Here is a 56,546-nt window from a genome sequence, read left to right on the forward strand (position 1 = left end):
TGCCGGGGATGCTGGGCGGCGAAGGGCGCCCGCGGAGGCCGGGGATGCCGGGGATGCTGGGCGGCGAAGGGCGCCCGCGGAGGCCGGGGATGCCGGGGATGCTGGGCGGCGAAGGGCGCCCGCGGAGGCCGGGGATGCCGAGGATGTCGAGTGGCGAAGGGCGCCCGCGGAGGCCGGGGATGCCGAGTCGTCAGAGGGAGACACGGCACCCGGCGAGGCGGGCGCACGCGCAGAGGCTGGAGAGCACGAAGTCACGGAACCTGTGGACACCCGAGCACTCGGGACGGAGGCGGTGCCTGCCGCGGAGCCGGCCTCCGGGAAGGAGTCGGCTGCCGGGAAGGAGTCGGCTTCTGGGGGAGAGCCGGCTTCTGGGGCGGCGCCGGTGCCCGAGATGGGGACGATGCCGGAGCCGGAGCCGGAGCCGGAGCCCGAGCCCGAGCCGGTGCCCGAGAAGGCTCCGGTGGCTCACGCCCGGCCTGGTGACGTGGCCCGCGAGGCGCTGCGGAGGGCGATCGCCGCCAGGCGCGGTGGGACCGCGGACACCGTTGGCGCGGGCGACGCCGACGACAAGACGGCGCCGGAGACGGCCTCCAGCAGCGGGTCCGAGAGCGACGCGGGTGTGCCGGACCAAGCCGCGTCCGCCGGTGCCGCCGGCGGTACGTCAGGCAGCTCGACGCGGGAGGCAGCAGCAGGCGGCGGGGGCACGGCCGGTGCCGGGGCCCGCTCCGCCGCGACGGAACATCAGCCCGCCTCGCCGGCCCAGGCCGGTGGCGAGGCGGACCGTCGGGGCGTGCGGCCCGCGGACGTCGCGCGAGAGGCGCTGCGTGCGGCCCGCGACACGGCACGGCGGGCGCGGGCGGACGCCGTGACCCAGGAGACCGGGACCGCACGTCGAGCGGGCCGTACCAACCCGCCCGCCGCCTCTCCGGCTCGTGGCACCGCGTCCGGCCGGGCCGCCGACCGCCGGGCCCGTGACGTACGGGAGTTCCTCGCCGACGCCTTCCGGATGCCAGATGAGGAGCAGGGAGACAGCGACGTTCCGGAAGAGGGGATCGACAGCGCAGGACCGCCCCCGCCCGCCACCGCACCGGGCGAACCCGACACCGCCATCGACACCAACGTCAACATCGACACCCACGTCAACCTCGACAACCCTGGTGGCACCAGCACGGCGAGCCCCACCCAGACCCCGCCTGCACCACCCCGCCGGCCCTCTTCCATGGCCGCCCCCGGCCGCGACGGCGACCTGCGTCGCACCTTCCCCGCCTTCTCGCCCCGGCCGTCGGACGGCACCGGCTTCGCCGAGACCTGGTGGGGCAACGCGTGGGTCGCCGCCCTGGAAGAGGGCGCGTTGGACGCCAAGCGGCTGGCGCGGGGGCGGGCGTACGCCGAGCAGGGGAACGTGGACGCCATCACGGTGACCCCCGGACTGGTGCTCGCCTATGTGCAGGGAAGCCGCCCGCGCCCGTACCGCGTGCAGGTGCGGCTGCGTACGCTCGACGACGCCGACTGGGACCGGTTCCTCGACAGCGCCGCCGAGCGGCCGGGACACATCGCCGCACTGCTGGACAGGGAGATGCCCCAGGCGCTCGCGGAGGGCGGCGTCCCGCTGCTCCCCGGTCCCGGTGACCTGGAACCGCAGTGCAGCTGCCCCGACCGCGGCCACCCCTGCAAGCACGCCGCCGCCCTGTGCTACCAGACCGCCCGCCTGCTCGACGCCGACCCCTTCGTCCTGCTTCTGCTGCGCGGCCGTGGCGAACGCGACCTCCTCGACGCCCTGTCCCGGCTGAGCGCCACCCGCGCGGCCCGAGCCGCGCAGGACCAGGGCCCGGCCCAGCTGCCCGGCATACGGGCGAGCGAGGTCCTCGCACCCCGCTCGCTCCCGCCCCTGCCGGCGCCCCTGTCCCCGCCCCCGCATCCCGAGCAGCCCCCGGTGTACCCCGGGGCCCCGGGCGGCCCGGACCCCTTCGCACTGGACCAGTTGGCGACCGACGCGGCGGCCCGCGCCCACGCGCTGCTCGTCACCGGCCGCGACCCGGTCGGCGAACTGACTCTGTGGCAGGACGCGGTGCGGCTCGCCGCGGCCCGCCCCGGTTCCGGCCTCACGGCCGGCACCCGCGCCCTGTACGCCGCACTCGCCTCCGCCGCCGGCCGTGCCCCGTCCGAACTGGCCCGCGCCGTCGCCGCCTGGCGTCAGGGCGGACCGGCGGGTCTCGCCGTCCTCGAAGAGCCCTGGGACCCGCCGGCCGGCCGTTTCGACCGTGCCCGCCCCCTGCTCCTCGCCGCCGACCTTCCCGCCTTCCGCCCCTGGCACAACCACCTCACCCACCCCAGAGGCCATGTCCAGCTCCGCCTCGGCCGTGACGGCCTGTGGTACGCCTACGAGTCCGAGCCGGGCCACGACGACTGGTGGCCCCGTGGCACCCCCGACCTGGACCCGGTCGGCGCCCTCACGGGCCTGGGCTCAGGCGGCGAGTTCTGAGCCGTCGCTGTTGTGGATCTTCCTTCCCGTGGAGGCGGTGTGAGAGTTCCCCGCTGATGTTCGGGAGGCAGGTGTGAGGACTGGGGGCCCAGCGGTCGGCACGCTGGAAAAGGCGGTTAGCGTGGAGCGGTGAGTGAGACGAAGAGCCCCGCCCTCCAGTACCGGTTCGACGGCCCGGAAGACGCCCCGGTGCTCATCCTCGGCCCCTCGCTCGGTACCACGTGGCACATGTGGGACCGGCAGGTTCCCGAGCTGGCCAAGCAGTGGCGTGTCTTCCGGTTCGACCTGCCGGGACACGGTGGCGCCCCCGCCTACCCGGCCGGCTCGGTCGCCGACCTGAGCACCCGGCTGCTGGCCACCCTCGACGGGCTGGGCGTGCAGCGCTTCGGCTACGCGGGCTGCGCCCTCGGCGGCGCGGTCGGTATCGAGCTGGCCCTGCGCCACCCCGAGCGGGTCGCCTCGCTCGCCCTGATCGCCGCCTCGCCCCGCTTCGGCACGGCCGACGAGTTCCGGCAGCGCGGGGTGATCGTCCGGACGAACGGGCTCGACCCGATCGCCCGCAGCTCCCCGGACCGCTGGTTCACCAGCGGGTTCGCCGCCGCGCAGCCCGCGATCACCGAGTGGGCCGTGCAGATGGTGCGCACCACCGACCCCGGCTGCTACATCGCGGCCTGCGAGGCGCTGGCCTCGTTCGACGTACGGCCCGAACTCGGCCGGGTCGGTGTGCCGACCCTGGTCCTGGTCGGCTCGGACGACCAGGTCACCGGCCCCGCCGAGGCCCGCACCCTGGTCGCCGGCATCCCGGACGCCCGGCTCGCCGTCGTCCCCGGCGCCTCCCACCTGGTGCCGGTCGAACAGCCCGCCGCCGTCACCGACCTCCTGGTGAGACATTTCTCCACCGCCTGGCAGCCCGCCTTCGACTCCACCACCGGCCAGATGGCGGCCATCGTGGCGTCACCGGTCAAGCCGGTGCTGTCGGCCGCGCCGCCGCAGCCCGCGCCCCGCGCCGAGATCGCCGCGGCCGCCGCGGAACCCCAGATCATGGGGCGCCCGGACCCCTACGACGCCGGCCTCAAGGTCCGCCGCGAGGTGCTGGGCGACGCGCACGTCGACCGGGTCCTCGCGCAGGCCGACGAGTTCTCCGGGGACTTCCAGGAGTTCATCACCCGCTACGCCTGGGGCGAGATCTGGGACCGGCCCGGCCTCGACCGGCGCTCCCGCAGCTGCGTCACGCTCACCGCCCTGGTCGCCGGCGGCCACCTGGAGGAACTCGCTTTCCACACCCGCGCCGCCCTGCGCAACGGCCTCACCCCGGCCGAGATCAGGGAGGTGCTGCTGCAGGCGGCCGTGTACTGCGGCGTACCGGCGGCCAACAGCGCGTTCAAGGTGGCCCAGCAGGTCATCCGCGAGGAGACCACCCCGACGGAGTGAGCCCCGCGCGGCGGCCGGAGGCAGGATGGAACCCATGAAGCTCACGAAGATGTCGCACGCCTGCGTCCGCCTCGAGAAGGACGGACGAACGCTCGTCCTCGACCCCGGGGGATTCAGCGAGCTGGACGCCGCGGCCGGCGCGGACGCCGTCCTGATCACGCACGAGCACCCCGACCACTTCAACGAGGAGCGGCTGCGGGGCGTCATGGACGCCGACCCGGCCACCGAGATCTGGACCCTGAGGTCGGTCGCGGAGAAGATCTCCGCCGCCTTCCCGGGCCGCGTCCACACCGTCGGCCACGGCGACACCTTCACCGCCGCCGGCTTCGACGTCCAGGTCCACGGCGAACTGCACGCCGTGATCCATCCGGACATCCCGCGCATCACCAACGTGGGCTTCCTCGTGGACGACGGCAGGGTCTTCCACCCCGGCGACGCCCTCACCGTCCCCGAGCACGCCGTCGAGACGCTGATGCTTCCCGTCATGGCCCCCTGGAGCAAGATCTCCGAGGTCATCGACTACGTCCGCGAGGTCGGGCCGCAACGCGCGTACGACATCCACGACGCCCTCCTCACCGACCTCGCCCGTCCGATCTACGACAACCAGATCGGCGCGCTGGGCGGGTCGAAGCACCTGCGGCTGACGCCGGGGGAGTCGGCCGAGGTGTGACGGCCCCCGGCCCCCGGGCGGGCCGCGTTGTCAGAGCCGCCCGGTAAGTTGTCGGGCATGCGCATCGCGACCTGGAACGTGAACTCGATCACCGCCCGCCTGCCGAGGCTGTTGGCCTGGCTGGAGAGCAGCGGCACCGACGTGCTGTGCCTCCAGGAGGCCAAGGTCGCCGAGGAACAGTTCCCGCTCGACCAGCTGCGCGAGCTGGGCTACGAGGCGGCGGTACACGCCACCGGCCGGTGGAACGGCGTGGCGGTGCTCTCCCGCGTCGGTATCGAGGACGTGGTCAAGGGCCTGCCGGGCGACCCCGGCTTCGACGGCGCCCCCGAGCCCCGGGCCATCTCCGCGACCTGCGGCCCGGTCCGCGTCTGGTCGGTGTACGTGCCGAACGGCCGCGAGGTGGACCACCCGCACTACGCGTACAAGCTGCTGTGGTTCGAGGCCCTGAAGGCGGCCGTCGCGGGCGACGCGGGCGGCAGCCGCCCCTTCGCGGTCATGGGCGACTACAACGTGGCCCCGACGGACGAGGACGTGTTCGACGTCGCCGCCTTCGAGGGCGCCACCCACGTCACCCCCGCCGAGCGTGCCGCCCTGGCCTCCCTGCGCGAGGCGGGCCTGTCGGACGTGGTTCCGCGGCCCCTGAAGTACGAGCACCCGTTCACGTACTGGGACTACCGCCAGCTCTGCTTCCCCAAGAACCGCGGCATGCGCATCGACCTGGTGTACGGCAACGAGCCGTTCGCCAAGTCCGTCACCGACGCGTACGTGGACCGCGAGGAGCGCAAGGGCAAGGGCGCGTCGGACCACGCGCCGGTCGTGGTGGACCTGGACGTGTAGTCACCTCCCGCGAGCAGTCGCAGGTCCAGCGACCGCACAACCCCGGACCCATCGGCGCACGACGGACTCCTCCCGATCACGACCCGCTCACCACGAGACGGAAGACGCATCGCGAAGCCGGAGAGGCGCCGGTGGCGCGTCAACGAGCCATGCACGAACCCGGCGTGAAGTCGACCGGAATCGAGGGCCCGCGCGCCTGTGGTGCGCACGGCGGTGTGGATGACACGCTGGGCGTATGAAGATCCCTTTTCTGGGCAACCGGCGTGAGAAGCCCGATGCCCCCGACCCCGAGGGCATCGCCGAACTCCTCTCCGAATGCGAGCTGCTGCGTTCCCAGGCGTCCCGGGAGGGCGTCCAACTCGACGACACCGTCGCCTCGTTGGAGGCGCTGGACCAGCTGGTGCCGCGCTGGCGGGACGACGAGGAGGTGCTGCCGTGGCTCGGCAACGACGCCGGGCTCTACCTCGGCACGGTCATCGTGCGCACGGTTCCGGGCGCCGCGTGGGACCTGTGGCCCGGCGGCCAGCCCGTCATCCGGCTCGCCTCCGGCCGCGAGTTCGACGTCGTGGCCTCCGGGCACGAGTGGGCGAGCAGCGGGGTGCCCGAGCTCTCGCAGCTGTACGCCGAAGTCGCCGAAGCGTGAATGTCTGGCCCACAGGCCGCCGCAAATACGGCTAATGCCCGAAAAGTGCGTGTCGCCCCTTAAGTGCGATCTTGCCCGGATAGGTTGCGGCAACCACGACACAGCTGAGAGTGAGTAGGGCTGGGCATGGCCGTCGATCCGTTGATCGAACTGCGTGACGTCAACAAGTACTACGGGGAGCTGCATGTCCTGCAGGACATCAACCTCACCGTCGGCAAGGGGGAGGTGGTCGTCGTCATCGGGCCTTCGGGGTCCGGGAAGTCGACCCTGTGCAGGGCCATCAACCGGCTGGAGACCATCCGCTCCGGTTCCATCACGCTGGAGGGGCAGCCGCTGCCGGACGAGGGCAAGGCCCTCGCGCGACTCCGGGCCGACGTCGGCATGGTTTTCCAGTCCCTCAACCTCTTCGCCCACAAGACGGTCCTGCAGAACGTCTCGCTGGCCCAGATCAAGGTCCGCAAACGCAAGAAGGAGCAGGCCGACAAGCGCTCGCACGAACTTCTCGACCGCGTCGGCGTCGCCGACCAGGCGGACAAGTACCCGGCACAACTCTCCGGCGGGCAGCAGCAGCGCGTGGCCATCGCCCGCGCCCTCGCGATGGAGCCCAAGGCGCTCCTGTTCGACGAGCCGACCTCGGCCCTCGACCCGGAAATGATCAACGAAGTTCTCGAGGTCATGCAGCAACTGGCCCGTGACGGCATGACCATGGTCGTCGTCACCCACGAGATGGGCTTCGCCCGCTCGGCCGCCAACCGCGTCGTGTTCATGTCCGACGGTCGCATCGTCGAGGACCGCGCCCCCGAGGAGTTCTTCACCAACCCGGACAGCGAGCGGGCCAAGGACTTCCTCTCCAAGATCCTCAAGCACTGAGCGGGGGGTGCGAACCGTGTTCCGTACCACCCGTGTGCCCTTCGCCCCAGTCGTGGGAATCCCGACGAACACCGCCCCCGCGCTCCGCGACTTTCCCGGGCCGACGGCCCGTCGGCACGACCACGTGTACGGTGGCCTGTCCACCTACGTGACGGCCGAACCGATGACGCTGCTGCCGGGTGGGGGTCCCTTCACGGCCCGGAAACCGTAGGGGGTGGCAGCTCGAGAGCCCATACCCGCCCGGCAGCAGCCGGAGATCACTGCTCGCGCAGCGGAATCGACACGTACGACGGGTCGGTGGCCGGCGAGGAGAAGGTCAGCTGCGCGCCGGACGGGTTGTGCTCGACGTAGAGCGGGTCGACCGTGTCGACCACCAGGGCCAGCCGGTGCCCTGCCGGGACGTCGTAGGCCGTGGAGAACAGCTCCAGGTCGACGTCGAACGCCTTCCCGGGGGTCTGCCCGTGGAAGGTGTACGGGGCGTTGCTGACCAGCTTGCCGAGGCCGAGCGGCCCCACGTCGTACAGGTAGGCGACGAGGGTGCCGCTCTCCTTGGCCGGGGTGAGGGTGGTGTGCAACTTCGCGGTGCCGCGTACCTGTTGGGCCTTGGCGTACTTCTCCGACTGCCACACCGCGGCCCAGCGGCGGGGGAGCAGCGGGATCGAGGCGACCGGGGGCAGCTGGGCGACCTGGTCGAGGATGCTGGACAGGAAGACCACCCCGCCGTTGGCGCCCGAGTCGACGTTCGCGCGGATCGTGGTCGTGCCCGCGAGGGCGATCTTCTTCTGCGTCGCGCCCACCGACTTCCAGTCCGGGTAGCCCTCGTAACCGCCCGTGGAACGGGACTTGAGCTGGACGGGCTGCTCGCGGTCGATGCCGTTGTCCTCGCCCCTGAGGTAGTGCCCGAGCCAGCGCTCGGTGTCCGTCCACACGTCGTTGGGCAGCCCGAACAGGCCGGTGATCTCGGCGGTCGCGTGGTCGCCGGGACGGAACTCCAGCCTCTTGGGGCCGGTCAGCTTCTCGTAGAAGTCCGCGTACTGGTTGGGCGGGAAGACCGTGTCGCCCCACGCGTTGGCCATCATGACAGCGGCGCCGTTGCGGTTCAGCTGGTCGACATAGGTCGCAGCGGAACGTTTCTTCCCCCAGGCGACGAGCTCCGGTTCCTTGGCCAGGTTGGAGGCGTAGAAGTCGTCGAAGACCTGCCGGACTTCGGCGCTCTGGCGACCGGTGATCACGCTCGCGCCGTCCAGGAGCCCGGCGGCCTGGATGTGCTGGGTGCGGCCGGAGTAGATCGAGCCGATCAGGTCGGCCCAGCCGCTGAGGGCGGCGACCGCCTTGACCCTCTTGTCGTGCGCGGCGGCGAGCAGGCTGATGCCGGCGCCGTACGAGACGCCGGCCATGCCGACCTTCTGGGCGTCGGCCGGCGTGTTGGCGAGCGCCCAGTCGATCACCTTGGAGGCGTCGGCCGTGTCGGGCGGGCCCGCGACTTCTATCTCGCCGCCGGACTGCCAGAAGCCGCGCACGTTGTAACTGACCACGACATAGCCGGAGTTCGCGAGCTTCTGGGCCTGGGCGAGGTACTCGACCTGGGGCAGGCCCCAGCTCGTGGGCATGACGAGCAGCGGGTAGCGGCGTGTGCCGTCGGCGCCGGCGGGCGTGATGACGTTGGCCTTGAGGATCGTGCCGCCCTCGCCGGCGATGTCGACGAAGCGGATGGCTGTCGCCGCCTGGGCGGCCGGGGCGAGCCCGAGGGCGCTGCCGGCGATCAGCGTCGCCGAGACGGCACCCACGGTGGTCGTGCGCAGGGCCTTGCGAAGTTGTCCCACGGGTCACTCCTCAACGGTCACTCGTGTAAGTGCAAAGTGACCCGACGGTAACGTCGGCCTCTTACCGTAGGTAACCCGTCGGTAAGTTACGTGGGAGTAACGATTGGTGGAATGTGCTGAAACCTAGGAGGCCCGGTGGGAATTGCGCGGAGCGGCCGGCGTCGGGAGGGGTGCCTGTGCCTCGCGGGTGACCTCGGCGACCAGTTCGACGACGTCGGGGCCGTACGCCTGCGAGTTGACCACCTTCAGCAGCAGGACGAAGGCCGAGTTGCCGTACTTGCGCGTCAGCCGTTCGTGGTTGCGGGCGAGATAGCGCGTCGTGGCCTGGTTCGTGATCGCGGTCTGACCGCAGAAAAGGAAGACGGGCCGGGTGCCATGGCTCTCGTCGACGGTGAGCCGGGCCAGGAGCGTGTACTCGGTCCTGCCGACGTCGACGCGGTAGCGCTCGGATCCGATCTGGAAGGCCCCGCGGTCCGGAGTCGGTTCGGCGTCCACGTTCACCCGCACGCCGGGCAGCAGTGAGGACAGATGCGCGGCCATACGGCGGTTTGATGCCGGGCCGCCCACACAGAACTCGGTGCGCTCACCGAAACCCTGTCGGGCCGCGTCGTGCGGGACGACCTGGGCGTGGGCGTTGCAGTCCTTGATCAGTGCGGCCAGCTCGAGGAGCGCGAACACGTCGTAGCGCATCACCGCCAGGTCGGGCCCGGCGGCGCCGCGGTTGACCACCAGCAGCGACTCGGAGTTGTCGGGCAGCCCGAAGAAGGCCTGCTTGCGGCGGAGCTTCCGCTTCCACAGGTAGGTCCGGGCCAGCCAGCCGAGCGCGGCACTGATGCCGGCGGCCAGCACGCCCAGGACGATGTTGCGCACGTCGTCATTCATGGGCGCGCATGTTAGCGGGCGAACGCAAACCGGTGTTCGACACCGGCTCGTTGTGCCTTCCTGACGAGGCCATTGCGATCGAATAGGCTGCGCGAACGGTCTTCTGGCTGGAGGTTCGGATGCGTCGCCCTGTCGCACGGAAACTGTCGGTTCTCGCGGTCACGGCCGCCGTGGTGTCGGTGGGGGCGGCGCCACCGACCGATCCCGGCGCAGCCGTCGACAAGGTTCCCCTCGCCGTCGGCTACGGCGGCGCCGTGGCCAGCGTCGACGTGGACGCCTCCGCCGCCGGCATCGAGGTGCTGAAGAAGGGCGGCAACGCGGTGGACGCGGCCGTCGCCACGGCCGCCGCGCTCGGCGTCACCGAGCCCTACTCGTCCGGCATCGGCGGTGGCGGCTACTTCGTCTACTACGACGCCAAGTCCCGCACGGTGCACACGATCGACGGCCGTGAGACCGCACCGCTGACCGCCGACTCAGGCCTGTTCCTGGAGAACGGCAAGCCCCTCGCGTTCGCCGACGCCGTCAGCAGCGGGCTGAGCGTGGGCACGCCGGGTACGCCCGCCACCTGGCAGGCCGCGCTCGACAAGTGGGGCAGCAGACGACTCGGCAGCGTCCTGAAGCCCGCCGAGCGGATCGCCCGTGACGGCTTCGTCGTCGACGACACCTTCCGCTCGCAGACGGCCTCCAACGAGACCCGGTTCCGCTACTTCCCGGACACCGCCGAACTGTTCCTGCCAGGTGGCCGGCTCCCCGTCGTCGGCTCGACCTTCAAGAACCCCGATCTCGCCCGCACCTACGCCGAGTTGGGAAAGAAGGGCGTCGGCGCGATCTACCACGGCGACCTCGGCGATGACATCGTCGACACGGTGAACAAGCCGCCCGTGGACCCCGCGTCGGGCTGGAACGCCCGCCCGGGCGACCTCACCGAGAAGGACCTCGCGGCCTACCGCGCCAAGCCGCAGGCGCCCACGAAGGTCTCGTACCGCGGCCTCGGCGTCTACTCCATCGCGCCCTCCTCCTCCGGCGGCACGACGGTCGGCGAGGCCCTCAACATCCTGGAGAACACGGACCTTTCCAAGGCGAGCGACGTCCAGTACCTGCACCGCTACATCGAGGCGAGCCGGATCGCGTTCGCGGACCGGGGGCGCTGGGTCGGCGACCCGGCCTTCGAGGACGTACCGACGAAGCAACTGCTGTCGCAGAAGTACGCCGACTCGCGGGCGTGCCTCATCAAGGACGACGCGGTGCTCACCAGCCCGGTCGCACCCGGCGACCCGCGCGACCCGGCGGCCTGCGCCACCGGAGGGACGGCGGCGCCGACGACCTACGAGGGTGAGAACACCACGCATCTGACGGCGGCCGACAAGTGGGGCAACGTCGTCTCCTACACGCTCACCATCGAGCAGACCGGCGGCAGCGGCATCACGGTCCCCGGCCGCGGGTTCATCCTCAACAACGAGCTGACGGACTTCTCCTTCGCCCCGGCGAATCCGGCCGTCCACGACCCGAACCTGCCCGGTCCGGGCAAGCGGCCGCGGTCCTCGATCTCGCCGACCATCGTGCTGGACAAGCACGGCAAGCCGGTGGTGGCGCTGGGTTCGCCCGGCGGCGCGACCATCATCACCACCGTGCTGCAGACCCTCACCCAGTTCCTCGACCGAGGGCTGCCGCTGGTCGACGCGATCGCCGCGCCGCGCGCCAGCCAGCGCAACGCCGCCCAGACCGAGCTCGAACCGGGGCTCTACGGCAGTGAGTTGCAGACCCGGTTGGAGGCCATCGGGCACTCCTTCAAGCTGAATCCGGAGATCGGCGCGGCGACGGCCGTACAGCGGCTGCCGGGCGGGAAGTGGCTGGCCGCCGCCGAGAAGGTACGACGCGGCGGCGGCTCGGCGATGGTCGTGTACCCGGCGCCGTAGGGGTCACAGCTCAGGGGCGGGCGGCAGGTCCTCCGTACGGAACGCGAGCCGTCCGCCCTCGGCGTCCACCGTCACCCGGCCACCGGCCGCGACACGGCCGTCCAGCAGCAGCCGGGACAGCTGGTTGTCGACCTCGCGCTGGATGGTGCGGCGCAGCGGCCGGGCACCGTACTCCGGCTGGTAGCCGCGCTCGGCGAGCCAGCCGACGGCCGCGTCGGTGAAGTCGACCGCGACGCCCTGCGCCTCCAGCAGCCGGCGGGTCCGCTCCAGCAGCAGGTGGGTGATCTGCCGCAACTGCTCGGCCGTGAGCTGGCGGAAGACGACGATCTCGTCGATCCGGTTGAGGAACTCGGGCCGGAAGTGCTCCCGCAGCGGGCGCAGGATCTGCTCGCGCCGCGCCTCCTCGTCCGCGTCGGCGCCGCCCGCCCCGAACCCGATCCCGGCACCGCGCCGGGTGATGGCCTCGGAGCCGAGGTTGCTGGTCATGACGATGACGGTGTTGGTGAAGTCGACCGTGCGGCCCTGGGAGTCGGTCAGCCGCCCGTCGTCGAGGACCTGGAGGAGGATGTTGAAGACGTCCGGGTGCGCCTTCTCCACCTCGTCGAGCAGGAGCAGTGAGTACGGGTGCCGGCGCACGACCTCGGTGAGCTGGCCGGCCTCCTCGTGACCCACGTACCCGGGCGGCGCGCCGACCAGGCGGCTGACGGTGTGCCGCTCCTGGTACTCGCTCATGTCCAGGCGGACCATCCGCTCCTCGCTGCTGAACAGGGCCTCCGCGAGCGCCCGCGCCAGCTCGGTCTTGCCGACCCCGGTGGGGCCGAGGAAGAGGAAACTGCCGATCGGCCGGTCGGGGCTGGCGAGCCCGGCGCGGGAGCGCATCACCGCGTCGGCGACCACGCGGACCGCGTCCTCCTGGCCCACGACCCGCTCGTGCAGATGCTGTTCCAGGCCGAGCAGCCGGTCCTTCTCCTCCTCGGTGAGGCTGCTCACCGGGATGCCGGTCTGCCGCGACACCACCTGGGCGATGGCCTCGGCGGTGACCTCCAGGTGCTGCCCCTCGTCCGCCTCGCCGTCGCCGCCAGCCTCGGTGATCCGCTGCTTCAGCTCGCCGATCCGGTCACGCAGCTGCATGGCCTGCTCGTACTGCTCGTCCGCGACCGCCTGGTCCTTGTCGGCGATCAGCTGCTCGACCTCGCGCTCCAGGGCCCGTACGTCCGTGCCCTTCGTCCGGGCGTGCAGCCGCACCCGGGCACCGGCCTGGTCGATCAGGTCGATGGCCTTGTCCGGCAGGCGGCGGTCGGAGAGATAGCGGTCGGACAGTTCGACGGCCGCGACCAGCGCCTCGTCGGCGTAACGGACCTGGTGGTGGGCCTCGTAACGGTCGCGCAGCCCGCGCAGGATCTCGAGCGCGTCCGCGGGGGTGGGCTCCGGGATGAGGATCGGCTGGAAGCGGCGGGCCAGCGCCGCGTCCTTCTCGATCCGCCGGAACTCCTCCAGCGTGGTGGCGCCCACGATGTGCAGCTCGCCCCGGGCCAGGGCCGGCTTGAGGATGTTGCCGGCGTCCATGGATCCGCCCTCGCCGCCGCCTCCGGCGCCGACGACGGTGTGCACCTCGTCGATGAAGACGATCAGCCGGTCGGAGTTGGCTCGGATCTCGCCGACGATGTTGTTCAGCCGTTCCTCGAAGTCACCCCGGTAGCGGGTGCCCGCGACCACACCGGTCAGGTCCAGGGCGAACACCCGCCGGCCGACGAGCACGTCCGGCACGTCACCGTCCGCGATGCGCTGGGCGAGTCCCTCCACGACGGCGGTCTTGCCGACGCCCGCGTCCCCGATGAGCACCGGGTTGTTCTTGCCGCGCCGGGAGAGCACCTCGATGGTCTGCTCGATCTCCTCGTCCCGCCCGATCACCGGGTCGATACGGCCCTTGCGCGCCAGGTCGGTCAGATCGCGGCCGTACTTGTCCAGGGTGGGCGTGGACGCGGAGCGCGGCCGTTCGATGCTGGTCTGCCCGCCGTCCGGGGCCGACTCCGGCGGGAGGGCGGAGGGCGCGAAACGGGCCGAGTTCAGGATGTGCCCGGCCGCCGAGTCGGGGTTCGCCGCGAGGGCGCTGAGCACGTGCTCCGGGCCGATGTAACCGGTGCCGCGGGCCCGGGCCAGGTCGTGCGCGTCCAGCAGGGCGCGCTTGGCGGCCGGGGTGAGCGACAGCGAGGTCGGCGGCGGCACCTCGCCCGGCGGGTGCTGGACCGGGCCCGAGCGCTCGTCGATCTCCGTCGCGAGGGAGTCGGGATCCGCGCCGGCCCGGCTGAGCAGGCTCCTGGTCGGTTCGGCGGACAGCGCGGCCCGCAGCAGATGCTGGGTGTCCAGATCCCGGCTGCCGTGCTCGGCGGCGTACTGGGCGGCGCCCCGCACCAGTTCCCGGGCGGGCTGACTGAGCAGCCGCCCGATGTCGATCTGCCGGGGACCGGGGCGCGGTCCGCCGAAGAATCGGGCGAGGAATTCTCCGAAGGGGTCGTAGCCTTCTGAGCCGGTGAAGCCGCTGGTCATGGCGTTCCCATCCGGCGTCCCTGCGCGGGCCCGGGACGCCCTCGCTGATCGACGTGCCGGAGTCGGGTAACCCACGTGACAGGTGGTTACACCCCTGGGCGCGCTCGTAGAACACCTTCGCACGAACGAGGGGAGGGGGCACCTTCAGAGAGCCCGGCGGGCGTCTTCCCGGGACCGGGCACTCCTCCCGGCCGCCTCCCTCCCCGGCCCGTCGCGCCCAGGGGCGCGGAGCGACGAGCGGCGTCGGTCAGCGTGCCGTCAGGATCCGCGGTCCCGCGTCCGTGATCGCCACCGTGTGCTCCACGTGCGCCGCGCGCGAGCCGTCGTCGGTCCGCAGGGTCCAGCCGTCCGGTGCCTCGTGGTAGCCGTCCGTGCCGCCGCCGATGAGCATGGGCTCGAGCGCCAGGGCCATGCCGTGCCGCAAGGGGAGACCGCGCCGGGGGCGGCCCTCGTTGGGGACCGGCGGGTCCTCGTGCATGCGGCGGCCGATGCCGTGGCCGCCGAAGCCGTCCGGGATGCCGTACCCCGCCGCCCGGCACACCGTGCCGATCGCGTGCGCGATGTCGCCGATGCGGTTTCCCACCACCGCCGCCTCGATGCCCGCCGCAAGGGCCCGCTCGGCGGTCTCGATCAGGCGGACGTCGGCCGGACGCGGCTCGCCGACCACGAAGCTGATCGCGGAGTCGCCGGCCCACCCGCCCAGCTGGGCGCCGCAGTCGATGGAGACGAGATCGCCGTCGCGCAGCCGGTAGGGGGTCGGGATGCCGTGCACGATCGCGTTGTTCACCGAGGCACAGATGACGGCGGGGAAGGGGGTGGGCGCGAACGAGGGCCGATAGCCGAGGAAGGGCGAGCCCGCACCCGCCCCGCGCAGCACGTCGTGCGCCACCTCGTCCAGCTCCAGCAGGGAAACGCCGACGTCAGCGGCTTGTCGTACGGCCGTCAGGGCCTGTCCCACGACCTGGCCGGCCGCGTACATGGCGTCGATGGATGTGTCCGTCTTCAGCTCTACCATGCCAATTACTATACCGGTATTACAATGACGGTATGGTACGCACCCCTCTCACCCCCGAAGAGCGCGAACGCGGCGAACGGCTCGGCCGGCTGCTGCGCGAGGCTCGCGGTGGTCGCAGCATGACGGCGGTCGCGGCCGACGCCGGGATCTCCGCGGAGACCCTCCGGAAGATCGAGACCGGCCGCGCGCCGACACCGGCGTTCTTCACGGTGGCCGCGCTGGCCCGGGCGCTCGGTCTGTCCATGGACGAACTGGCGGGACTGTGCACGTTGGCGGAGGTATGAGGGTCTTCTCGGGCAGTCGCCGCGCACCGGTCAAGATCGCGCAATGAGGGTCACGCACTGCCCCGGAAAACTGCCCGTAGCCGTCCCGTAACACAACTGGTGTTGCCTACGGACCGGAGTGCTCCGGTCTGGAGGGAGTTGGGCGATGACTCTGGATCAACTCCCCGGTAGGGTCCGGGAGTTCGCGAACTACCTGGACGGTCTGCTGGGCCGCCTGGACCAGGGCGCCGGCTGGTGCGGCGTGTTCTGGCAGCGCGACCCCGACGGCATGCAGGCCTGCCTCGACGGGCGTGAGATACCGCCCTGGGACGTGGTCGAGGCGCTCCTCCAGGACCTCGCCACGGAGTACGGCACCGCCGTCGCCGCCCCGGAGGCGGACCGCGCCCGCGCTCTGCACGCCGCCGCGCTCGTCGCCCACGACGCCCGGCCCGGAGGCAGAGACGCCCTCGGCGACCGCTTCGACGTCATGCTCCGCGAACAGCGCTACGCCGCCGAACGGCAGGCGGAACTGGGCCGGTTCCTCGCCTCCGCGACCACCCAGCAGGAGGCCGACGCCATCCGCCTCGACCTCGCCTGGGCCCGCGACGACCACGAACGCGCGACCCGCCGCTGCGCCGAACTCCGGGCACGCATCGAGGACTTGGAACGGCGGTCGGTGGGCGGAAAGGCCGAGGAGATCCGCCGCGCGCGGGCGGCGGAAAGCGGTGCCGCCTTCCGCGCCGACGAGGCTGCCGCGCGAACGGACGGGCACGGGGCGTACGGCTCACGCCCGGCTGGGCGGGATGCGTACGGCCCGTCGTCGGGTGGCCGTGACGGGTACGGCCCCTCGGGCGGTCGTGACGGGTACGGTGCGCCGTCGGGCGGCCGTGACGCTCATGGCGCGTCGGACGCGCGTGACGGGTACGGTGCGCCGTCGGGCGGCCGTGATGCGCACGGTGCGCCGTCGGACGGTCGTGAGGCCCATGACGCGTCGGATGGTCGTGACGGGTACGGCGCGTCGTGGGATGGGCGGGATGCGTACCGCCCGTCGTCGGGTGGCCGTGACGGGTACCGCCCCTCGGGCGGTCGTGATGCGTACGGTGCGTCGTCAGGCGGTCGTGGCGCGTCGGACGCGCGTGACGGGTACGGTGCGCCGTCGGGCGGCCGTGATGCCCACGGTGCGTCGTCGGATGGTCGTGAGTCCCACAGCGCGTCGTCGGATGGCCGTGACCCTTATGGCGCGTCGGACGGGCGTGACGGATACGGTGCGCCGTCGGGTGGTCGTGAGGCCTATGCCGGGCCGTTGGACGGGCGTGACGGGTACGGCACGTCGTCGGGCGGTCGTGAGGCCCGCGCCGGGCTGTCGGACGGTCGTGGTGCTTCGTACGGGGCGCTGCCGGACGGTCGTGATGATGCGTACGGCGCGCGATCGGGCGGGCACGACGGCTCGTACGGCGCCGGATTCCCCGACATGCCGCAGCAGCGTGACCTCCGGTACGCGACCGCCGCGGAAGACGATGCCGACGCCCGTCATGCCGAGTACGACCGCCCGTCCGCCCCTGAGCGGCAGGCCCCCGTCTTCGAGGAGCCGTCCGCCCCGCAGGAGCAGCCCGCCGCCACCCCCAAACAACGCAAGCGCCGGCGTGGCAGCGCGCGCTTCGCCGGGATGGCGGAGGAGGAGGCCACCCCGGTCGTCGTACCGCCGACCGCCGTACCGGACGTGCCCGCCGCACCCGTCGTCACCGGCCGCAGCCCGCGCGGCGCCCGGTTCGCCGGAGCCGCGGCGAACCAGCGGTCGCAGCAGCGGGCCGAGCCGCTGGACGCGGCGTCCCGGCGCGAGGCCGCCGGGACGGTCGAGCGGCTGGTGCGGCTGCGTGGCGAGGGCCGGAGCGGCGAGGCCCACGCGCTGCTCGCCGAGATCGCGTACTGGCCCGCGGTCCGCTACCCGCTGCTCGCCGCCGAGATGCAGCGCGCCGGGCTGGGCGCCGACTGGGCCACCCTGCTGTGGGAGGCGGCCTCGCTGCCCCCCGACCGGCTCGTCGCCGTGGCCGACGCCCTGGGCGCCGCGGGGCGTGGCACCGACGGGGAGCAGGTCCTCCGGCAGGGCGTCGTACGCCCCGCCGACGAGATCGGGCGGGCCGTGCTGGAGCTGACCGCCGAGGGCCGCCGCCGCGACGCCCGCGCGCTCCTGGACGCCTACGTCCGGGTCCGCACCGCCGAGGAGGCCGTCCGCAGCGTCGAGCCGGACCCGCAGACCCTCGTCCCGCTCCTGCTGGAGGCCGCCCGGGACGCCTCGGACGAACTCCACCGGGACCTGGTCCACGCCCTCAGGGTGGCAGGCTTCAGCGCCTGACCGGGCTTGACCGACCGGCCTGGTCATTGGCGCGGGACTCACCGACCGGAGGATTCCTGGCTCGGAACCAGCCCGGTTACATCGGCGTAAAGAAAACCCTGCACGCTGGGTGCTCGCGGCACATCGAACGCGATTCACACGATCGAGTGGGCGGGCGTCCTTCCCGGCGGGGACTTTGCCCTCTACGGTCGGCGTACACGCGCGTAGACGCCTCTGACGTCACCGTCGAAGGAGCAGCTCATGGCCAACGTCGTACGTGCCGCCCTCGTCCAGGCCACCTGGACCGGCGACACCGAGTCCATGGTGGCGAAACACGAGGAGCACGCCCGCGAGGCGGCCCGCCGGGGTGCCAAGATCATCGGCTTCCAGGAAGTCTTCAACGCCCCCTACTTCTGTCAGGTCCAGGATCCGGAGCACTACCGCTGGGCCGAGCCGGTGCCGGACGGGCCGACGACGCGTCGTATGCAAGAGCTCGCGCGCGAGACGGGCATGGTGATCGTCGTCCCGGTGTTCGAGGTCGAGCAGTCGGGCTTCTACTACAACACCGCGGCCGTGATCGACGCCGACGGCACCGTCCTCGGCAAATACCGCAAGCACCACATCCCGCAGGTCAAGGGCTTCTGGGAGAAGTTCTACTTCAAGCCGGGCAACGTCGGCTGGCCGGTCTTCGACACCGCCGTCGGCAAGGTCGGCGTCTACATCTGCTACGACCGGCACTTCCCGGAGGGCTGGCGGCAGCTCGGCCTGAACGGCGCCCAGCTCGTCTACAACCCGTCCGCCACCCACCGCGGACTCTCCTCCCACCTCTGGCGCCTCGAACAGCCGGCCGCCGCCGTCGCCAACGAGTACTTCGTCGCCGCGATCAACCGGGTCGGCGTCGAGGAGTACGGCGACAACGACTTCTACGGGACGAGCTACTTCGTCGACCCGCGCGGGCAGTTCGTCGGGGACACCGCGGGCGACAAGGAAGAGGAACTCGTCGTCCGCGACCTCGACTTCGACCTCATCGAAGAGGTACGGCAGCAGTGGGCGTTCTACCGCGACCGCCGTCCCGACGCCTACGACGGGCTGGTGCAGCCGTGACCAAGGACCTGCTGGGCCGCCACCGCTCCGTCCTGCCCGACTGGCTCGCCCTCTACTACGAGGACCCGCTGGAGATCACCCACGGCGAGGGCCGGTACGTCTGGGACGCCGAGGGCAACAAGTACCTCGACTTCTTCGGCGGCATCCTGACGACGATGACCGCGCACGCCCTGCCCGAGATCACCAAGGCGGTGAGCGAACAGGCCGGGCGGATCATCCACTCGTCCACGCTCTACCTCAACCGGCCGATGATCGAACTGGCGGAGCGCGTCGCCCAGTTGAGCGGCATCCCGGACGCCCGCGTCTTCTTCACCACCTCCGGCACCGAGGCCAACGACACGGCCCTGATGCTGGCGACGACGTACCGCCGCAGCAACACCGTCCTGGCGATGCGCAACAGCTACCACGGCCGTTCCTTCAGCGCGGTCGGCATCACCGGCAACCGCGGCTGGTCGCCCACGTCGCTGTCCCCGCTGCAGACGCTGTACGTCCACGGAGGCGTGCGCACGCGCGGTCCCTACGCCTCGCTCGGCGACGCCGACTTCATCGCGGCCTGCGTCGACGACCTGTTGGACCTGCTCGGCCACACCCGCCCGCCGGCCGCCCTGATCGCCGAACCCATCCAGGGCGTCGGCGGCTTCACCTCCCCGCCGGACGGCCTGTACGCGGCCTTCCGCGAGGTCTTGCAGGAGCGCGACATCCTGTGGATCGCCGACGAGGTGCAGACCGGCTGGGGCCGCACCGGCGAGCACTTCTGGGGCTGGCAGGCGCACGGACAGAACGGCCCGCCGGACATCATGACCTTCGCCAAGGGCATCGGCAACGGCATGTCCATCGGCGGGGTCGTCGCCCGCGGCGAGATCATGAACTGCCTGGACGCCAACAGCATCTCGACGTTCGGCGGCACCCAGATCACCATGGCGGCGGGCCTCGCGAACCTGACGTACCTGCTCGAGCACGACCTCCAGGGCAACGCCCGGCGCGTAGGCGGACTGCTCATCGAGCGGCTGCGGGCGGCCGCGGCGCAAATTCCGGCCGTGCGGGAGGTGCGCGGACGCGGCCTGATGCTCGGCATCGAGGTGGTCAGGCCCGGCACGGACCAGGCCGACCCCCAGGCCGCGGCCGCCGTACTCGAAGCGGCCCGCGAGGGCGGGCTGCTCATCGGCAAGGGCGGTGGCCACAACACCAGTGCCCTGCGCGTCGCCCCGCCCCTGTCCTTGACCGTCGCGGAGGCCGAGGAAGGCGCCGCGATCCTCGAAGACGCTCTGAGGAGCATCCAGTAGCAGTACTGCGAACAAGGGAAACGCCGCCATGACCACCACCTCACAGACCTGGGAGCCGGTGGAGCCGACCCTGTCGGTCCGCCAGGTCCTGACGCTCGAGCGGGTCCTCGCAGGGGAGCCCGAAGTGGTGGCAGGCGCGAGTCAGCTCGACCGGGCCGTGCGCTGGGTGCACGTCGCCGAGGCCGCCGACGTGGGCGTGATGCTCAGCGGCGGCGAGATGGTCCTCACCACCGGAGTGCTGCTCACCGGCGACGAGGGCGCGCAGGCCGAGTACATCCAGTCCCTGCACCGGGCGGAGGCCGCGGCCGTCGTGCTGGGCCTGGGACGGGCCTTCCCGGCCCCGCCGGACGTGATGCGCCGGGCGGCCGAGCGGTGCGGGCTGCCGATGATCGTCCTGCACCGGCCGTTCCCCTTCGCCGAGTTGACGGAGGAGGTCCAGTCCCGGCTGGTGCGGCGGAAGTTCGCCGCCGTCAGTCTGTCCGAGGCGGTACGAACCGCGCTCACCGGGCTCATCACCGCGGGCGCGCCGCTGCAACGCCTGCTCGACGAGGTCGCCCAGCACAGCGGCTGTCCCGTCGTCGTCACCAACCTCGCCCACCGTGTCCTCGCCACCGCGGGGGAGCGGCCCGCCGTGGACGACGTGCTGCGCGACTGGGAGCGCATCGCCCGCCAGGCCGGCGGCAACGAGGTCGACGGCTGGATCCGCGCGGAACTGGCCGGACGGGGAGAGCGGTGGGGCCGGATCACGCTCTGCGGCTACCGCGGTGACACCGCCACCGGGCGACTGCTCGCCGACCGGGCCGCCGAGGCCCTGGTCCTGCACCGCATGCTCGGCGGCAACTCCGCGCACAGCTGGGAGGAGCAGTCCGCGCAGAGCCTGCTGACCGACCTGGTCAGCGGGATCGTCCCGGCACGGCAACTGCTGCCGCGGGCCCGCGCGGCCGGCCTCCCCGTCAACCGGCGCAGCTTCGTCCCGCTGGTCGTGCGGCACGGCGAACCGGCCCAACTCGACCGTGTCCTGCGCATGGTGGGGATGCCCGGACTCGTCGCCGAACTGGCCGACGGAGCCGTCGCCGTCCTGCTGAGCCTCGCCCGCGACCAGGACGCGACGGCCCTCGCCGCGCACTTCGCCGCCCGGCTGCGGACCGAGTCCGGTTCCTCGAAGGCCGTGGTGGCGGCGGCCGACGAGCGCACCGTCTGGGACGACGTCCCCGCCGGGCTGCGCGAGGCCCAGCACGTCGCCGACGCCGTGGCGGACTCCTCGGCCGTCCTGGACCTCCCGGCCGTCGTGCGCCTGAAGGACGTCCACCTGCGTGGTCTGATACGGCTGCTGCGCGACGACCCGCATGTGCAGTCCTTCGCGGAGCGCGAGCTGGACGGGCTGCTGTGCGGGGCCGGTGAGGACCTGCTGGCCGTACTGCGCACCTACCTCGCCACCGGCCGCAACAAGTCCCGCACCGCTCAGCTCCACCATGTCTCCCGCCCGGCGCTCTACCGCCGGCTGGAGTCGATACAGGCCCGGCTCGGTGTCGACCTCGACGACTTCGAACAGGCCGCCTCGGTGCACATCGCGCTCCTCGCGCACGACGCGCAACAGGCCTGAAACATGCGACTACCTGGGAAAACGGCGGTGAAACATGGGCCCACAGCAGGGTGACACGGTGCCACGCCGCACGCCCGCAGACGTGACACCGTGCAACTCAAACCGGACTTCCGGACTTCTTAGGCTCCTCGCACACCGAGTGACCGGAGGTCCCGATGAGCACAGTGATCCGTGCCGCCCTCTTCCAGACCGCCTGGACCGGCGACAAGGAGTCGATGATCCAGGTGCACGAGCAGGCGGCCCGCGACGCCGCCGCGCAGGGTGCCCAAGTCCTGTGCTTCCAGGAGCTGTTCTACGGACCGTACTTCTGCCAGGTCCAGGACAAGGCGTTCTACGAGTACGCCGAGCAGATCCCGAACGGCCCGATAGTCAAGCGCTTCCAGGCGCTGGCCAAGGAACTGGGCCTCGTCCTGATCCTGCCGATGTACGAGGAGGAGCAGCCCGGCGTCCTCTACAACACGGCAGCCGTGATCGACGCGGACGGCTCGTACCTCGGCAAGTACCGCAAGCACCACATCCCGCAGGTGCCCGGCTTCTGGGAGAAGTTCTACTTCCGTCCCGGCAACAGTGGCTGGCCGATCTTCGACACCGCCGTCGGCAGGATCGGTGTCTACATCTGCTACGACCGCCACTTCCCGGAGGGCTGGCGCGCACTGGGTCTGGAGGGTGCCGAGATCGTCTTCAACCCGTCGGCCACCTCGCGCGGCCTGTCGGCCTACCTGTGGCAGCTGGAGCAGCCGGCCGCCGCCGCGGCCAACGAGTACTTCGTCGGCGCGATCAACCGCGTCGGTGTCGAGGAGTACGGCGACAACGACTTCTACGGGACGTCGTACTTCGTCGACCCGGAGGCCCAGTTCGTCGGCGAGGTGGCGAGCGACAAGGAGACCGAACTGGTCGTCCGCGACCTGGACCTGGCCAAGCTGCGCGAGGTCCGCGACCGCTGGCAGTTCTACCGCGACCGCCGCCCCGACGCGTACTCCCCGCTGACCGCACCGTGACCAGGCGGTGCCCGCGCCCCGCAAGGGGCGCGGGGCCGCGCCTGATATGCGGCTTCCGCCGCGTGGGCCCGACCAGCCACAAACGACCCGCACTTTCGACCACAACCCAGCGGAGCGTTAACGCATGAGCCGTACCGTCATCCGTGGTGGCCTCGTCATCACCGCGTCCGACGAGATCCACGCCGACGTCCTGATCGAGGACGGCCGCATCGCCGCCCTCGCCGCCTCCGGCACCTCCGCCGCCGAGGCATGGACGGCCGAGCGCACCCTCGACGCCACCGGGAAGTACGTCATCCCGGGCGGCGTCGACGCCCACACCCACATGGAGCTGCCCTTCGGCGGCACCTTCGCCTCCGACACGTTCGAGACGGGCACCCGGGCCGCCGCCTGGGGCGGTACGACGACCATCGTCGACTTCGCCGTGCAGAGCGTCGGGCACTCGCTGCGCGAGGGGCTGGACGCCTGGCACGCCAAGGCCGAGGGCAACTGCGCCATCGACTACGGCTTCCACATGATCGTCTCCGACGTGAACCAGGACACGCTCAAGGAGATGGACCTGCTGGTGGAGGAGGGTGTGACCTCCTTCAAGCAGTTCATGGCCTACCCGGGCGTCTTCTACAGCGACGACGGCCAGATCCTGCGCGCCATGCAGCGCTCCGCCGAGAACGGCGGTCTGATCATGATGCACGCCGAGAACGGCATCGCGATCGACGTCCTCGTGGAGCAGGCGCTGGCGCGCGGCGAGACCGACCCGCGCTACCACGGGGAGGTCCGCAAGGCGCTCCTCGAAGCCGAGGCCACCCACCGGGCCATCAAGCTCGCGCAGGTCGCGGGCGCGCCCCTGTACGTCGTGCACGTCTCGGCGATGGAGGCGGTCGCCGAGCTGGCCAGGGCACGCGACGAGGGGCTGAACGTCTTCGGCGAGACCTGCCCGCAGTACCTGTTCCTGTCGACGGACAACCTGGCCGAGCCGGACTTCGAGGGCTCGAAGTACGTGTGCTCGACGCCGCTGAGGCCCAAGGAGCACCAGGCCCACCTGTGGAAGGGCCTGCGCACCAACGACCTCCAGGTGGTCTCCACCGACCACTGCCCCTTCTGCTTCGTGGGCCAGAAGGAGCTCGGCCGGGGCGACTTCTCGAAGATCCCCAACGGTCTGCCGGGCGTCGAGAACCGGATGGACCTGCTCCACCAGGCCGTCGTCGACGGGCACATCTCGCGCCGCCGCTGGATCGAGATCGCCTGCGCGACCCCGGCCCGGATGTTCGGCATGTACCCGAAGAAGGGCACCATCGCCCCCGGCGCCGACGCGGACGTCGTCATCTACGACCCGCACACCGAGCAGACCGTCTCCGCCGAGACCCACCACATGAACGTCGACTACTCGGCGTACGAGGGCAAGCGCCTCACCGGCCGCGTCGAGACCGTCCTCTCACGCGGCGAACTCGTCATCACCGAGCGGGAGTACACCGGGCACGCCGGACACGGCACGTACACCCCGCGCGCCACCTGTCAGTACCTCAACTAGGAGTGGTGCATGGACTTCGGACTCGTCCTGCAGACCGACCCGCCGGCCTCGCGGGTCATCAGTCTCATGAAGCGCGCCGAGCGCAACGGCTTCACCTACGGCTGGACCTTCGACTCCGCCGTGCTGTGGCAGGAACCGTTCGTGATCTACAGCCAGATCCTGTCGAACACGAGCAAGTTGAAGGTCGGCCCGATGGTCACCAACCCGGGCACCCGCACGTGGGAGGTCACCGCCTCCACCTTCGCCACGCTCAACGACATGTTCGGAAACCGCACGGTCTGCGGCATCGGCCGGGGCGACTCCGCGATGCGTGTCGCCGGCCGCAAGCCCAACACCCTGGCCCGCATCAGCGAGGCCATGAAGGTCATCCGGGCGCTGGGCCGCGGCGACGAGGCCGACCTCGGCGGCACGGTCGTCAGGTTCCCGTGGATCAAGCCGGGCGCCGAACTGCCCGTGTGGATGGCCGCGTACGGCCCCAAGGCCCTGAAGATGACCGGCGAGGAGGCCGACGGGTTCATCCTCCAGCTCGCCGACCTCTACCTGACCGAGTACATGGTCAAGGCCGTGAAGGACGCGGCCGTCGCCGCTGGACGCGATCCGTCCGAGGTGAAGATCTGCGTCGCCGCCCCCGCCTACGTCACCGAGGACGACTCGCCCGAGGCGCTGGCCCACGCGCGCGACCAGTGCCGCTGGTTCGGCGGGATGGTCGGCAACCACGTCGCCGACCTGGTCTCCAAGTACGGTGAGCACTCCGCCGCCGTACCCGACGAACTCACCGACTACATCAAGGCGCGCGAAGGCTACGACTACTCCCACCACGGACGCGCCGACAACCCCGACACCCAGTTCGTGCCCGACGAGATCGTCGACCGGTTCTGTCTGATCGGCCCGGTCGACAAGCACATCGAGAAGCTGAACGCGCTGCGTGAGCTGGGCGTCGACCAGTTCGCCGTCTACGACATGCACGACGCGCAGGAAGCCACCATCGACGCGTACGGGTCGACGGTGATCCCGGCCCTCCACGGCTGACCCGCAACTCCGCTCTCCCCATCCCCCCACTCCTGTTCTCCCCTCCCCGCTCTCCCGGGGAGGGGGTGGCGGGGCCGGGGGAGGGAGGACCCGCCCCCACGCCGCCCGGTGCGCACTCTCGCCGCACCGGCCGCAGGCCCAAGTAGCTCCGCTACGAGGGCCTACGTCCGGCACACCGAGAGCACGCACCGAACGACGCGGGAACGCACCCTCCCTCCCCCGGCCCCGCCGGCCCGCACGGCCTTTCCGGATCCGCCCCTCGTTTGATTGGCCTGCCCATGACCGACACCGCTCCCACGGCCATACCGCCGTCCCCTCAAGTCACCCTCGCCGACGGCCGGGTGGAGCTCGCCCCGGGCAGTCCCGCCCCGAGCGGCCGCTACGCCAACGAGGACCTGCTGCCGGTCCCGGTGGAGAAGCGCACCTGGACCACTTACAACTTCTCCGCGCTGTGGGTAGGCATGGCCCACAACACGGCTTCCTGGACCCTGGCCTCCGGTCTGATCGCCGTCGGCATGGACTGGAAGCAGGCGGTGTTCACCATCGCCCTGGCCAACGTGATCGTGCTGGTCCCGATGTTGCTCACCGGGCACGCGGGGCCGAAGTACGGCATCCCCTTCCCGGTCTTCGCGCGCGCCTCCTTCGGCATCCGCGGGGCCAACCTGCCCGCCGTCGTGAGGGCGTTGGTGGCGTGCGGCTGGTTCGGCATCCAGACCTGGATCGGCGGCGAGGCGATCTACTTCCTCGCCGGGAAGCTCATCGGCAACGGCTGGAGCGACACCGCCAAGATCGGCGGCTACGCCTGGACCATGTGGCTGTCGTTCGCGATCTTCTGGGCGATCCAGGTCGCGATCATCTACCGGGGCATGGAGACGATCCGCCGCTTCGAGAACTGGGCGGCGCCCTTCGTCCTGGTCGGCGCGCTGGTGATGCTGATCTGGATGAGCAACAAGGCGGGCGGCTTCGGCCCGCTGCTCGACCAGCCCTCCAAGCTCGGCTGGGGCGGCGACTTCTGGAAGCTGTTCTGGCCGTCCCTCATGGGCATGATCGGTTTCTGGTCCACCCTGTCCCTGAACATCCCGGACTTCACCCGTTACGGCAAGAGCCAGAAGGCGCAGACGTGGGGCCAGGCCCTCGGTCTCCCCACGACCATGACGCTCTTCGCGCTGCTGTCGGTGATGGTCACGTCCGGCTCGCAGGTGGTGTACGGCGAGACGATCTGGGACCCGGTACAGCTCGCCGCCAAGACGGACAACGTCGTGGGCCTGCTGTTCGCGCTGGTCACCGTGCTGGTGGCGACCCTGTCCGTGAACGTCGCGGCCAACCTGGTCTCACCGGCCTTCGACTTCTCCAACATCGCGCCCCGCAAGATCACCTTCCGGGCGGGGGCCCTCGTCACCTGTGTGCTCGGCGTGCTGATCTTCCCGTGGAAGCTGTACTCCGACCCGCAGGGTTACATCTTCACCTGGCTCGGCCTGGTCGGCGGTCTGCTCGGCACGGTCGCCGGCATCCTCATCGCCGACTACTGGATCCTGCGCCGCGGCAAGCTCGACCTGACCGACCTGTACCGCACGGGCGGCCGCTACTGGTACGACGGCGGCTGGAACTGGCGGGCCGTGGTCGCCTTCGTGGTCGGCGGTGTCCTGGCCATCGGCGGCGCGAGCTTCAAGCCGCTGTTCGACGGGCGGCCCATCCCGGCACTGGAGTCGCTGGCCGACTACGGGTGGGCGGTGGGCCTGGGGACGTCGATGGTCCTGTACGTGGTGCTGATGCTGCTGCGCGGAAAGGATCGCCTGGAGGCGTAGTCCTCGCTTGCCGGGGGACGGTCTGAAGGGCGGTCAGCCCTGCCGGCCGTCCCCCAGTGCCGCGACCGCCTCCTTGGCGGCCTTGATGGCACCCTTGTTGATCTCGTCCGTGCTCGGCGCCTTCTTCGTCTCGAAGTCGCTGCCGTTGTACGTGATGGTCACCAGCGCGTTGGACGCGCGCACCACGACCACGCCCTCGCGGGTCTGCTGCTTGTCCTCGGTGGTGAGGTTCACGACGGAGTACGCCGAGTCGCCGAGACCGGGTACGTCCCCGCCGCCGCTCTTCTCCGCGACGGTGTCCTTGTAGGACTTCTGCGCCGCCTCGTCCGTGTCCATGATCTCGAAGGAGACGTCGAGCCAGCGGTAGTCGTACCCCTTCAGCGCGTTCCAGGAGCAGGTCCGGCGCAGCTTCGTGTCCGTGGACGGGATCTCCTTGCCGGCCGCCTTGGCGCCCGGCACGAGCGAGGTGATCGTCTTGCCGGCGAGGCTGTCGCACGGCGCGGGCGCGGCGGCGTACGTCTTCGACGCGGCCGCCGTCGACGGCGCGGAGGCGGACTGCGTGCCGGTCTTCTGCTCCTCCTTGTGCTCGGCGGCCGGTGTCGCGGCGAACGGACCGGACGTCAGCGCCCAGCCCGCCGCGGCCAGTACGACGACGGGCGACAGGCGTGCGGTGAGGGCGAGCGGCAAGGGAAGGGAACTGGAACGCACGGCGCACTTTTCGTGGGGGACGGTGCGGAAGGAGTCCGCACTGCGGACGGGGCGCCAGTTTCACACGACTCCCTGTGGGACGGAAGTGCCAACTCGCTCCGTACCTGTGCGGTCACAGCGCCCCGCCGCTGATGGGCTGTGTGCCCTGTTATGTCCTCGCGGTGGGCCGGTTGAACGCCGTCTCGATCCGGTCCACGGCCGCGAACGCCCCGTAGGAGACGAGGTGCACCAGACAGTGGTCGGTGTGCTCCGGCCGACGCCAGGCCGCGACGTCCTCGTCCGTGATGCGGTACGGGGCGAGGGCGGCAAGCAGCGCCAGACGCGCGCCGGGGCTCTCCCGCCGGTCCGGGAAACCGCTCAGATCCAGCGGCGGATGTGTTCCGTCCCAGTCCCACAGGGTCTCTTCGACGAGGGCCTGCTCTTCGGCGTCGAGGAGACCGGCGCCCGCCATGGCCGCCCTGATCAGCGCCGCGTACGCAAGGCCGACAGGCGTGCCGTCCGCCCATCCGGGGGCTTCGCCGGGGTCGGGGAGGTCGAGGAGCGCGAGGGCCTCGCCGGGCACGGCGGGGCGGCGTACGGTCCGGGAGAGCGTGCGGCCCGCGAGGCTGCGTACCACCCGGAACCGCTGGGCGTTGCCCGGCAGCAGGTTCTCGGTCAGCAGGGCGGACACGATCCGGTTGATGAAGTGGAAGGCGAGCGCGGTGCCGAGGTAGCCGGGGGCGTGCTCGCGCGGGAAGGGGTACGGCTCGGGGCCGAGGCCGCCCGGTACGCGCGTCCGCCTGCCCCACTCCAGCACGCGCGCGTGCTGTTCGTTCTCCGGCCGCTCCCCGCGGACCAGGCGTTCGGCGAGCGCGTGGTCCCCGGTGGCGTGCAGCAGCATGGTGTGCGCGTCCACGCAGAACGGGCACTTGTTGGCGAGCGACACCCCGAGCGCCGCCAGTTCCTTGCCGGTACGGCTGCCGGGGCCGGCGATCAGCGACTCGCGCATCAGCGCCCAGACAGGCGCGAGGATCTCGGGTGCGGAGGACAGGACCACGAAGGTGACGGGCTCGTCGATGCCGAAGTCGCGGGAGAGCTGGGCGTAGACCTCGGCGACGCGGCCGGTGGCTGCCTTGGGCGGCGAGGGCTCGGTGTAGCGGAAGGGTGTGGGCATGGGCAGCAGCGTGTGCCACGGGGACGGGCGCGGTCGTCGTACGGCCGAAGACAGTCGGTGCTGCGCCGAGGGGTCGGGGCGAGGCTGCTTTCTACTGCGCCGGGAGTAGTCGGGGAGTTGTCCACAGGGCTGACGCCGGTGTCGGCGCCGGAGGCTACTGTGCGTGCATGAGCGGGCACTTGGTCACAGCCAGGGTTCTCGCCGACGCGGCTCTGGCGGTCGTGGTCGGTGCCCTCGTCGTGACCACGGCCGCCTTCGACGGGGACACGACGGCCGTCGACTACGCGCTGATCGTGCTCGGTTCGGCCGCCCTGGCGTTCTACCGGCCGGCTCCGCTGACGGTGCTGGCCGCGGTCACCGCGACCGGCGCGGCGTACGTCCTGCACGCCCACCCCGGTCTGCTCGCCGCCCTCCCCGTGCTCGCCGCCGTGCACACCGCGGCCCGCGTGGGGCACCGGGGCTGGGCCGCCGCGGCGAGCGGGGCGTACCTGGCGGCGTACGTGGTGACGGGCCCGACGACGGGCGAGGTCGTGGAGAAGGCCGCGCTGCTCACGGGCTGGTTCCTGTGCGCGGTCGTGACAGGCCTCGCCGACCGCAACTGGCAGGCGTATCTGCGCCAGACCGAACAACGCGCCCTGGAGGCCGAGCGCACCCGCGAGGAGGCCGCGCTGCGCCGAGCCGGCGAGGAACGCCTGCGGATCGCACGGGAGTTGCACGACTCCCTCACGCACAGCATCTCGATCGTCAAGCTCCAGGCCGGCGTCGCCGTCCACCTGGCCCGCAAGCGCGGCGAGGAGGTGCCGCCCGCCCTGCTCGCCATCCAGGAGGCGGGCGGCGAGGCCATGCGCGAACTCCGGGCCACCCTGGAGATCCTGCGCACCGACGAACCGACCGGCACACCCGCGGTGCTCGTGGAGCGCGCACGGGCGGCGGGCCTCGGCGTCGAGCTGACCGTGACCGGCGAGGAGCGCCCCCTGTCGGCGACCCTCGACCGGGCGATGTACCGCATAGTCCAGGAGGCCCTGACGAACGCGGCACGGCACGCGGGCCCGGCGAAGGTACGGGTGCAACTCGACTATGGAGAGGGTGAGTTGGTGATACGGGTGGACGACGACGGAACAGCGGACCCCAGCCGCCCCCCGACACCCGGCATCGGCCTCACCGGCATGAGCGAACGCGTCGCGGCCCTCGGCGGCGCGCTCCACACCGGCCCGCGCGCGGAGGGCGGCTTCTCGGTGCGGGCGGAGCTGCCTCTGGAGGCCGCCGGATGATCAGGGTGGCCCTCGTCGACGACCAGGCGCTGATGCGCGCCGGTTTCCGTGCGTTGCTGGACGCCGAGGACGGCGTCGAGGTGGTGGGGGAGGCGGCCGACGGGAAGCAGGGCCTGGCCCTGGTCCGTGCCGAGGTCCCCGACATCGCGCTGATCGACGTACAGATGCCGGTGATGACGGGCATCGAGGCGACCCGTCACATCGCCGCCGACCCGTCCCTGGCCGCCGTACGCGTCGTCATCCTCACGAACTACGGCTTCGACGAGTACGTCTTCGAGGCGCTGCGGGCGGGTGCGAGCGGCTTCCTGTTGAAGGACACCGAACCGGCCGACCTCCTTCAGGCCATCGAGGTGGTGGCCCGTGGAGAGGCCCTGCTTTCCCCGTCGGTCACCCGCACCCTCATCGGCGAGTTCGTCTCCCGCCCTCCCGACCGGTCCACGGCCCCCGGCCTGGAGTGTCTGACACGCCGCGAACGCGAGGTCACCGCCCTGGCCGCCCGCGGCCTCACCAACGAGGAGATCGCCGCGCACATGGTCATCAGCCCGTTCACGGCGAAGACGCATGTGAGCCGGGCGATGACGAAGCTGGGCGCCCGGGACCGGGCGCAACTGGTCGTGTTCGCCTACGAGTCGGGACTGGTCACGGCCCGCGCCGACTGACCCGGGCGACAAATCCATTGCACACCGCGGCCGGTGCTCCGCAGTCTGAGGCGATGACGGAGACGACACACGAGCAACAGCCCGCCGTACGTGAGGAGATCCTCGACTACTACGCCAGGGGCAAGGAGGACACCCGCCTCAGAGAAGGCGGGGCGCCCGCGGGACGGCTGGAGTTCTGGCGTACGCAGGACGTGCTGCGGCGGTTGATGCCGGCGACGCCCGCGCGGATCCTCGACGTCGGCGGCGGCAGCGGGATCCACGCGGAGTGGCTCGCTCGGGACGGGTACGAGGTCGACCTCGTCGACCCGGTGCCGCTCCACGTGGAGCAGGCCGCACGGCTGCCCGGTGTCACCGCCCGCTCCGGAGACGCCCGCGCCCTGCCCGCCGCCGACTCCGGGTACGACGTGGTGCTGCTCCTCGGTCCGTTGTACCACCTGCCCGAACGGCCTGACCGGGTACGGGCCTTGGCCGAGGCGTGCCGGGTGGTCCGGCCGGGTGGGCTGGTGGTCGCGGCCACCATCAACCGGTTCGCCGGTCTGCACGACGTGCTGCGCGAGGAGCGCTACTTCACCCCGCTGCACCGCGAACGCACCGACGCCGTCACGGTGGACGGCCGCCACCACCACCACGCCGAGGACGGTCTGTTCACCGTCGCCTACTTCGCCCGGCCCGAAGAGGCGCCGGCCGAGTTCACCGAGGCCGGGCTCACCGTCGGGCGCCAGTACGGCGTCGAGGGCGTCGCCTGGCTCATGGGTGGCGTCGAGGACTGGCTGGACGACCCGGAACGCCGCGAGGCCGTCCTGGCGGCGACCCGGCGCATCGAGTCCGAGCCGACCCTGCTCGGAGCCAGCGGGCATCTGCTCACGGCGGGACGACGGCCGAGTTAGCCGTCCACGATCCGTCGAGGCCGGGCCGCCAACCCGTCAGGGGCGGCTGGTCAGGTAGCCGCCCATGGTGGTGAAGTACTCCGTGGCGGGCATCTCCCGGCCGTCCTCGGTCCGTACGCGCGTGATGGCCAGGCCCGGGTTGCGGCCCGTTCGGGCATCGGCTCCGGCGACGATCACCACGCCGTCACCCTCGCGATAGAAGATCCGGCCGGGCGTACCGCCGTAGTGCCCCTGGGACACCACGGCGGCGAGGACCTCGAGCCGCTTGCCCTTGTGGAAGGTGAAGGTGCTGGGGTACGGCTCGGACTGGGCGCGGACCAGGCGTTCGAGGTCCGCCGCCGGCCAGGTCCAGTCGATGCGGCTGTCCTCGATGGACCGCTTGTGGAAGAAGCTGGCTCGGGACCGGTCCTGCTTGGTGAACTCGGTCTGCCCGGCGGCGATGAGGTCGAGTGCGCCGATGGTGACCGGGGCGATGAGGTCGACCGTCTTGTGGAAGAGGTCGGTGGCGGTGTCCGTCGGTCCGACCGGTACCGCCTCCTGCCGGACGATGTCACCGGCGTCGAGTTCGTCGTTCATCATGTGCGCGGTGACGCCCACTTCGGGCTCGCCGTTGATCAGCGCCCAGATCAGCGGGGAGAAGCCGGCGTACTTCGGCAGCAGCGAGTCGTGCACGTTCAGCGTGCCGTGGCGCGGGAGGTCGAAGATGCGCGGGGGGATCCACGTCCGCCAGTTGTTCGCCACGATGATGTCCGGGTCGGCCTCCTTGAGGCGCTCGAACAGCTCGTCGTCGTCGGGGCGGTTGCGGATCAGCACCGGCACGCCGTGCTCTTCGGCGAGGTCGGCGACGGAGTCGCTCCAGATCTTCTCGTACGCGTGCTCGCTCTTGGGATGCGTCACGACGAGTACCACGTCGTGTTCGGAGTCCAGGAGGGCTTGCAGGGTGCGGTGCCCCCACGTCTGGTAACCGAGCATGGCGACCCGCATGGGGTTCCTCCTCAGAGCAGGGATTGACCGAAAGCAGTAAAGCAAGGCTTACCTTAGTGTGCAATGCCCTTGCTCGGCAGCCCAGTTGACGGGGCGGATCGGCGGCCGCTGTCCGTTTCGCCCTATCGACACCCTCACAGGTTTAGCTTAGGCTCACCTAAGTTCCCGGCAAGTCGCTCCGTCGGCGTGCCACTTTTCGTGCTTTCCCCACGCCCGGCAGGTGACTGCCCCGCACGATGGGAGTGACATGTCGCAGGTTCTTCCTGGTGACGTACCACCGGTCCATGACCTCATTGGCATCGGCTTCGGACCGTCCAATGTGGCCATGGCGATCGCACTCAGCGAGCACAACGCACGCGTCGGCGGGCAGGAGGCGATCAGCTCTCACTTCTTCGAGCAGCAGCCGCGCTTCGGCTGGCACCGAGGCATGCTGATCGACGACGCCACCATGCAGGTGTCCTTTCTCAAGGACCTGGTGACGCTGCGAAACCCGGCCAGCGAGTTCAGCTTCCTCTGCTACCTGCAGAGCAAGGGACGGCTGATCGACTTCATCAACCACAAGAACCTCTTCCCGCTGCGGGTGGAGTTCCACGACTACTTCGAGTGGGCCGCCGCCAAGGTCGACGACTCGGTCTCCTACGGTCACGAGGTCGTCGGCGTCGCGCCCGTCGTCCGTGACGGAGCCGTGGAGTACCTGGACGTCACGGTCCGGTCGGGGGAAGGGCTCGCGGTGCACCGGGCCCGCAACCTCGTCATCGGCACCGGTCTGCGTCCCCTCATGCCGGAGGGGGTGGAGCGCGGCGACCGCGTCTGGCACAACTCCGACCTGCTGGCGAAGGTCGACGGGCTGGAGGGCACCTCGCCCTCCCGGTTCGTCGTCGTGGGCGCCGGACAGAGCGCCGCCGAGAACGTCGCCTACCTGCACCGCCGCTTCCCCGAGGCCGAGGTCTGCGCGGTCTTCTCCCGCTACGGCTACAGCCCCGCCGACGACTCCAGCTTCGCCAACCGGATCTTCGACCCCGAGGCGGTCGACGAGTACTTCGCCGCGCCCGAGGACGTCAAGCGCCGGCTGATGGACTACCACGGCAACACCAACTACTCCGTGGTCGACATCGACCTGATCGACGACCTGTACGGGCAGATGTACCGGGAGAAGGTCCTCGGCACCGAGCGGCTGCGCTTCCTCAACGTGTCCCGGCTCACCGACGTCAAGGAAACGGCCGACAGGGTCCGTGCCACCGTGACGTCCCTGGTCACCGGCGAGGAGACCGACCTGGACGCGGACGTCGTGGTCTTCGCCACCGGCTACAGCCCCGCCGACCCCATCGGCCTCCTCGGCGAGGTCGCGGACCGCTGCCTGCGCGACGACGAGGGCCGAGTCCGCGTCGAGCGTGACTACCGCATCGCGACCGAACCCGACCTGCGCTGCGGCATCTACCTGCAGGGCGGCACGGAGCACACGCACGGGATCACGTCACCCCTGCTGTCCAACACCGCGATCAGGGTCGGCGAGATCCTGGACTCGGTCCTCGGCCAGGGTCTCAAGTCCGCTGCCGGCCAGGCCCGTCCGGTCGCCGACGGAATCGGCAGCACCGCCCGCTAGCCCGCCACCGGTCCCGCCCCCCACAGCCGCGCCCCGCCCGGTGGCACCGCACCCGGCAGGCGCGGCACTGAGCAACCCCCGTGAAAACAAAGGGATAACGTACCTCGACATGGGCACGACTGCAGTGGAGCGCCCCGCGCCCACGGGCACAACAGAGGCCCGTCGGCGGCGGTTTGTGGGTTTGGGCACGCTTGTGGTGATCCTCGTGGTCACGGGGGCGGTGTCGTTGGCGGTGGGGGCGCGCGCGCTGAGTCCCGCCGAGGTGTGGCACGGGTTGTTCGCGGCGCCGGACTCCGACCAGCGGCTCACCGAGATCAGGCTCATCGTGGAGACCGTGCGGGTGCCCCGGACGGTGCTCGCGATCGTGGCGGGCGTCGCCCTGGGGATCGCCGGGGCGTTGATCCAGGGCTACACGCGCAACCCGATCGCCGACACGGGCCTGCTGGGGGTGAACACCGGCGCCTCGTTCGCCGTGGTGTCGGTGATCGCGGTGTTCGGGTTCTCCAACCCGTTCCAGTACGTCTGGTTCGCCTTCCTGGGCGCGGCCCTCGCCGGTGTCGTCGTGTTCGGGCTGGCGAGCATCGGCCGCGGGGCCGGCAACCCGTTGACGCTCGCACTGGCCGGGCAGGGGATCACGGTGTTCCTCATGGCGACGACCACGGCGGTCGCGCTGTCCAACCAGGCGTCGCTGAACGCACTGCGGTTCTGGAACGCGGGTTCCGTCGCCGGTGTCGGATTCGACGTCATCTGGCCGGTGACCGGGTTCATCGCCGTCGGCTTGGTGCTGGCACTGACCACGCTGCCCACCATCAACCTGCTCAACCTGGGCGACGACGTGGCGCGGGGGCTGGGGGCGAACATCGCGCTGAGCCGGACCGTCGGCATCGTGGCCATCACCCTGCTGGCGGGCGCGGCGACGGCGGCGTGCGGCCCCATCGCGTTCCTCGGGCTCATGGTGGCCCACGTGGCCAGGTATCTGACCGGGCCGGACTATCGCTGGCTGGTGCCGTACGCGGGTCTGCTCGGAGCCGTCATCCTGCTGGTCTGCGACATCGTGGGGCGCCTGGTGGTGCGGCCGGGCGAGCTGGACGCCGGTGTCGTCGTGGCCCTCCTCGGCGCCCCGTTCTTCGCGGTTCTGGTGTGGCGCGGAAAGTTCAAGAACGCATGAGCGGGACAGAGTTGAAGCCGGACGGGACAGACGTGAAGCCGGACGGGACAGACGTGAAGCCATCGGTGGCGCCGGGCGTGCGGCTCGGCCAGGTGTCGTTCGTATGGCGACCCTGGATCGTGCTCGTCACGCTGCTCCTGGCGGCGGCGGCCTTCCTGGTGTTCTGCCTGTCCATCGGCGTCGGGGACTTCCCCATCGGCCTGCCGCAGGTGATCGCCACGATCTTCGGCGGGGGTGAGCGGGTCGACGAGTTCGTGATCATGGATCTGCGGATGCCGCGTGCCCTGGCCGGGCTCGTCGTCGGTATCGCGCTGGGGGTGTCCGGGGCGATCACGCAGTCCATCGCGCGCAATCCGCTGGCCAGCCCGGACATTCTGGGGATCACCGGGGGCGCCGGCGCGGTCTCGGTGTTCCTGGTGACCGTGTCGGGCGGGGCCTCCGCGGCCGTCGTCAACTCCGTGGGCCTGTCCGCGGCGGCGCTCGCCGGCGGTCTCGGCACGGGTCTGCTCGTGTACTTCCTGGCGTGGCGGCGCGGCATCGACGGCTTCCGGCTCATCCTCATCGGCATCTCCGTGAGCGCCGTGATGGAGGCCATCACGACCTGGCTGCTGGTCACGGCCGACATCAGGGACGTGGCCCGGGCCCAGGCGTGGTTGGTCGGCTCGCTGGACGACCGGTCGTGGGACGAGGTCCGGGTGGCGCTGTGGTGCACGCTCGTCCTCCTGGTCGTCGTGTCGTGTGCCGCGTTCCAGTTCAAGCCGATGCACTTCGGCGACGAGGTCGCCGCGGGCCTGGGCGTCCGGTACGCGATGGTGCGGGCCGTTCTGCTGCTGTGCGCCGTCCTGCTGGCCGCCGTGGCGGTGAGCGCGGCGGGCCCGGTCCCGTTCGTCGCGCTGGTGGCACCTCAGGTGGCGATGCGTCTGGCGCGGTGCCCGACCCCGCCGATGGTGGCCTCCGGCCTGGTCGGAGCGTTGCTGCTGATCGGCGCGGACCTGGTCGCGCGCACGGCGCTGCCGATCACGCTCCCGGTCGGCGTGGTCACCGCCGCGATCGGCGGCCCCTTCCTCGTCTACCTGCTGGTGCGGGCGAACCTCCGATAGCTGGTACAAAAGTTAGGCAGACCTGAATGCAGGGGGATCCCGTGGCCGCTCAGTACATCACCGAGATCGAGTCCGGGGTCCGTGACGCCTCGCGGCTGGCAGCCAGAGGCGTCACGGTCGGGTACGGCGGCCGGATGGTCATCGACGGTCTCGACGTGGCGATCCCGCCCGGGGTGATCACCACGATCATCGGTCCCAACGGCTGCGGGAAGTCCACCCTGTTGCGGACCCTGTCACGGCTGCTCAAGCCGACCAGGGGGACGGTCGTGCTGGACGGCGACGACATCGTCAAGCTCAGGACCAGGGACGTGGCGAAGAAGCTCGGCCTGCTGCCGCAGGCACCGGTGGCGCCGGAGGGCCTGACGGTGTCCGACCTGGTCGCCAGGGGCCGTCATCCGCACCAGAGCTGGCTGCGGCAGTGGTCGTCGGACGACGCCGCCGTCGTGGAGCGGGCGCTGGCCATGACCGGGGTGTCCGACCTGGCCGACCGTCCGGTCGACTCGCTGTCCGGCGGACAGCGTCAGCGCGTCTGGATCTCGATGACGCTGGCTCAGGGAACCGACCTGCTGCTCCTCGACGAGCCGACCACCTACCTGGACCTGGCTCACGCGATCGACGTGCTCGACCTGGTGGACGACCTGCACGAGTCGGGGTGCACCGTGGTCATGGTGCTGCACGACCTCAATCTGGCCACGCGCTACAGCGACAACCTCGTGGTGATGAGGGAGGGGGCGATCCTGGCGCAGGGGCACCCGCGTGACGTGATCACCGCCGAGTTGCTGCACGAGGCGTTCGGACTGCGCGCCAAGGTGATCGACGATCCGGTGGGCGACCGGCCGCTCATCGTGCCGATCGGCCGCACACACGTCCAACTCGACTGATTCCTTATAAAGTTGCCAAGGTTAGGCTAGGCTAACCTCACCTGCGCACGATAAGGTTTGCCTGCCCTTAGACGGGGCGCAGTGGACAGCGCGACAGCAAGGGATTTCGGATGCTCCTCCATCGAACGACGCTCAAGAGATCCCGGCGGCGGTTGGCGGCGATCCTGTCCGCCGCGACCCTCGGCGTCGGCCTCCTCGCGGGATGCGGTTCCGACTCGTCCGACTCGGACAAGGCGAGCGACAGCACCACGACTGCCGCAGCCGGCGCGTTCCCGGTCACCGTGGAGCACGCGTTCGGGACCACGGAGGTCACCAAGGCTCCCCAGCGCGTCGTCTCGGTCGGCTACACGGACGACCAGACCATCCTGGCCTTCGGCATCAAGCCGGTCGGCATGGTCGACCAGTACCCGAACCCGGCGGGCAAGTCCCCCGACATCAACACCCAGTGGCCCTGGGTGAAGGACAAGTGGGGCGACACCAAGCCCGAGGTCATCATGAGCAACGGGGACTCGGGCCCCAACTACGAGAAGATCGCCGCACTGCGCCCGGACCTGATCATCGCGGTCTACTCCGAGATCGACCAGGCCGCCTACGACAAGCTCTCCAAGATCGCTCCGACGGTGGGCCGCACCAAGGCCGAGAAGGAGCCGTTCAGCGCGCCCTGGCAGGACAACGCGCTGCACATCGCCAAGGCGCTCGGCAAGGCCGAGGAGGGCCAGAAGATGGTGGACGGCATCCAGGGCCAACTCGACGCGGCCAAGAAGGCGCACCCCGAGTTCGCGGACCAGACCGCCGTCGCGCTGTCCTGGTACGAGAACTCCGTGGCGCCGTTCACCTCCACCGACGTGCGCGGACGGCTGGTGACGGGCATCGGCTTCAAGTACCAGACCGAGATCGACAAGGTCGCGGACGGCAGCTTCTACACCAAGCTCTCCCCCGAGCGCATCGACCTGATCGACGTCGACCACATCTTCGTCATCAACGACAAGGCGGACACGGAAGCGCTGAAGAAGTTCAAGCTGTTCACCAACCTGGACGCCGTGAAGAAGGGCAACGTGTCGTACCTGCTGGACAGTGAGGGCCCGGCGGTCGGCGCGGCCATCTCCCAGGGCACCCTGCTGTCCATGCCGTACGCGATCGACGAGCTCGTCAAGTCGGCCGAGTAGGTGTGAGCGCCACCGACACGCGCGTCGCCCCGGCGACCCTGCGCACGGCGACCGGACGCGAGGCCACCCGATGGGTCGCGGCGCACTGCCGCGAGGTGCCGGGGCTGACGGTCGCCACCGTGCTCACCACGGTGGCCGGGGCGGCGCTCCAGGTACTCCCGGTGCTCCTGCTCGGCCGGGTGGTCGACGGGGTCGTCGAGGGCGAGTCGCGCTCGGTCCTGGCCACGGTCGGGGTGTGGATGGTGGCCGCCGCGCTGCTCGGCGCCGCGGCCACCGCGGTGTCGACCTACCTGATCGGGCGGCTGGGCGCGGATCTGCTGGCGCGGCTGCGGGAAGGCGCCGTCCGGGCGGTGCTCGGGATGCCGAGCGCCCGGATCGAACAGGTCGGCCGGGGAGACGTGCTGTCCAGGGTCGGTGACGATGTGGCCGTGCTGTCCAAGGGCATCCGCACGGCCGTCCCCACGGTGTTCTCGGCGGGGGTGCTGGTCGCCATCGCCACGGCCGGCATGTTCGGCCTCGACTGGCGGCTCGGCCTGGCGGGCGCCGGCGCGCTGCCCGCGTACGCGCTGGCCCTGCGCTGGTATCTCCCCCGGTCCGCCCCGCTCTACCGGAAGCAGCGGGTGGCCCAGGCCGACCGTGCGCAGGCGTTGATGAGCGGTCTGAACGGGATCGACACGGTCCGGGCGTACCGGCTCGAGGGGGCCTTCCGAGAGAAGGTCACCGGTGAGTCGTGGCGGGTGCGCGAACTCGGTATCGAGGTGTTCCGGTTCTTCGGCCGGTTCGTCGGCAGGGAGAACCGCGCCGAGTTCATCGGACTGGTCCTGATCATCGTCGTGGGGTACGCCCTGCTGGAGGCCGATGCCGCCAGCCTGGGCGAGGTCTCGGCGGCCCCGCTGATGTTCCACCGGCTGTTCACCCCGCTGGGCTCCATCATGTTCACCTTCGACGAGGCGCAGAAGTCGGGTGCGAGCCTGACCCGGTTGGTCGGCGTACTGGGGGAGGCCGCGGAGGACCGGCTGGTGGGCGACGCGGCCGTCGCCGCGGCGGACACCGCGCCGTACCCGGTGACCGTACAGGGACTGACGTTCAGCTATCCCGGCAGCGAGGAGCCGGTCCTGAGGGATGTCGACCTGACGATCCCGGCCGGCGGTTCGCTCGCGCTGGTGGGGGCGACGGGCGCGGGCAAGACGACCCTGGCCGCGCTGATCGCGGGCATCGGAACACCGCAGGCCGGATCGGTGCGCGTCGGGTCGACCGACCTCGCCGGTCTGGACGAGGCCGGGGCGCGGGCCCTGGTCAGCATCCTGACGCAGGAGACGCACGTGTTCTCCGGTTCGCTCGCCGACGACCTGCGGCTGGCCGCGCCGGAGGCGACCGACGCCGAGCTGATGGAGGCGTTGCGCACGGTCGGCGCCGACGGCTGGGTCGACGCGCTGCCCGACGGGCTGAACACCCTGGTCGGCGAAGGGGGCGAGCGCCTGGACGTCACCAAGGTCGCCCAGATCGCCCTGGCCCGGCTGGTGCTGGGCCGCTCGCCGGTGGTGGTGCTCGACGAGTCGACCGCGGAGGCGGGCAGCGAGGGCGCCGCCGAGCTGGAGCGGGCCGTGCTGGCCGCGTGCGCGGGCCGGACCACGTTGTTCGTGGCGCACCGGCTGACCCAGGCGATGGTCGCGGACCGGATCGCCGTGCTGGACGCGGGACGTGTCGTGGAGCAAGGAACGCACGAGGAGTTGGTGGCGCTGGGCGGCCGCTATGCGCGGCTGTGGCGGGCCTGGCGAGAAGGTAGTTAGTCACCCCGAGTGGATCCCTGAGCAGGTTAGGCCGACTTTCATGCCTTGGAAGGGGCGCTGAGTCTTCGATGGTGGAACCGAGCGCTCGTCTCGTACTGCTTTCTCCCACCCGCCTGGCCGACGTGCGTCGGCGAACCGGCGACTTCTCCGACGGGACCGTCGCCGAAGCGTGCGCCATCGGGCTGTCGTACTGGGCGACCGGCCGGAGCCCCGACGGCATCGACCTCACCCCCGGCACTCTGTTCGCCGACGTCCTCGGGTGGGTCGACAACGGCGGGGACGGGCCCGGCGGTTGGGAGATCGGCGCGGACGGCGCCGGCGGCTGGAGCATCGCCGTCCCGGAAGACGTCGTGCCGGCCGAAGCGCAGCTCGCGCTGGACGACCTGGCCGACTTCCCGGACCGGCCGATCGGCACCATCGGCCCGTCCGGACCGGCGGCCAGGCTCGAGGCCCTGACCGAGTGGAACGACACCCGGGCCGACCGGGTCCGCCCGACCATCGTGGAGATGTTCCGCGAGCAGGCGCGGACCAGGCCGGACGCCGTCGCCGTCGTCGACGAGCACCGAACGCTGACCTACCGTCAGGTAGCCGAACTGTCCGGTCAGTTGGCTCACCACCTGATCGAACGCGGGCTCACCGCCGAACAGGTCGTGGGCATCTCCCTGGGCCGCTCCGCCGACATGGTGATCGGGCTGCTCGGTGTGCTCCAGGCGGGGTGTGCGTTCGTGCCGCTCGATCCGCAGTGGCCCGCCGCGCGCCGGGCCGTCGTCATCGAGGACGCCCGGGTCGTGCTGCAGCTCAACGACTCCGGCGAACACGACCCGGCTGAACCGGAAGCCGTGGCCGTCGATCTCGGCGACTGGCGGTACGGTTCCCACCCCGTCGAGGGGACCGGAGTCCCCGTCCCCGGCAACGCCCTGGCCTACGTGATCTTCACGTCCGGTTCGACCGGGCGGCCCAAGGGCGCGATGATCCGGCACGAAGCGATCAGCGAGCGCCTGCTGTGGCAGGTCGACGAGATCCTGGGCTTCGGCCACGACGACGCGTCGCTGTTCAAGGCGCCGCTGTCCTTCGACATCTCCATCAACGAGATCTTCCTGCCGCTGGTGTCCGGCGGCAGGCTGGTGGTCCTGCGGCCCGGCGGCGAACGCGACCCGCACCACCTGCTGAGCGTGATCGCCGAGCAGCGCGTCACCTTCACCTACCTGGTGTCGTCCATGCTGGACGTGCTGCTGGAGATCGCGGGCGACTCCGGGCAGCTGGACAGCCTGCGGCACGTGTGGTGCGGCGGCGAGGTGCTGACCCCGGAGCTGTACGAGCGGTTCCGCACCCGGCTCGACATCCCGATGTACCACGGCTACGGCCCGGCCGAGACGACGATCGGCGTCTCGCACGTCATCTACCGGGGCGCGGCGGAACGCCTGTCGACGTCGATCGGCAAGGCCAACCCCAACACCCAGTTGTACGTGCTGGACGACGAGTTGCGCCCGGTCCCGGTCGGGGTCGGCGGCGAGCTGTACGTGGGCGGCCTCCTCCTGGGACGCGGGTACGTGGGCGCGCCCGGCCTGACGGCGGCCCGTTTCGTGGCGAACCCCTTCGCCGCCGACGGGTCCCGGCTGTACCGGACCGGTGACCTCGCACGGTTCGCCCCGGACGGGTCCCTGGACTTCCTCGGCCGGGCCGACAACCAGATCAAGATCCGCGGCATGCGGCTGGAGATCGAGGACGTCGAGGTCGGACTCGCGGAACACCCCGGGGTACGGCACACCTGCGTCGTCGCGAAGAAGAACGCGGCCGGCGGCACCTATCTGGTGGGTTACGTGATCCCGGCCACCGGGAGCGAGGACCTGCGGGCCGACGAGGTCAAGGCGTGGGCCGCCGCGCACATGGTGGAGTACATGGTCCCCGCCCACATCGTCGTGATGCGGGAGTTCCCGCTCACCGCGAACGGCAAGCTCGACCGGAACGCCTTGCCGGAGCCCGCGATCGGGACGGGCTCCCTCATACCGCCCACCACCGAGAACGAGCGCGCGGTGTGCGCGGCGGTCGCGTCGGTGCTACGGCTGGACGAGGTCGGAGTCGACCAGGACTTCTTCCAGCTCGGCGGAGACAGCATCCTGGCGATCTCGCTGCTGAGCGCGCTGCGCGACGCGGGTCTCTACGTCACGGCACGGCAGATCTTCACCCACGGCACGGCGGGGGCGCTGGCGGCGGTGGCGAGCCGTGAGGACGTCAACACCGTGGACCACGGCGACGTCGCGACCGGCTCCGTCGTGGGATCGCCCATCGTGCAGTGGCTCGGCGAGACCACGGACGCGATCGACGGCTTCGTACAGTCGGTCGTGCTGAACACCCCGGCCGACCTGACCGCCGACGCCCTCGACCAGATCCTCGCCGCCGTGCTCGGGCGGCACGACATGCTGCGCGCCGAGCTGGTGCGCGGCGAGCACTGGGGTTTCGACATCCCGGCGGCGGACCGGGCCGCAGCCTCATGGAACGAGAGCGACCGGCCGCTCGACGAGTGCGTCGCGCTCGCCACCGACGGGCTGGACCCGGCGGGCGGCGTGATGCTGCGTGCCGTCTGGCGCCGCGAGGCACGACAGCTGGTCGTGGTCGTCCATCACGTGGTGATCGACGGCGTGTCCTGGCGGGTCCTGATGGAGGACCTGGCCACGGCGTGGCGGCAGTTCTCCTCGGGTGCGCCGATCGAGCTGCCGCCGGTGGGCACGTCGTTCCGGCGCTGGACCCAGTTGCTGGAGCGTGCGGCCTTCGACGCGGACAGTTCCTACTACCGACGTCCCCTGCCGGGAGAGGACCAACTGGTCGGCAGGCGCCCGCTGTCCGACGCCGACACCGTCGCGCGGGAGCGGGTGCGGACCGTCTCGGTCGGCCCCGAGGTCACGGCCGCGCTGCTGGGCGGGATTCCCGCGAAGTTCCACGCGGGCGTCAACGACGTGCTGCTGACCGCGCTCGCCGTCACCCTGGCCCGATGGCGCCGCGACCTCGGCCAGGACCAGACGTTCGCGCACATCGAACTCGAAGGCCACGGCCGCGAGGGACAGTTCGTGGCGGGCACCGCCGGCTTCGAGCCGGAGCTGTCGCGGACCGTCGGCTGGTTCACCACCCTGTTCCCGGTGACCGTGGACCCCGGCGCGGCGGCCGACCTCACCGCACCCGCGTACCTGGCCGCCGCCCTCAAGGCGGTCAAGGAGGACCTCGCCCGGGTGCCGGACAACGGAGTCTCCTACGGCGCCCTGCGGTACCTGACCCACACCGAGTTCGACGCGCCCGCACCGCAGGTGCTGTTCAACTACCTGGGCCGCTTCGACGCGGGTGCCCCCGGCGACTGGCAACTCGCCGCCACCACAGGACAGTTGGGTGAGAAGCGCGACCCGAGGATGCGCCTGCCGCGCGCCCTGGAGTTCAACGCGATCGCCGAACCCGCCCCCACCGGCGGCGAGTACGAGCTGGTCACCACGATCTCCTGGCCGGACGGGATGTTCACCGACGAGGACATCACCACCCTCGGCGACTACTTCCGGGTGGCCCTGGCCGGGCTGGCCGCGCTCGAACAGGGCGGCCACTCGCCCAGCGACTTCGGCCTGGTGCGGCTGACGCAGGCCGATGTCGACGCCCTGGACGGCCCGGCGCTGCGGGACATCCTGCCGTTGACCCCGCTGCAGGAGGGCCTGTACTTCCACTCGGTCTTCGACGACGACTCGGCGGGCGCCTACGTCGAGCAGCAACTGCTCACCCTGGACGGCGAGGTGGACGCCGACCGGCTCGCGGCGGCGGCCACCCGGCTGCTCACCCTGTACCCGAACCTGGCCGCGCGGTTCGTGGCCCTCGCCGACGGACGTGTGGTCTCCGTGCTGGAGAGCGGCGTGGAGGCGCCCTTCACCACGCTGGACCGCCCCGGCATCACCGACGCCGAGACCCGAGACCTGGCCGAGCGGGACCGGCGCGCCGGGTTCGACCTGGCCACCGGCCCGCTGATGCGGTACACGCTCATCCGTGCGGGCGCCGGCCGGAACGTCCTGGTGCAGACCGTGCACCACATCATCGCCGACGGCTGGTCGGTGCCGCCGATGCTCCGCGCGCTGCTGGCCGAGTACCACGCGCCGGGCACCCTGTACCCGCTCGGCGGATTCCCCGACTACGTGCACTGGCTCGCCGGGCGCGACGAGGACGAGAGCGACCGCGTATGGCGCGAGCAGCTCGCCGAGCTGCCCGGGCCGTCGCTGGTCGCCGAGGGTCACACCCCGTCCGACCGGTTCGCCGACACCGCCGTGGAGCCGAAGGACGACATCGACGCGGCCGTCCGGTCGGCCGGCGTGCCGCTGAGCGTGGCCGTGCACAGCGCCTGGGCGGTGACACTGGGCGGCCTCCTGCACGGCTCGGACGTGGTGTTCGGCTCCACGGTGTCCGGGCGGGACGCCGATGTGCCCGGCATCGGGGACATGGTCGGTCTGTTCATCAACACGATCCCCGTACGCGCCCGTTGGGCCGGCACGACCACTTCCCGCGACCTGCTCGCCTCCGTGCGGGAACACCAGAGCGCGGTGCTGCCCCACCAGCACGTCTCGCTGGCGAGGATCGGCCGCCAGACCGGCGCCGGCTCACTGTTCGACACCCTGGTGGTGTTCGACGTGGCGACCGATGTGGAGGCCCTGCGCGGGCCCGACGACACGCTGGTCGTCACCGACATCGTGAACGAGGGCGCCCCGCACTACCCGTTGACGCTGGTGGTGGAGCGCACGCTCGACGGCCGTCCGCGCTTCAACCTGATCTACGACGGTGAGCTGCTGCGGGAGGCGAGCGCCCGGGCGATCCTGCGGACGTTCACCTCGACCCTCACCGGACTGCTCACGCGGCCGGACGCACCGGTCGACGACCTGACGCCCCGCCAGGGGACTCAGTCGCCCGAGGGCACCCAGAGCCCCGCGCGGATCACTCCGACGACCCTGGGCGGGCTGTTCGACGCCGCCGCGCGTCGCGACCCGGCCGCCACCGCCGTCACCCAGTGCGGTCTCGACGGCGGGACCCGGTCACTGACCTACGGCGAACTGGCCCACGCGAAGGACGAGTTGGCCGCGGCCTTGCGCGCGGCCGGTGTCGGGCCGGGCAAGCGGGTCGCCGTCGCCGTCCCGCGCTCCGTCGAGCAGGTCGTCGCCCTGGTCGCGATCGTCGCCGCGGCCGGCGCGTACGTACCGCTGGACCTGGCGTACCCGGACGAGAGGCTGGAGTACATCCTCGCCGACGCCGCTCCGCAGGTCGTCCTCGTGGACCGTGCGCAGCGAGGCCGCTTCACGGACCTGCTGGCCCGAGCGGGAGTGCCGGCCCGCGTGCTCGTGCAGGGGGACGAGCTGCCGCCGGCCACCACCGAGCCGGGGCCCGGGGCCAGTTGGCACGACCCCGCGTACGTGATCTACACGTCCGGATCGACCGGCCGGCCCAAGGGCGTCGTCGTCCCGCACTCCAGCGTGGTGACCCTGCTCGCGAACACCCGGCCCGACATGGACTTCGGCCCGCGCGACGTGTGGGTCCAGTTCCACTCCTTCTCCTTCGACTTCGCGGTCTGGGAGCTGTGGGGCGCGCTGGCGCACGGCGGTGAGCTGCTGGTGCCGGAGTACGGGCTGACCCGCTCCCCGGTCGACTTCCACCGGCTGGTCCGTGAGCGCTCGGTGACCGTGCTCAACCAGACGCCGTCGGCGTTCTACCAGTTCATCGAGGCCGACCGGCATGCCGACGAGCCGGTCACCGCCCTGCGCCGGATCATCTTCGGAGGCGAGGCGCTGGATCTCGGGCGGCTGCGCGGCTGGGTCGAGCGGCACGGCACCGGTGCGCCCGAGCTGGTCAACATGTACGGCATCACCGAGACCACCGTCCATGTCACCCACCGGGTGCTCACCGACGAGGACTTCGCGCTCGGGGACGAGGTCAGCCCGATCGGCGGTCCGATTCCCGGCCTGGTCACCTACCTGCTCGACGACCGGCTCCGGCCGGTTCCGCCGGGCCGGGTGGGCGCCATCTACGTCGCCGGCGACCAGGTGTCGCTCGGCTACCTGGGCAGGCCGGGGCTCACCGCGGGACGGTTCGTGGCGAACCCGTTCGCCGGTGACGGCTCCCGCATGTACCACACGGGCGACCTCGCCCGCCGTACGCTCGACGGCGAGCTGGAGTTCGCCGGCCGCGCCGACGACCAGGTTCAACTCAAGGGATTCAGGATCGAGTTGGGCGAGGTCGAGTCGGCGATCAGGGAACTCGACGGCGTGGTCGACGTGGCCGTCACCGTGGCGGACAGCGGCGATCACCTGGTCGCGCACGTGGTGGGCCGGGTGCCGGGGGACTTCGTCGAGTCGCTGTCCACGAAGTTGCCCGTGCACATGGTGCCGGGCCGGGTGCTGCCGGTCGACGCGCTGCCGTTGACGGTCAACGGCAAGCTGGACCGCAAGGCGCTGACCGAGCGGGCCGCACAGACACCGGACGACATTCCGGCGGCCGCGAACGACTCCGCACTCGGCGCACTGGTCGGCATCTTCGCCGAGACCCTGCCCGGCTCCGCCGTGGACGCCGACACCGACTTCTTCAGGGCCGGGGGCGACAGCATCGTCGCCATCACCGTGATCAACCGGGCCAGGGCGCTCGGCCTGCCGATCGCGCCACGGGACGTGTTCCTGTACAAGACCCCGCGCGCTCTCGCCGAACACCTGGCGACACACGCACCACGCACACCGCAGGCCGCCGCGACCGCGCCCGCCCGCCGCGCGGACGGCCCACTGCCGCCCACGCCGATCATCCTGCGCCAGCGGGAACTGGGCGGATCGCTCGCCCGGTTCGCCCAGGCCAGGACGCTGGTCGCGCCCGAGGGCACCGGGTTCGCCGACGCCGAGCGCGCCGCGAACGCCGTAGTGGCGGCGCACCCGGCCCTCCGGTTGCGGCTGCGCGTCGAGCACGGGGTGTGGGCACTGCGCACCGAACCGGCCCGCGACGTCACCGTCGTACGACCGGACACGACCGATGCGAGCACGGCGGCGAGCGAAGCCGCCGGACGCCTCGACCCCGAGTCCGGGGACGTCATCGCGTTCGCGTGGCTGGAGGCGAGCCGGACCCTGGTGGTCACCGTGCACCACCTCGCCGTCGACTCGGTGTCCTGGCTGATCCTGCTGGACGACCTGGCCACCGCCCTGCGCGGGGAGACCCTGGCACCGCCGACCACCTCCTACGCCGAGTACGCCGAAGCGCTGAACTCCCGGTCCACTCAGGTCATCGACGCTCTCGGACACTGGCTCACCACGCTCCAGGCCCCCGCGCCGCTGCCCGCGGCCGAACGGCTGCGCGAGACTACCGTCGTGCTCACGCCCGAAGTGAGCGACCGCGTGACACGCACCGCCCCCGCCGCGTTCGGCGTCGGTCTCACCGAGTTGCTGTGCGGCGCGCTGCGCACCGCGCTGACGCACGTCCAGCCGTCGCCCACCGACCTCGCGATCGAACTGGAGCGGCACGGCCGGGTGCCGGCACTGGAACACCACGACTACACCCGTACCGTCGGCTGGTTCACCTCCATCGCCCCGGTACGGCTCTCCGCGCACACCGACCCCGTCGCGGCGGCGCGCGAGGTCGCCGAACGCCAGCCGGACGAGCGCGCGCACGTCGCCTACGGCCAACTCCGGTACCTCGAACCGCAGACGGCCCCGTTGCTGAACGCCCGCCCACAGGTGCTGTTCAACTACCTCGGCCGGGGCAGCGAGTCGCAGGCCCTGCACATCACGGGCGGCGACCAGGGCAGCCCGTACGCCGTCGAGGTCAACGCCTGGACCGACGCGGCCACCGGCAGCCTGCACGCGGCCTTCACCCTCGCCGAGGGCGTTCCCGACGAGATCACCGAGCACTGGCTGAGCGCACTGGAACACATCGCGGACGCCTCCGGGACGGCCGAGCGCACGGCGCCGGTCACCCCGCTGCAGCGGGGCCTGTTCTTCCAGGCCCAGATGGCCGGCACGGCCGGACACTACGTCGCGCAGAGCTGGTTCACCTTCGACCGGCGCCTGGACACCGACGCGCTGGCCGAGGCGATGGCGTACGTGATCGCGCGGCACCCGGTCGTGGGCGCCGGCTTCACCACCGACGACGACGGAAACCCCGTCCAGGTCCTCAGCGCGGAGCGGCACGTCACCGTCCGGACGGTCGAGCCTGCCACGGAGGCGGAGGTCGATGCCCTGCGCGCCCGGGACCGCGACACCGGCTTCGACCCGGGTGAGCCGCCCCTGATCCGGCTGACCGTGGTGCGTCTGCCCGACGACCGCGACGGTCTGCTGCTGAGCTACCACCTGCTGCTGTGGGACGGCTGGTCCCGCGAGATCGTGCTGCGGGACCTGTTCGACGCCTATCGGGCCGTCGTCGCGGGCGAGCCACTGGACCCGGCCCCGGCCACGCCGAGCTTCGAGGACTACGCCCGGGCGCTCGACGCCAAGGACTCCGCGGTGTCGGAGCGCTTCTGGGCGGAGCACCTGGCGGGCCTTCCCGGCCCGACGCTGCTCGCCGGACCGGCGCCGTCCCTGTCGGACGAGCTGCCGCGCGCGCTCGTGCACACGCTCTCCGCCGAACAGTCGGAACTGCTGCGGGAAGCGGCCCGGGTGCACGGCGTCACGCTGAACTCGGTGCTGACCGGCGCGTTCGGCCTCCTGCTAGGCGCGCACACGGGCCGCGGTGACGCCGTCTTCGGCGTGACCGTCTCCGGCCGGGAGGGCGAGGGCCTGGGCGATGTCGTCGGCGTGCTGCTCAACACCGTGCCCATGTGGACGCGGGCACGGCCGGACGACACCGTCCGGGAGTACCTGACGGCCGTACAGGCGGCCAGGGTCGAGGCGATGGAGCACGAGCACCTGGGGCTCGGCGAGATCCAGCGGGCCAGTGGACACGACACCCTGTTCGACAACCTGTTCGTGCTCCAGAACTTCCTGGACCTGGACGCGTTCGCCGAGATGAACGCCCGGCACGGCATCACCTCGGTGAAGGCCGACGACTCCACGCACTACCCGTTCACCTGGGTCGTCACCCCCGGCGACCGGCTCACGGTCAAGCTGGAGCACCGCCACGGCGACTCCGGGAACGCTCGTCGTCTCCTCGACGACTACCTGCGCGTACTCGAGGACCTGGCCCGGTCGACCGGTCCGGTCGGTGCGTTGCGGGGACCGGGGCCGCGGCCCTCGCAGGAAGCGCGCACCGACGTCGGCACGGACACCGTCGTCGACCGCTTCGACCAGGCGGCGGACCGCGACCCGCAGCGGGTGGCGCTCGTCGCCCACGGCGAGACCATGACCTTCGCGGAGCTCCGGGACCGCAGCCGTGCGGTGGCGGGTGTGCTCGCCCGGCGCGGCATCGGCCCCGAGACGGCCGTGGGCCTCGCGATCCCACGCTCGCTCGACTCGATCGTGGCGCTGTTCGCCGTGCTGCGTGTCGGCGCCGCATACGTGCCGCTGGAGCTGGACCACCCGGACGAGCGAATCGCCGCGATCGTCGCGGACGCCCGCCCGGAGGTCGTCCTCACCGTGAGCGCCGTGTCGCCCCGGCTGACCGGCGATCTGGTGGACCTGATCGAGCTGGACCGCCCGCTGCCCGAGACCGAGCCGTTCGTCACGTTCGTGCCGGACGACCCGGACCGCCTGCGGCACCCCGCGTACACGATCTACACGTCCGGATCGACCGGGAAGCCCAAGGGCGTGGTGACCGAGTACGCCGGACTCACCAACATGCTGATCAACCATCAGCGCCGGATCTTCGAGCCGGTGTTGGCGCAGCACGGCCACCGCGTCTTCCGGATCGCGCACACCGTGTCGTTCGCGTTCGACATGTCGTGGGAGGAACTGCTGTGGCTCGCCGACGGCCATGAGGTGCACATCTGTGACGAGGAACTGCGGCGTGACGCGCCCCGGCTCGTCGAGTACTGCCTCGAGCACGGCATCGACGTCATCAACGTGACCCCGACCTACGCGCAACAGCTCGTCGCCGAAGGCCTGTTGGACAACCCGGCACGGCGGCCGGCGCTGGTGCTGCTGGGCGGCGAGGCCGTCACCCCGACGCTCTGGCAGCGGCTCGCCGAGACCGAGGGGACGGTCGGCTACAACCTGTACGGGCCCACCGAGTACACCATCAACACCCTCGGCGTCGGCACCTTCGAATGCCAGGAGCCGGTGGTGGGAGTGGCGATCGACAACACGGACGTGTACGTGCTGGATCCGTGGCTGCGGCCCCTGCCGGACGGCGTTCCCGGGGAGCTGTACGTGTCGGGCATCGGCATCGCGCGCGGCTATCTCGGGCAGTCCGCCCAGACCGCGCACCGCTTCGTCGCGTGCCCGTTCGGCGAACCCGGCGAGCGCATGTACCGCACCGGGGACCTGGTGATCCGGCGGCCCGACGGGAACCTGATGTACCTGGGCCGCACCGACCAGCAGGTCAAGATCCGCGGCCACCGGGTCGAACTCGGCGAGGTGGAGGCCTCGTTCGCGGCGCACCCGGCGGTGCGGTTCGTCGCCGCGGTCGCCGAGCCCGACCCGCAGGTCGACGGGGCGTACCGGCTGGCCGCCTACCTCGTCCTGGACGGCTCCGATCTCGCGGCGGTCGCCGCCGAAGTGGGCGCCGGGCTGCCGGACTTCCTGCGCCCGACGCACTACGCCCAGGTCGACAGCATCCCGCTCACGGTGAACGGGAAGGCTGACACCAAGGCGCTGCCCGAGGCCAAGCCGCTGGGCGCGCTGACCACGGCGGCGGAGCGCGGCCCCGAGACCGAGACCGAGACCGTGGTGTGCGAGTTCTTCGCCGAGGCACTGGACCTGGACGACGACGAGGTGAGCGCGGTGAGCGACTTCGTGTCCCTCGGAGGACACTCCATGCTGGCGGTACGGCTGATCGGGCTGCTCCGCCGGGAGTACGGCCCCGTGGTCACGATCCGTGACCTGTTCACCCTGCGAACCCCGGAAGCGATTGCCCGCCACCTCGATGACAACTCCTGACACGCAGCGGCCCCATCCGGGGTCCCACATCCTCCGGACCGCACTGCGCCGCAACGTCGGCGCCATGGTCTGGGGCACCGTCCTCATGGGCCTGTACCAGGCGGGGGAGACCGCCTTTCCCATCGCGCTGGGCCTGATCGTCGAACACACGATGAAGGGGGACCGGAACCTCGGCTCGCTCGGCCTCTCGATCGCCGCCCTGGCCGTGATCATCACGACCGTGTCGCTGTCGTGGCGGTTCGGGATGCGCATCCTGCAGAAGGCCAACACCACCGAGGCGCACCGCTGGCGGGTGCGGGTCGCCTCCTGCGGACTCCAGCCGGTGGCCAGGGACGTCGACCTCAAGTCCGGTGAGGTGCTGACCATCGCCACCGAGGACGCCGACCAGACCGCCGACATCATCGAGGTGGTGCCGCTGCTGATCAGCTCGCTGGTCGCGGTCGTGATCGCGGCGGTCGCGCTGGGCCTGGCCGACGTCCGGCTCGGCCTGCTGGTGATCGTGGGAACCGTCGCGATCCTGTCGATCCTGAGCGTGATGTCCAAGCGGATCGGCGCCAGTACCCGCGAACAGCAGGCCCGGGTGGCACGGGCGGGCGCCAAGGTCGCCGACCTGATCATCGGCCTGCGTCCGCTGCACGGCTTCGGCGGCAACCACGCCGCGTTCCGGTCCTACCGGAAGGTCAGCGCGGAGGCGAAGCACCAGGCGATCACCGTCGCCCGAGTGAACGGCGTGTACGCGGGCACCGCGCTGGCCCTCAACGCGGTCCTCGCCGCCGCCGTGACCCTCACGGCGGGCTGGCTGGCGTTCGAGGGCCGGATCACCATCGGGGAGCTCGTCATGGCCGTGGGTCTGGCGCAGTTCATCATGGAACCGCTCAAGCTGTTCTCGGAGATGCCCAAGTACGTGATGATGGCGCGCGCGTCGGCCGAGCGGATGGCGCTGGTGCTGACCGCGCCGCCGGTGACGACCCCGGGGCCGCAGCGCCCGGCCGCGGGCGGAGACCTCGAGATCGACTGCGTCCGGTACGGATCCCTGCGCAAGCTGAAGTTCCAGGTGGCCGCCGGCGAGTTCGTGGCGATCGCCGTCTACCAGCCGCGCGCGGCGGCCGACCTCGCGTCGATCCTGGCCGTGAGCGTGCCGCCCCACGCGTACGAGGGAGTGGTGCGGGTCAGCGGGCAGGAGCTCGCGGACCTGTCGATCGAGGCGGTCCGTGAGCACATGCTGGTGAACCCGTACGACGGGGAGATCTTCGCCGGCACGCTCCGCACGAACATCGACCCGTCGGACACCAGCCGGATGATCCCCGAGGCCGTCGAGGCGTCCATGCTGACCGACGTCGTGGCCCTGCACCGCGAAGGACTCGACTACGCCGTCCGCGACCGCGGCGCGAACCTGTCCGGGGGCCAGCGCCAACGGCTGTCCCTGGCCCGCGCCCTCGCCGCCGACACCGACGTCCTCGTCCTGCACAACCCGACCACGGCCGTCGACGCCGTCACCGAACAGCTCATCGCGCGCAACGTCGCGAAGCTGCGCCGGGGGCGGACCACCATCGTGATCACCAGCAGCCCGGCCCTCCTGGACGCCGCCGACCGTGTCCTCGTCCTGGACGACGGAGTCGTCACCGCCGAGGACACCCATCGCAACCTCCTGGCCACGGACGCGGACTACTGTCGGGCGGTGGCCCGGTGACCCGCCGCAGCGGCCGGTCGTCGCGGCCGACCGGGCCTGGATGACCGCCGCTTGGACACTTTTCGGCCATGCTCGGGGAGTGCGGAGCGGTGCTGTCCCCGGCCGCTCCGCTGCCCGGATCGGCGGCCTTCCCTGTGGCCCGTGGCGTGGGCGAGCAGCTTCGGCGGTGAAAGTACAGGCCCCGTAAGGGGTATGTGAAGCACTTGCGTGCAAACGGGTCCGTAACCCACACCGCAGTACTTTAACCCTCACCGACCTCCGGCAGGCAGTGGCGCGATCTCGTTCCCCCGGGTCTCTGTTACCGGCGGTACAAACGTGCGCGCTGAGCTCTCCGCCCGGCGGGCGAGAGGGGGTTTCCCCGTGGGACACATGGACCACTTCAGTGCCGGATGGGTCACCCCCGTCCTCTCCTACGTCATGGCCTGTGTCGGCTCGGCGCTCGGCCTGCGGTGCACGGTCAGGGCCCTGGAGGCCGACGGCGCCTCGAAACGGAACTGGTTGACGCTGGCCTCGTTCGCGATCGGCTCCGGCATCTGGACCATGCACTTCGTCGCGATGATGGGCTTCAGTGTCGAGGGCACCCCCATCCGCTACGACGTTCCGCTCACCGTACTCAGCCTCGTCATGGCCATCGCCGTCGTCAGCGCCGGCGTCTTCACCGCCGGGTACGGGCGCTCGCGCGTCATGTCGGTGGCGCTCGGCGGGCTCGGCACCGGACTGGGCGTCGCCGCCATGCACTACGCCGGCATGGCCGCGCTCAACCTGCACGGCACGGTCGCATACGACCCGTTCCTCGTCGTCGCCTCCGTCGTGATCGCCGTCGTCGCCGCGACCGCCGCGCTCACCCTCACCCTCATCGTGCGCGGTCCCGTCCTCGCGGCCGTCGCCGCGCTCGTCATGGGGCTCGCGGTCAGCAGCATGCACTACACCGCCATGTACGCCGTCGACGTCCGCCTCGCACCCAGCAGCGCCGAGCTGCCCGGGGCCACGGCCACGGAGTTCCTCTTCCCGCTCGCCGTCGTGCTCGGCTCGTTCCTCTTCCTCACCTCCGCGTACGTCGCACTCTCCCCGACCGGCAAGCGCGCCGAGTCCGTCGCCGCCGAACTCCTGCGCGAGGTCGAGCTCTCCACCGCGACGGCCGCCCCGCCCGCTCCCGCCACCACCGCGACCGCGACCGTCTGAGCCGTACGTCCGCAGAGCCGCACCGCACACACCCTCGAAGAGGTATCCCATGTCTGTCACCCGCGCGACGGAACGGCTGCGCCCCAGATCCGTCCGAGCCAAGATCGTCGCCCTGCTCATGCTGCCCATCGTGTCCCTCATGGCCCTGTGGGGCTTCGCCGCGGTGACCACGGCCGCCAGCATCGGCGACACCCAGCGGGTCAAGGACGTCAACGCCGAACTCCTCGCCCCGGTCGACGGCTTCGTCACCGCGCTGCAGACCGAGCGGACCGCCGCCACACGCCACGCCGCCGCGCCGAACACGGCCGGCCGCGATACGGTCGAGGAAGCCCGGAACGCCACCGACAAGGCCGCCACCGCCTTCCGCAACGGCGCCGACGCCGCCACCGCGGACGCCGAGCTCCTCGACGCGGGGCTGCCCGCCCGCATCGACCGCCTGGAGGCCGACGCACGCGGACTCACCGCGCTGCGCGCGCGGACCGACGCCAAGGGCGCCACCCGGACTGCGTTCACGGGGTACTCGACGGTCATCGAGGACGCCTTCGCCGTCACCGGCGCGCTCACCGGCGAGAACGGCACCCACGCCGCATCCGAGGCACGGGTCGTCCTCGAACTCGCCCGCGCCCGCGAGGCCGTGGCCCAGGAACAGGCCCTCCTCGCCGCGGGGAGCGGGGCAGGGAAGCTCACCACGGAGCAGTACACGCTGTTCGCCGGGGCCGTCGCCACCCAGCGGGAGCTGCTGAAGCCCGCGGTCGCCGACCTGAAGCCGGCGCACCGGGCTGCGTACAACGCGGTGCTGGACAGCGGGAGTTACGACGTCCTCGCGGCCGGCGAGGACCGGGTGCGCGGCGCCGGGCCCGGCTCCCCGGTCCTCTCCGCGGGCTTCCTGAGGGACTGGGACGAGAACGCCGACGCCGTGCTGAAGGGGCTCGCCGAGGTCCAGTCGGACGCCGGCACGGGCGCCACGGCCAAGGCGAACCCCTTCGGCTGGGACACGCTGGGCGCCTCCGGCATCGCCGTCATCCTCGGTCTGGTGGGTGTGCTGCTGTCCCTGCTGGTGTCCGTGGGTGTCGGCCGCGGGCTCATCGTCGAACTGCTCGACCTGCGCAACTCCGCCCTGGAGGTCGCCGGGCGCCGGCTGCCGCAGGCCATGCGCAGACTGCACGCCGGGCAGGGCGTGGACATCGACGCCGAGGCCCCGATGCGGCGCCTCGTCGGCGACGAACTCGCCCAGGTGGGCACCGCACTCACCGCCGTGCAGCGGGCCGCGCTCAAGGCCGCCTCCGAGCGCGCCGAACTGCTCAGCGGCATCTCCGGGGTGTACGTCAGCCTCGCCCGCCGTAGCCAGGTGCTGCTGCACCGCCAACTCGACCTGCTCCACCAACTGGAGCAGCGCCCGCGCGACCGGGCCGAGACGCAGGACCTGTACCAGGTCGACCACCTCGCCACCCGGATGCGCCGCCACTCCGAGAGCCTGCTCATCCTGTCCGGCGTCGCGCCCGGACGCGGCTGGCGCGACCCCATCCCGCTGGCGGACGTCCTGCGGGCCGCCGTCGCGGAGATCGAGCAGCCGGGCCGGGTCCAGATCTGGGCCGTTCCGCGCGTCTCCCTCCACGGCGGCGCCGTGGCCGACGTCATCCACCTGCTCGCCGAACTCGTCGAGAACGCGGCCTCCTTCTCACCGCCCAGCGCCCACGTCCAACTGCGGGCCGGCCGGCTGCGCGACGGCCTCCTCATCGAGATCGAGGACAGCGGCTTCGGCATGAACGAGGAGGCGTTGGCCGAGGCCAACCGCAAGATCCAGTCCGAGAACGTCGACCTGCTCGACGCCAAGCAGATCGGACTCTTCGTGGTCAACCGCATCGCCGCCCGGCAGGGTCTGCGCGTCGAACTGCGCTCCTCGGCGAGCGGCGGAGCCACGGCGGCCGTTCTCATCCGCGAGAACTTGATACGGGACGACATGCCGGTGCACGACGCGGTGCTCCCGGACGGCCAGGACGACGGCCGGGCACTGGCCCCCGCGTCGGCGTTGATCCCGCAGCAGAGAGGGTGACGAGGTCCGTGCGCAGCGGGCCGCACCGCAGACCTCGGCAGTGCGCCCGCTGATCCGCGCGCCCCAGGGCCTGTCCGGCGGATCATGCCGCAGACGCGGGGCCTGGCACGCCGATCTGCGGCGTTGTCGTCGGTTGCCGAGTCCCCCACTCTCGACTTCGCTCGAGCGGGGGGACCCCCAT

At 71.4% G+C, this 56,546-nt stretch carries 36 protein-coding genes; 29 read left to right on the plus strand and 7 right to left on the minus strand.

Annotation, left to right across the window (positions count from 1 at the left end; all coding sequences use genetic code 11):
* Window positions 1–400: 400 nt before the first annotated feature.
* From ACFWWR_RS36530 to ACFWWR_RS36555, 6 genes are all read left to right on the plus strand, one after another.
* Window positions 401–2,482, plus strand: coding sequence for an SWIM zinc finger family protein (locus tag ACFWWR_RS36530; protein ID WP_384307881.1), 2,082 nt, complete (start codon window positions 401–403; stop codon window positions 2,480–2,482).
* A 129-nt stretch (window positions 2,483–2,611) separates the two neighbouring features.
* Window positions 2,612–3,913 (plus strand): 4-carboxymuconolactone decarboxylase, encoded by a 1,302-nt coding sequence (gene pcaC, locus ACFWWR_RS36535; protein WP_383861862.1) that lies wholly within the window; start codon window positions 2,612–2,614, stop codon window positions 3,911–3,913.
* Window positions 3,914–3,947: 34 nt separating this feature from the next.
* Complete coding sequence (locus ACFWWR_RS36540; protein ID WP_383861865.1) at window positions 3,948–4,583, plus strand: MBL fold metallo-hydrolase; 636 nt, start codon at window positions 3,948–3,950, stop codon at window positions 4,581–4,583.
* A gap of 57 nt (window positions 4,584–4,640) precedes the next feature.
* Window positions 4,641–5,420 (plus strand): exodeoxyribonuclease III, encoded by a 780-nt coding sequence (locus ACFWWR_RS36545; protein WP_383861868.1) that lies wholly within the window; start codon window positions 4,641–4,643, stop codon window positions 5,418–5,420.
* 235 nt (window positions 5,421–5,655) lie between these two features.
* Window positions 5,656–6,063 carry a DUF6278 family protein gene (locus ACFWWR_RS36550; protein WP_383861871.1) on the plus strand — a complete coding sequence of 136 codons (408 nt, stop codon included), beginning with the start codon at window positions 5,656–5,658 and terminating at the stop codon, window positions 6,061–6,063.
* Between the two features lie 126 nt (window positions 6,064–6,189).
* Entirely contained in the window at window positions 6,190–6,933 is a 744-nt protein-coding gene (locus ACFWWR_RS36555) for an amino acid ABC transporter ATP-binding protein (RefSeq protein ID WP_384307884.1), read from the plus strand.
* 257 nt (window positions 6,934–7,190) lie between these two features.
* Here ACFWWR_RS36555 and ACFWWR_RS36560 read toward each other — a convergent pair whose 3' ends face one another.
* Window positions 7,191–8,756 (minus strand): alpha/beta fold hydrolase, encoded by a 1,566-nt coding sequence (locus tag ACFWWR_RS36560; protein ID WP_383861877.1) that lies wholly within the window; start codon window positions 8,754–8,756, stop codon window positions 7,191–7,193.
* 123 nt (window positions 8,757–8,879) lie between these two features.
* Entirely contained in the window at window positions 8,880–9,638 is a 759-nt protein-coding gene (locus ACFWWR_RS36565) for a hypothetical protein (RefSeq protein WP_383861880.1), read from the minus strand.
* Between the two features lie 119 nt (window positions 9,639–9,757).
* Between ACFWWR_RS36565 and ggt the strand changes: the two genes are divergently transcribed.
* Complete coding sequence (ggt, locus tag ACFWWR_RS36570) at window positions 9,758–11,554, plus strand: gamma-glutamyltransferase (RefSeq protein WP_383861883.1); 1,797 nt, start codon at window positions 9,758–9,760, stop codon at window positions 11,552–11,554.
* Between the two features lie 3 nt (window positions 11,555–11,557).
* Here the strand turns inward: ggt and ACFWWR_RS36575 are convergent, their stop codons facing one another.
* Window positions 11,558–14,101: an ATP-dependent Clp protease ATP-binding subunit gene (locus ACFWWR_RS36575; protein WP_383861885.1), complete on the minus strand. Its 2,544-nt coding sequence runs from the start codon at window positions 14,099–14,101 to the stop codon at window positions 11,558–11,560.
* Window positions 14,102–14,348: 247 nt separating this feature from the next.
* Window positions 14,349–15,116, minus strand: coding sequence for a type I methionyl aminopeptidase (gene map, locus ACFWWR_RS36580; protein WP_383861888.1), 768 nt, complete (start codon window positions 15,114–15,116; stop codon window positions 14,349–14,351).
* A gap of 32 nt (window positions 15,117–15,148) precedes the next feature.
* Between map and ACFWWR_RS36585 the strand changes: the two genes are divergently transcribed.
* The 9 genes from ACFWWR_RS36585 to ACFWWR_RS36625 all read left to right on the plus strand — a co-directional run bounded on the left by ACFWWR_RS36585 (window position 15,149) and on the right by ACFWWR_RS36625 (window position 27,058).
* A complete protein-coding gene (locus ACFWWR_RS36585; RefSeq protein ID WP_383861891.1) occupies window positions 15,149–15,400 on the plus strand; it encodes a helix-turn-helix domain-containing protein in 252 nt (83 codons plus the stop codon).
* Between the two features lie 145 nt (window positions 15,401–15,545).
* Window positions 15,546–17,732 (plus strand): hypothetical protein, encoded by a 2,187-nt coding sequence (locus ACFWWR_RS36590; protein ID WP_383861894.1) that lies wholly within the window; start codon window positions 15,546–15,548, stop codon window positions 17,730–17,732.
* Between the two features lie 240 nt (window positions 17,733–17,972).
* The gene (locus ACFWWR_RS36595; protein WP_383861897.1) at window positions 17,973–18,815 is read left to right on the plus strand and encodes a nitrilase-related carbon-nitrogen hydrolase; all 843 of its coding nucleotides are present in this window, start codon (window positions 17,973–17,975) and stop codon (window positions 18,813–18,815) included.
* On the plus strand, window positions 18,812–20,098 hold the full coding sequence (locus tag ACFWWR_RS36600) for an aspartate aminotransferase family protein (protein WP_384307887.1): 1,287 nt from the start codon (window positions 18,812–18,814) through the stop codon (window positions 20,096–20,098). The genes ACFWWR_RS36595 and ACFWWR_RS36600 overlap by 4 nt, the downstream gene beginning before the upstream one ends.
* 28 nt (window positions 20,099–20,126) lie before the next feature.
* The gene (locus tag ACFWWR_RS36605) at window positions 20,127–21,701 is read left to right on the plus strand and encodes a PucR family transcriptional regulator (RefSeq protein WP_383861902.1); all 1,575 of its coding nucleotides are present in this window, start codon (window positions 20,127–20,129) and stop codon (window positions 21,699–21,701) included.
* Between the two features lie 155 nt (window positions 21,702–21,856).
* Entirely contained in the window at window positions 21,857–22,699 is an 843-nt protein-coding gene (locus ACFWWR_RS36610) for a nitrilase-related carbon-nitrogen hydrolase (protein ID WP_383861905.1), read from the plus strand.
* A 124-nt stretch (window positions 22,700–22,823) separates the two neighbouring features.
* A complete protein-coding gene (gene hydA / locus ACFWWR_RS36615) occupies window positions 22,824–24,224 on the plus strand; it encodes a dihydropyrimidinase (RefSeq protein ID WP_383861908.1) in 1,401 nt (466 codons plus the stop codon).
* Between the two features lie 9 nt (window positions 24,225–24,233).
* A complete protein-coding gene (locus ACFWWR_RS36620) occupies window positions 24,234–25,253 on the plus strand; it encodes a TIGR03842 family LLM class F420-dependent oxidoreductase (protein ID WP_383861911.1) in 1,020 nt (339 codons plus the stop codon).
* A 278-nt stretch (window positions 25,254–25,531) separates the two neighbouring features.
* Complete coding sequence (locus ACFWWR_RS36625) at window positions 25,532–27,058, plus strand: NCS1 family nucleobase:cation symporter-1 (RefSeq protein ID WP_383861914.1); 1,527 nt, start codon at window positions 25,532–25,534, stop codon at window positions 27,056–27,058.
* A gap of 33 nt (window positions 27,059–27,091) precedes the next feature.
* On the opposite strand, the gene ACFWWR_RS36630 is transcribed toward ACFWWR_RS36625, so the two are convergent.
* Both ACFWWR_RS36630 and ACFWWR_RS36635 read right to left on the minus strand, forming a co-directional pair.
* On the minus strand, window positions 27,092–27,766 hold the full coding sequence (locus ACFWWR_RS36630) for a hypothetical protein (RefSeq protein ID WP_383861917.1): 675 nt from the start codon (window positions 27,764–27,766) through the stop codon (window positions 27,092–27,094).
* Window positions 27,767–27,914: 148 nt separating this feature from the next.
* On the minus strand, window positions 27,915–28,919 hold the full coding sequence (locus ACFWWR_RS36635; protein ID WP_383861920.1) for a carboxymuconolactone decarboxylase family protein: 1,005 nt from the start codon (window positions 28,917–28,919) through the stop codon (window positions 27,915–27,917).
* Between the two features lie 167 nt (window positions 28,920–29,086).
* On the opposite strand from ACFWWR_RS36635, the gene ACFWWR_RS36640 reads away from it, so the two are divergent.
* Genes ACFWWR_RS36640 through ACFWWR_RS36650 form a run of 3 tightly spaced genes read left to right on the plus strand, consistent with a single transcriptional unit; the run spans window position 29,087 to window position 31,736 of the window.
* The gene (locus ACFWWR_RS36640; RefSeq protein WP_383861923.1) at window positions 29,087–30,190 is read left to right on the plus strand and encodes a sensor histidine kinase; all 1,104 of its coding nucleotides are present in this window, start codon (window positions 29,087–29,089) and stop codon (window positions 30,188–30,190) included.
* The gene (locus ACFWWR_RS36645; protein WP_383861925.1) at window positions 30,187–30,849 is read left to right on the plus strand and encodes a response regulator; all 663 of its coding nucleotides are present in this window, start codon (window positions 30,187–30,189) and stop codon (window positions 30,847–30,849) included. Before ACFWWR_RS36640 ends, ACFWWR_RS36645 begins: the two co-directional genes overlap by 4 nt.
* Window positions 30,850–30,902: 53 nt before the next feature.
* Entirely contained in the window at window positions 30,903–31,736 is an 834-nt protein-coding gene (locus ACFWWR_RS36650) for a class I SAM-dependent methyltransferase (protein ID WP_383861927.1), read from the plus strand.
* 36 nt (window positions 31,737–31,772) lie between these two features.
* Here the strand turns inward: ACFWWR_RS36650 and ACFWWR_RS36655 are convergent, their stop codons facing one another.
* Window positions 31,773–32,720 (minus strand): methionyl-tRNA formyltransferase, encoded by a 948-nt coding sequence (locus ACFWWR_RS36655; RefSeq protein ID WP_384307890.1) that lies wholly within the window; start codon window positions 32,718–32,720, stop codon window positions 31,773–31,775.
* Between the two features lie 247 nt (window positions 32,721–32,967).
* On the opposite strand from ACFWWR_RS36655, the gene ACFWWR_RS36660 reads away from it, so the two are divergent.
* From ACFWWR_RS36660 to ACFWWR_RS36705, 10 genes are all read left to right on the plus strand, one after another.
* On the plus strand, window positions 32,968–34,323 hold the full coding sequence (locus tag ACFWWR_RS36660; protein WP_383861932.1) for a lysine N(6)-hydroxylase/L-ornithine N(5)-oxygenase family protein: 1,356 nt from the start codon (window positions 32,968–32,970) through the stop codon (window positions 34,321–34,323).
* A 109-nt stretch (window positions 34,324–34,432) separates the two neighbouring features.
* On the plus strand, window positions 34,433–35,491 hold the full coding sequence (locus ACFWWR_RS36665) for a FecCD family ABC transporter permease (RefSeq protein ID WP_384307893.1): 1,059 nt from the start codon (window positions 34,433–34,435) through the stop codon (window positions 35,489–35,491).
* Window positions 35,488–36,591 (plus strand): FecCD family ABC transporter permease, encoded by a 1,104-nt coding sequence (locus tag ACFWWR_RS36670; protein WP_384307896.1) that lies wholly within the window; start codon window positions 35,488–35,490, stop codon window positions 36,589–36,591. The genes ACFWWR_RS36665 and ACFWWR_RS36670 overlap by 4 nt, the downstream gene beginning before the upstream one ends.
* Before the next feature lie 41 nt (window positions 36,592–36,632).
* Entirely contained in the window at window positions 36,633–37,472 is an 840-nt protein-coding gene (locus tag ACFWWR_RS36675) for an ABC transporter ATP-binding protein (RefSeq protein ID WP_383861941.1), read from the plus strand.
* Window positions 37,473–37,582: 110 nt separating this feature from the next.
* Window positions 37,583–38,638, plus strand: coding sequence for an iron-siderophore ABC transporter substrate-binding protein (locus ACFWWR_RS36680; protein ID WP_383861944.1), 1,056 nt, complete (start codon window positions 37,583–37,585; stop codon window positions 38,636–38,638).
* A 2-nt stretch (window positions 38,639–38,640) separates the two neighbouring features.
* Window positions 38,641–40,428: an ABC transporter ATP-binding protein gene (locus ACFWWR_RS36685; protein ID WP_384307899.1), complete on the plus strand. Its 1,788-nt coding sequence runs from the start codon at window positions 38,641–38,643 to the stop codon at window positions 40,426–40,428.
* Window positions 40,429–40,496: 68 nt separating this feature from the next.
* A complete protein-coding gene (locus tag ACFWWR_RS36690) occupies window positions 40,497–51,440 on the plus strand; it encodes an amino acid adenylation domain-containing protein (RefSeq protein ID WP_384307902.1) in 10,944 nt (3,647 codons plus the stop codon).
* Window positions 51,427–53,130, plus strand: a complete 1,704-nt coding sequence (locus ACFWWR_RS36695) for an ABC transporter ATP-binding protein (protein ID WP_383861953.1) — start codon at window positions 51,427–51,429, stop codon at window positions 53,128–53,130. The genes ACFWWR_RS36690 and ACFWWR_RS36695 overlap by 14 nt, the downstream gene beginning before the upstream one ends.
* 360 nt (window positions 53,131–53,490) lie before the next feature.
* Window positions 53,491–54,312, plus strand: a complete 822-nt coding sequence (locus ACFWWR_RS36700; protein WP_383861956.1) for an MHYT domain-containing protein — start codon at window positions 53,491–53,493, stop codon at window positions 54,310–54,312.
* Between the two features lie 49 nt (window positions 54,313–54,361).
* Window positions 54,362–56,365 (plus strand): nitrate- and nitrite sensing domain-containing protein, encoded by a 2,004-nt coding sequence (locus ACFWWR_RS36705; protein ID WP_383861959.1) that lies wholly within the window; start codon window positions 54,362–54,364, stop codon window positions 56,363–56,365.
* Window positions 56,366–56,546 lie beyond the last annotated feature (181 nt).

The organism is Streptomyces sp. NPDC058678 (assembly GCF_042714835.1).
Lineage (GTDB): Bacteria > Actinomycetota > Actinomycetes > Streptomycetales > Streptomycetaceae > Streptomyces.

Excerpts from the sequence above, each read along its gene's own strand:
- hydA (WP_383861908.1), top strand. The coding sequence starts at position 22,824 with ATGAGCCGTACCGTCATCCGTGGTGGCCTCGTCATCACCGCGTCCGAC.
- ACFWWR_RS36590 (WP_383861894.1), top strand. The coding sequence starts at position 15,546 with ATGACTCTGGATCAACTCCCCGGTAGGGTCCGGGAGTTCGCGAACTAC.
- ACFWWR_RS36625 (WP_383861914.1), top strand. The coding sequence starts at position 25,532 with ATGACCGACACCGCTCCCACGGCCATACCGCCGTCCCCTCAAGTCACC.
- ggt (WP_383861883.1), top strand. The coding sequence starts at position 9,758 with ATGCGTCGCCCTGTCGCACGGAAACTGTCGGTTCTCGCGGTCACGGCC.
- ACFWWR_RS36655 (WP_384307890.1), bottom strand. The coding sequence starts at position 32,720 with ATGCGGGTCGCCATGCTCGGTTACCAGACGTGGGGGCACCGCACCCTG.
- ACFWWR_RS36610 (WP_383861905.1), top strand. The coding sequence starts at position 21,857 with ATGAGCACAGTGATCCGTGCCGCCCTCTTCCAGACCGCCTGGACCGGC.
- ACFWWR_RS36705 (WP_383861959.1), top strand. The coding sequence starts at position 54,362 with ATGTCTGTCACCCGCGCGACGGAACGGCTGCGCCCCAGATCCGTCCGA.
- ACFWWR_RS36635 (WP_383861920.1), bottom strand. The coding sequence starts at position 28,919 with ATGCCCACACCCTTCCGCTACACCGAGCCCTCGCCGCCCAAGGCAGCC.
- ACFWWR_RS36640 (WP_383861923.1), top strand. The coding sequence starts at position 29,087 with ATGAGCGGGCACTTGGTCACAGCCAGGGTTCTCGCCGACGCGGCTCTG.
- ACFWWR_RS36660 (WP_383861932.1), top strand. The coding sequence starts at position 32,968 with ATGTCGCAGGTTCTTCCTGGTGACGTACCACCGGTCCATGACCTCATT.
- ACFWWR_RS36650 (WP_383861927.1), top strand. The coding sequence starts at position 30,903 with ATGACGGAGACGACACACGAGCAACAGCCCGCCGTACGTGAGGAGATC.
- ACFWWR_RS36680 (WP_383861944.1), top strand. The coding sequence starts at position 37,583 with ATGCTCCTCCATCGAACGACGCTCAAGAGATCCCGGCGGCGGTTGGCG.
- ACFWWR_RS36665 (WP_384307893.1), top strand. The coding sequence starts at position 34,433 with ATGGGCACGACTGCAGTGGAGCGCCCCGCGCCCACGGGCACAACAGAG.
- ACFWWR_RS36605 (WP_383861902.1), top strand. The coding sequence starts at position 20,127 with ATGACCACCACCTCACAGACCTGGGAGCCGGTGGAGCCGACCCTGTCG.
- ACFWWR_RS36550 (WP_383861871.1), top strand. The coding sequence starts at position 5,656 with ATGAAGATCCCTTTTCTGGGCAACCGGCGTGAGAAGCCCGATGCCCCC.
- ACFWWR_RS36690 (WP_384307902.1), top strand. The coding sequence starts at position 40,497 with ATGGTGGAACCGAGCGCTCGTCTCGTACTGCTTTCTCCCACCCGCCTG.
- ACFWWR_RS36595 (WP_383861897.1), top strand. The coding sequence starts at position 17,973 with ATGGCCAACGTCGTACGTGCCGCCCTCGTCCAGGCCACCTGGACCGGC.
- ACFWWR_RS36545 (WP_383861868.1), top strand. The coding sequence starts at position 4,641 with ATGCGCATCGCGACCTGGAACGTGAACTCGATCACCGCCCGCCTGCCG.
- ACFWWR_RS36620 (WP_383861911.1), top strand. The coding sequence starts at position 24,234 with ATGGACTTCGGACTCGTCCTGCAGACCGACCCGCCGGCCTCGCGGGTC.
- ACFWWR_RS36555 (WP_384307884.1), top strand. The coding sequence starts at position 6,190 with ATGGCCGTCGATCCGTTGATCGAACTGCGTGACGTCAACAAGTACTAC.
- map (WP_383861888.1), bottom strand. The coding sequence starts at position 15,116 with ATGGTAGAGCTGAAGACGGACACATCCATCGACGCCATGTACGCGGCC.
- ACFWWR_RS36540 (WP_383861865.1), top strand. The coding sequence starts at position 3,948 with ATGAAGCTCACGAAGATGTCGCACGCCTGCGTCCGCCTCGAGAAGGAC.
- ACFWWR_RS36670 (WP_384307896.1), top strand. The coding sequence starts at position 35,488 with ATGAGCGGGACAGAGTTGAAGCCGGACGGGACAGACGTGAAGCCGGAC.
- ACFWWR_RS36585 (WP_383861891.1), top strand. The coding sequence starts at position 15,149 with ATGGTACGCACCCCTCTCACCCCCGAAGAGCGCGAACGCGGCGAACGG.
- ACFWWR_RS36565 (WP_383861880.1), bottom strand. The coding sequence starts at position 9,638 with ATGAATGACGACGTGCGCAACATCGTCCTGGGCGTGCTGGCCGCCGGC.
- ACFWWR_RS36530 (WP_384307881.1), top strand. The coding sequence starts at position 401 with ATGCCGGAGCCGGAGCCGGAGCCGGAGCCCGAGCCCGAGCCGGTGCCC.
- ACFWWR_RS36645 (WP_383861925.1), top strand. The coding sequence starts at position 30,187 with ATGATCAGGGTGGCCCTCGTCGACGACCAGGCGCTGATGCGCGCCGGT.
- ACFWWR_RS36575 (WP_383861885.1), bottom strand. The coding sequence starts at position 14,101 with ATGACCAGCGGCTTCACCGGCTCAGAAGGCTACGACCCCTTCGGAGAA.
- ACFWWR_RS36695 (WP_383861953.1), top strand. The coding sequence starts at position 51,427 with ATGACAACTCCTGACACGCAGCGGCCCCATCCGGGGTCCCACATCCTC.